This is a genomic window from Micromonospora sp. bgisy143, from assembly GCF_057708145.1.
Genome location: NZ_JBYIRN010000003.1, coordinates 230686 through 288356, shown reverse-complemented (window position 1 = coordinate 288356; position 57671 = coordinate 230686). Strand labels below are relative to the sequence as shown.

Genomic DNA, 57671 nt, shown 5'->3' with positions numbered 1-57671 from the left:
GCCCAGCCAGTTGGACGGCCACCCGGCCCACTCCCCCGGACGCCCCGGTGATCAGCACGCGCCGTCGGAGCGGCGACGGTCGCCCGCATGCAACGAGGAGCCGACAGCCGGCCCACGCCGATGACCCTGTCAACGACGACCGGCGACAGACGCCGGCCTCTGGTCAGGCGGCGGCGCGCCGGGCCGGGGTGTCCGGTGCGTCCGCGAGGCCCGCGTAGCGACCCCGGTGGTAGAGCAACGGGGAGCCGACGTCGGCGTGCCGGAGCAGCTCCGGCTCGGCCAGCACGACCGCGTGATCGCCGACGACCACCCGGTCGACGACGCGACACACCAGCCAGGCCAGGGTTCCGTCGAGGATCGGCAGCTTGTTCGGACCGGGCCGCCAGCGGGTCGGAGCGGCGAAGCGGTCGATGCCGCTCGTGGCGAACGTCTGGGCCAACTCGTGCTGGCCGTGCGCGAGCAGGTGCACGGCCACGTGCCGGGCCCGCGCCAGCGTCGGCCACGTGGACGAGCCGAGGTTCAGGCAGAACGAGACGATCGGCGGCGCCAGGGACACCGACGTGAACGATGTCGCGGTGAAGCCCACCGGCGGCGCACCGGCGGCGGTGACCACCGTGACGGTGCTGGCCTGGTGGCGCAGCAACCTGCGCAGCGCGTCGACGTCGGCGTCGGTCGTGTCGTCGGTGGACGGGGGCATGGCGTTCCTCCGAAGGGTGCGGGGCGCGAAGCGCTGGGAGCGGGTGGCGGGGTCGGCCGTCAGCCGCTCGTACGGAATGCGAGGTGCCGGACGCGAGCCGGCGGGCAGAGTTCGCCTGCTCAGGCCGGAAGGGCGGGCCCGTGACAGAGCTGCGCGGCGACCCGCATCAGGTCGACGACCCGGCGGGAGGTGAACAGCCGGACAAGCAGCATGGACCGATTTTCCTACCAACCAAGTAGGTTTTCAAGCCCCTGGAGCCGGGCAGCAGCGCGTGGGACGCGTCGAGCCTGCGGCGGCCAAGAGACACGCGTCGATCGATGACGCCGGGTGGCGGACTCGAGCCGAGCGGGTCCCAACGCCTGAAACCCTACTTGACACATAGGAATTGTTGGTTAGCGTCGTATCCGTGACCAGCCAACACACCCTGCTTCGGGGCACCGCCATCGCGGTGTCGCGGGGATGCTGCCGTGGCTGGACCGCCGCCTGCGGCTGCTGCCGCTGAGCCCGCGATCCTCTCCGTCTCCACTCGCGCCGCCGACTCGACGATGACCGGCAGCCGATTCCTCGTACCCATCGATGGTTGCCCGCCGCCCGACGCCCACGCGTACCCGGGCTGGCGCGCAGCTGTCTTCGTCGACCCAGGAGGACAGCCATGACCGTCATCGCCGAACCCGTGACCCCGATCGACGCGACCATGTTTCGTGCTCTTCTGCGCCGGCACGCCGCCGCGGTCGCGGTGGTCACCGCCGCGGGCGAGCCACCGGTCGGGTTCACGGTCACCTCGCTCACGTCGGTGTCGCTACGGCCGTCGTTGGTGTCGTTCTGCCTGGCCCGATCGTCGTCGAGTTGGCCGACGGTCGCCGACGCGGAGCACGTCGCGGTGCACCTGCTCGGTGCGGGCCAGGAGGACGTCGCGCGGACCTTCGCGACGAGCGGCATCGACCGGTTCGCCGCACATCCGGCGTGGCGGTACGGGCCGCACCGGGTGCCGCTGCTGGACGAACCGGTCGCGTGGCTCCTGTGTCGCGTGACCCAACGGGTGCCCGCGGGCGACCACACCATCGTCATCGCCGAGCCGCTGGTCGCCAGTCACCGCGACGGCGCGCCACTGCTCTATCACATGGGGCGCTACGCCGCCCTGCAACCAGCGACGAAGGAGTTCTGACGTGACCTCACCATCCCTCCTGGACCGCCGGGCGTTCCTGTCCGCGACCCTCGGCGCGGTCACCCTGGGCCTGACCGCCTGCGCCGGTGACGACACACCCGTCGCGGCACTGGGCGCGGGCGCTCCGCTGCCGCAGGCCGTGCCGAAGGGCACCAAGCTCGTCGTCGGGGACAAGGAGCACCAGAAGGCGATCGAGTTCTCCGGCGAGGCGGAGAAGTTCAGCTTCGAGGTGGAGTGGGCGAACATCAGCGGCGGCCCGCAGACTCTGGAGGCGTTCCGCGCAAAGGCGCTGGACATCGGCTCGGTGGCGGACATTCCGCCGATCCACTCGCACTGGACGGGTATCCCCACGAAGATCGTGGCCTCGAAGTTCCGCCAGGACCCGCTGAACCACGCCATCTACCGGCTCGGCATCGCACCGGGCGTCGGGGTCGCCGCCCTCGCCGACCTTCGTGGGAAGAAGATCGCGTACAGCCCGGGCCAGGCGCAGGGAGCGCTGGTCCTGCGGGTACTGCAGAAGGCCGGCCTGACCAAGAGGGACGTCAAGCTGGTCGAGCTGCCGAGCACGGGCGATGTCTACAACACCGCGCTCGCCAGCCGCCAGGTCGAGGTCGCGCCGATCGGCGGCGTGCAGATCAAACGGTACGAGACCAAGTACACCCGGGACGGCGGCACGACGATCGCGCACGGCCTGCGCGACGACCCCGGTCACCTGTACGCGCCCGTCACCGTGCTCGGTGATCCGGCGAAGGCCGCGGCGATCCGCGAGTACGTACAGGCGTGGGCGCGGGCCTGGCGGTGGCGCGAGGCCAATCCGGAGGAGTGGATCGAGCGGTACTACGTCAAGGACCAGGGGCTGACCGCCGACGACGGCAGATGGTTGGTCGCGAACAGCGGCGTGGCCGACATCCCGGCGAGCTGGACCGAGGCCATCGCCCGGCACCAGGAGACCATCGACCTGCTGGCGAAGGAGACCGGCAACAAGCCCCTGAAGGCGGAGGACCTCTACGACCGACGGTACGAGTCGGTAGGCGCGCAGGCACTGGCTGCCGGAGGTGCCCAGTGACCGCCTCGACCCTGGCCCGACCCCGGCCCGACGCCGCCGCTCCCGCCGGCCGGCCGCGACGCCGGCTCACGCCGCGCCGCCCCATCCCCTTCGGGGCGGCGATCGGCCCGACCCTGCTGCTGGCGGTGTGGGCAGCCGGCTCGGCAGCCGGCTGGATCGACCCCCGCACCCTGTCAGCGCCCTGGACCGTGGTGACCACGGCGGGTGACCTCATCGCCGACGGCCGGTTGCAGGACAACCTGGTCGTCTCGGCGCAACGGGCGGGCCTGGGCCTGGCCATCGGCACGGCCGTCGGCACCGTGCTGGCCGTGCTCGCCGGTCTGAGCCGGTGGGGCGAGGCCATCCTCGACGGCCCGATCCAGATCAAGCGGGCCATCCCCGCCCTCGCACTGATTCCGCTGCTGGTCCTCTGGTTCGGCATCGGCGAGCAGATGAAGGTCATCACCATCACGCTTGGCGTGTTCGTGCCCGTCTACATCCATACGCACAACGGGCTGCGCACCATCGACAGCCGGTACGTCGAACTGGGCGAATCGCTTCGGCTGCGGCGTACCGCCTTCATCCGCCGGATCGTGCTGCCCGGCGCGCTGCCCGGCTTCCTGCTCGGCATGCGGTTCGCGGTCGTCGGGGCGTGGCTGTCCCTGGTGGTGGTCGAGCAGATCAACTCCACCAGCGGCATCGGCTACATGATGGAGCTGGCCCGCCAGTACGGCCAGACCGACGTGATCATCGTCGGCCTCGTGCTGTACGGAGTGCTCGGGCTGCTCTCCGACGGCGCCGTCCGGCTCGCGCAGAGGAAGGCGCTGTCGTGGCGACGCACGCTGGCGAACTGACCGCGTCCCGGGCCGTACGCGTGCACGGCCTGGCGCGAGGATTCGGGGACCGGGTGATCCTCGACGGATTCGACCTGGAGATCGCCACCGGCGAGTTCGTCGCGCTGCTGGGGCGCAGCGGCTCGGGCAAGAGCACCCTGCTGCGGGCGCTCGCCGGCCTGGACGGCGACGCCACGGGGTCGGGCCTGGTCGCCGTACCGGAGAACTCCTCGGTCGTCTTCCAGGATGCCCGGCTGCTGCCGTGGCAGCGCGTGCTGGAGAACGTCGTCCTCGGCCTGCGCGGGTCGGACGCCACCGAACGTGGCCGTGCCGCGCTCGCCGAGGTCGGCCTCGCCGGCAGGGAACGGGCCTGGCCCAGCGAGCTGTCCGGCGGCGAGCAGCAACGCGTGGCGCTGGCCCGGGCGCTGGTGTCCGAACCGGACCTGCTGCTCGCCGACGAGCCCTTCGGCGCGCTGGACGCGCTGACCCGACTGCGCATGCACGCCCTGCTGCGCGTACTGCACGCCCGGCACCGACCCACGGTGCTGCTCGTCACCCACGACGTCGACGAGGCCATCACGCTGGCCGACCGCGTACTGCTGCTGGACAGCGGGCGGATCGCCGTCGACCTCGCCATCGACCTGCCCGCCCCACGGTCGTACCGACAGCCGCAGTTCCTCGCGTACCGCGAAACCCTGCTGCGGGCGCTCGGCGTCGACCCGACAGAAGGATGACCATGCTGCATCTCAACGCGTTTCTCATGGGCGTCGGCCACCACGAGGCCGCCTGGCGGCTGCCCGACAGCGACCCGTTCGCACAGACCGACGTCGCACACTTCACGCGGCTGGCCCGCATCGCCGAACGCGGCAAGCTCGACTCGCTCTTCCTCGCCGACAGCCCGGTGCTGTGGAACAGCATCGGTCGACGTCCGGGCGGCACGCTGGAACCGACCGTGCTGCTCACCGCCCTGGCCGGAGCGACGCGCCACATCGGGCTCATCGCCACCGCGTCGACGACGTACAACGAGCCGTTCAACCTCGCCCGCCGCTTCGCGTCGCTGGACCACATCAGCGGCGGACGGGCCGGCTGGAACATCGTCACCACCGCCGGCGAGAAGGCCGCCCGGAACTTCAACCTGGACGACCTGCCGGCGCACCGCGACCGGTACGAGCGGGCGGCCGAGTTCATCGAGGTGTCCCAGAAACTCTGGGACAGCTGGGACGACGCCGCGCCGCTCGGCGACAAGGACGCCGGACGGTGGGGCGACGACGAGCTGCTGTACGCGCCGGAACACTCCGGGCGGTACTTCAAGGTGGCCGGACCGCTCAACGTCCCCCGCTCGCCCCAGGGCTACCCGCTGCTGGTGCAGGCCGGATCGTCCGAGGACGGCAAGGGCCTGGCCGCCCGCTACGCCGAGGCCGTCTTCACCGCTCAGCAGACGCTGGAGGAGGCGCAGGCGTTCTACCGCGACCTCAAGCAGCGTGCCGCGCGGGTCGGCCGCGACCCGGACACCATCAAGATCCTGCCGGGCATCGTGCCGGCGATCGGGTCCACCGAGGCCGAGGCCCGCGCGCTGGAGGAGGAGTTGGACCGGTTGATCAAACCGGAGTACGCCCGGCAGCAGCTCGCCACGACATTGCGGGTCGCCCCGGAGGACCTCGATCTGGACCGGGAACTGCCCGCCGACCTGCCGAGCGAGGACGAGATCGAGGGCGCGAAGAGCCGTTACACGCTGATCGTCACCCTGGCTCGGCGCGAACGCCTGACCGTCCGCCAACTCATCGGCAGGCTCGGCGGTGGGCGCGGGCACCGCACCTTCGCCGGCACACCGGAGCAGGTCGCCGACGCCATCGAGGAGTGGTACCGCAGCGGCGCGGCCGACGGCTTCAACATCATGCCTCCCGTACTGCCGTCCGGGTTGGAGACATTCGTCGACCACGTCGTGCCGATCCTGCAACGCCGCAACCTGTTCCGCACCGAGTACACCGGGACCACCCTGCGCGAGCACTACGGGCTGCCCCGACCGACCAACCAGTTCACGCGGCAGCTCGCCACCGCGTCCCGCTGACCCACCGCGAAGGAGAAGTCATGGTCGACCAGCGACCCTTCGGACGCACCGGCGTCCGCATCAGCTCACTGACACTGGGCGCGATGAACTTCGGACAACGGGGCAACCCGGACCACGAGGACGGCATCCGCATCATCCACCGGGCCCTCGACGAGGGCATCAACGCCATCGACACCGCGGACGTCTACTCCCACGGCGAGTCGGAGGAGATCGTCGGAAAGGCCCTCGCGGGCGGGCGGCGCGACGACGTCTTCCTGGCCACCAAGTTCCACGGCCAGGTCGGCGACAACCCGCAGCATCGCGGCAACTCGCGCCGCTGGATCGTCCGGTCGGTCGAGAACAGCCTGCGCCGGCTGGGCACCGACTGGATCGACCTCTACCAGGCACACCGGCCGGAGCCGGACACCGACTTCGACGAGACCCTGGGCGCGCTCACCGACCTGGTACGCCAGGGCAAGATCCGCTACATCGGCACGTCCACGTTCGAGCCGTCCGCGATCGTGGAAGGGCAGTGGATCGCCGAGCGGCGCGGCAGGGAGCGGGTGGTCAGCGAGCAGCCGCCGTACTCGATTCTGGCCCGCGGCATCGAGCGCGAGGTGCTACCGGTGGCCCAGCGGTACGGCCTGGCAATCATCCCGTGGAGCCCGCTGGCCGGCGGGTGGTTGTCCGGCCGTTACCACTCCGGCCTGAAAGCGCCGATCTCCGGACGCGCCGAGAGGCTTCCGGCCCGCTTCGACCCGACCCTGCCCGCCAACGCCGCCAAGCTGACCGCCGTCGACGAACTGGCCACGCTCGCCGACGAGGCTGGGCTCTCCCTCATTCACCTCGCGATCGCCTTCGTCCTGGAACACCCGGCGGTCACGTCGGCGATCATCGGACCGCGCACCCTGGCGCACCTGGAGTCGCAGATCGGCGCCACCAAGGTGACGCTGTCCCAGGACGTGCTGGACCGCATCGACGCCATCGTCCCACCCGGCACCACGCTCAACCCCGCCGACGCCGGCTACCAGCCACCGTCGCTGACCGATCCGGCCAGCCGCCGACGCGGCGGTACGGCGTCACGCGCCGCCGGACCGGCCCGATGAGCAGCCTTCTCCTTTCGCTCTACCCATACGATCCGAGGAGCCACCGCATCATGACCCTGTCGAGCCGCCGCGGCTGGCGCCGCGGCGTGGCGATGATCGCCGCCGCCGTCCTGGTCGGCGGTCTGCCCGCCGCGCCGGCCGCCGCTGGCACCACGACGACCGACACCGCTCTCCAGTGGTACGACGCCACCGCTGCCGCCGTCGCGACCAGCACGCTGCCGCAGGTCACCAACAGCCGCGCGTGGGCGATCAGCTGGCTCGCCGCCGCCCGCGCCACCGGCACCGCGCCCACCGGAAACCCCCGCCACTACCGGGACGCCGCGCTCGCGTCCGCCGTCCACACCGCGCTGAGCACCCTGCTACCCGACGGTGCCGCCGCGCTCGACACGGCGCTGCGGACCACACTGGGCCGGATCCCGGACGGGCGGGCCAAGGACCGGGGCGTGGCCACCGGCCGCGCCGAGGCACGCAAGCTGCTCGCCCAGCGGACGGGCGACGGGCTCGACCCCACCTCCGTCAACCCGGCGTATCCGAACCCCGGACCGGGTCCGGGTAGCTGGCAACCCACCCCACCGAGCTTCTCCCCCGCGCAGCAGGCCGGAACCCGCTTCGCCCGACCGTTCCTGCTCGACCGCACGGACCGGTACCGGCCCGGCCCGCCGCCCGCCCTGGACTCGGAGCGCTACCGGGCGGACCTCGCCGAGGTCCGGGCGTACGGGGCGGTGGACAGCGCCGTCCGCACACCGCAGCAGACCGACACGGCGACCTTCTGGCTCGGCTCCTCACTGACCCTCTACACCGGGATCCTGCGCGCCGCGCTCGCGCAGTCCACCGGGCCGGTCGCCGGGCGGGCGAGCCTCGTGGCCATCTTCCACGTCGCGCTCGTCGACACCCAGATCGCGACCTCCGACGCCAAGTACGCCTACCTCCGCTGGCGACCGGTCACCGCCATCCGGGCCGACGCAGCAGGCGATCCGGCCTGGACGCCGCTGCACACCACGCCGGCCCATCCGGACTACCCGAGCGGGCACAACACCTACTCCGGCGCCGCCGAGCAGGTGCTCACCGCCCTGGTCGGGTCGCAGGCCCGGGAGCCGTACACCATCACCAGCCCGAGCCAGCCCGGCGCCACCCGGACCTACCCCGACTGGCGGGGACCGACCAGGGAGAACGTCGACGCCCGGGTGTGGTCGGGCATCCACACCCGTACCGCGGACGAGGTCGGCGTCCGGCTCGGCCGCGACGTGGCCGCGCACACGCTGCGCAACGCACCGCGGCTGTTCCGCTGATCAAACCCATCGGGGCGGGGCGGCCCTCGCCGCTCCGCCCCCGAAGCGGGGAGACCCACTGATGACCCTCGAATTCCTCTGGTACATCCCGAACCAGGTCCAGCCCGGCCACCGCGGCGACGACGTGACCGACAACCACAACAGCCTGGAGACCCTCACCGACCACGCCCGGGCTCTCGAGGAGCACGGGTGGGGTGGCGCGCTCATCGGGACCGGCTGGGGCCGGCCCGACACCTTCACCGTGGCCACCGCGCTCGCCGCCCGGACGACCACGTTCCAGCCGCTGATCGCGATCCGACCCGGCTACTGGCGGCCCGCCAACTTCGCCTCCGCCGCCGCGACCCTCGACCACCTCAGCGGGGGCCGGACGCTGATCAACATCGTCTCGGGCAGGGACGACCTGGCCGCGTACGGAGACAGCGAGAGCGATCCGGCCCACCGCTACGCCCGTACCAAGGAATTCCTCCAGATCGTCCGCAAGCTGTGGACCGAGGAGAGCGTCACCTACCAGGGCGAGCACTTCGCCGTCACCGGCGCTGCCCTGGCGCTCCGACCGGTCGTTAGCGGCGAACGCCGACACCCCCGGCTCTACTTCGGGGGCGCCTCCCCCGCCGCCGAAGAGGTGGCCGCCACCGAGGCCGACGTCCAACTCTTCTGGGGCGAGCCCCTCGACGGCGTGGCCGAGCGGATCGAGCGACTCAAGCAGCTCAGCGAGAAGCTGGGACGCCAGCACGCCCCGCTGGAATTCGGGCTGCGGGTCACCACACTGGTGCGCGACACCACCGAACAGGCCTGGGCCGATGCCGAAGCCAAAGTCGCCGACATGGCCAAGGGCCAAGGCGCCCCGCGCAACCGGAACTGGCAGAGCGCCGTCGGTCAGCGCCGACTGCTCGACCTCGCCGCACGCGGAGAGGTCCTCGACGACAACCTCTACACCACCCCCGGCAGGTTCGGTGGCGGCGGAGCGGGCACCACCTGGCTGGTCGGTTCGGCCGAGGACGTGGCGAACTCGCTGCGCAGATACCAGCGGCTGGGCATCACCCACTTCGTGCTCTCCGACACGCCCTACCGTCGCGAAATCACTCGCCAGGGCACTCAACTGCTGCCACTGCTGCGCAGCTGAGGCCGCGGAACGGGGACCATCCGAGGACCGCGAGGGCGTGGTCGCAGCCGGGCGATGTGGTGCCTCGAACGGCGTCGCCCCGGGGGCCGGCCGGATGATGGTGCTGGGGCCGACGTGATCAGCACAGCGACTTACGCACATCGCCCCGGCAATGGACGCGAATCGCCCTCGCGTTGCTCTGAACGCGACTACGGTCGGAGCAGTGGTCGACGTCCCCAGAGTGGTGGATGCACTCAGGGCGGACCCAACCCTGTCCGGGTTGCGCCGCTCCCTCGATGCGTACTACGGCCATCCGGTCCGCGAGGCGGCGATGGACGCGTTCTACGCGCCCCTGGTCCGCCCAGGGGACCTGGTCTTCGACGTCGGCGCGCACGTCGGCGACCGGCTCGGCAGCTTCCGGCGGCTGGGCGCCCGCGTGGTGGCCGTCGAGCCGCAACCACTCTGCACCCGGGCTCTGCGCGCCCTCTACGCGGACGACGACCGGGTGACCGTGGTGGAGGCGGCGTGCGGGGCGCGTGTCGGACCGGTGCGGCTGCACGTCAACTCGGCGAACCCGACGATCTCCACGGCGTCGGCGGATTTCCTTCAGGCCGCCGAGGGGGCCGGCGGCTGGCAGAACGAGAGCTGGGACGTCGAGATCGAGGTGGCCGGAACCACCCTCGACGCCCTGGTCGCGTCGTACGGCGTGCCCGGCTTCGTGAAGATCGACGTGGAGGGATTCGAGGACGCCGTGCTGGCCGGGTTGAGCCACCCCCTACCGGCGCTGTCCTTCGAGTTCACCACCATCGAACGGGACCTGGCCGCGCGCTGCCTGGACCGGCTCACCCGCCTGGGTTTCACCAGGTTCACCGTGGCACTCGGCGACGAGATGGCGTTCGCACTCGACGGCTGGCGTTCGGCGGACGAGGTGGCGGCGTACCTGCGGGCGCTGCCCCACGAGGCCAACTCGGGCGACGTCTACGCCCGCGCCCGGCCCGCCTGACCCTGCCGGCAGGTGGTCTGACCTGGATCGAGGCGGCGGTGGCCTCAGACCGACGCAACCAGCACCGCACGCCGGACAACGTTCGAGATCGTCCGGGACCGTGCGGAGTCGTGCGGGACAGCTCTCGACGGCTCCGGCAGCCGCAAAACTGTTTCCCAGTCGCGGCGACGGGCTGAGCCCGGCCGCCGCAGGTGCGCGACGAAGGGGAGCAGTGATGCGCAGAAGGCTCGCGACAATGGTGATGGCCGGACTTCTCGCGGTGGGCGGTGCCACCTTCGCGGCAGCGCCGCCGGCGATGGCGGACGAACCGACGTTCTGTGGAAACTGGCTGTCCAATCCCAACCTGGCCAGCAACATCAGCGCCGTCTCGGGCACCCAGTACACCATCCCGGGCGCGGGCGGTGCGTACATCCGCGTGAACCAGGGCCAGTACTCCGGACGATGGTTCGCCTGGGCGAAGGTCTACAACCCCGAGTTCAGCGGCCTGGTGGCACTGATCTGGAGGTACACCCCGAACAACAGCCTCTACCAGTGTGGGCGGCGCGACGGCAGCACCGGCTGGTCCCCGGACTACACCGCTGGAGTTCGGGACACCGAGACCTCGATCGTGCAGGCCAAGTACAGCCGCAACCCGGGCGGCGGCCCGGTCTACTACGGCGGCGCGTCCACCTGGAAGTAGTGGTTGGTGGCCTGCCCCGTCCCGCACGAGGCAGGCCACCCCGATCCGAGGGAGCGACGATGTCGTGGCGGAGACGCATTGTGGCGCTGGCCCTGCCGGCCATCCTGCTGGTGGGCTGTTCCGCGCCCGAGGCGGAGGTGCCATCCGTGCCGCTGATATCCCAAGAGCCTGGCGCGGCGGTGGATCTGAGCCTGCCGTTCGACAGGTACGAGCTCTCACCAGAGGGTGCCGTCCAGGTGTCGCGCGCGCTCTACCAACTGATCGAGAGGTGCATGGCGGGGTTCGGCCTGCGCCTGAACGTGCCCCAGGCGACGCCGCTGAAATATCCGGTGCACGCGACGCAGCTCTACTGGCAGGGGGTGTACGACGTACGCGAGTACGGCTACGTAGGCCCACCAGGTTTCGCCGACGACATGTCCGCCGCCGCCCGACGGGGTAGGAGGCACCTGCTGATTCCCGCCGAGCAGACCGCGGTCTACTTCGGCCAGACCGCCTCGCACGGTGCGATGACCGTCCCCGCCGGAGGCTGCGACGGTGCCGCCGAGCGTGAGATCAACGGCACCGAGGAGCCACCCGTCCTCGCCACGGTCGATCCCACCGTGGAACCACACCTCGCCTTCGAATGGTTTGAGAGCCGGGCCGCGGACCGAGCCATGGCCGACGCGCGCTACCGGTCGGTGCTGCGGGCGTGGAGCGAGTGCATGGCCCGGAACGGCCACCACTACCGCGATCCGGACGCCGCAGCAGCCGACCCACGGTGGAACGCCCGCGGTGCGCAGCCGAGCACGCCGCCGTCCAGCGAAGAGGTCGCCGTCGCGGTCACCGACCGCGCCTGTCGCACCGAGACCAACCTGACCGGCGTCCTCAGGTATCTCATCGCCGAGTTCGAGAACGAGATCGTCGCGGAGCACCGATCCGACGTCGAAACGGCGTCCGCACTCCTGCGCACGCGAGCAGGCAACGCGGCGCGGGTGTTGGACACGTCGCCGATCAGCTGATTCGAGTTGTGCTGCGCGATTCTCGTTCCCGGTACAGATCCGAACAGCTTCGTACACGTTGATGTCTTGATCGAATTCAGTACCGATGATTGGCTCGCCGCATGTCGTGGGGGCCTGGCAACAACTGGTTATCCAACCGCGAACACCGAGCAGCTATGCGAAGGGGATCGACCATGACGCGCACTTTGTGGCAACGGGGGGTCGTGGTGGCGGGGGCTGGCGTGCTGGGGGCCGCAGCCTCGCTGACCGCCGTCCTGCCCGCCCAGGCGGCCTGCAGTTGGACCATCTCGACGCCGGTCAAGAGCTCCGGAAGTGCTGTCACCACGGGCACCACGTCCGGATGCGGCAGTTCCTCCGGCTGGGAGACGCAGCTCTACGTCTGGAACGGCGTGAGCTGGCGGTTGCTCAACTACTCCAGCTTCAGTGGCAACAGGAGCCGCTCCACGAGTCACCCATGCTCGGGTACGGCCAGCCACACGTTCAAGGGTGCGATCTACAACGCGGCCACCGGGACGTCCAAGACGTCGACGACCACGTTGGCCTGCGGCGTCTGACCTCGGCGACGACACAGACCGAGGGCCTTCTGGGCCAGCCGCCCAACGAGTTAAACGCGATCGGAGGTTGAATCGAGCCAGTTACACTCCTCACCGTGCCAGATCGAGCACCGGTACCCCGCACGGCGGCCACCGCAGAGGAATATGTGGCAGCGCTCCGCCAGCTGAAAGCCTGGTCGGGGCGCTCCTTCCGGGATCTGACCCGGCTGGCTCGGCAGAAAGGGCGGATCCTGCCCGCGAGCACCCTGGCTTCGGCGCTCGCTCGACCGACACTGCCGTCCCTGGACATCGTGGTCGCCATCACGGAGGCGTGTGATCTGCCGCCGGACGAGGTGGCCGAATGGGTACGCCGGCGTCGTCAGCTGGCTCAGTCGGAGGTCGAGGGGGAAACCGCCGGCGGTGCCACCCCCGGCAGGACGGACCTGGTCACGCCGTATCTGCTGCCGAGTGGGCCGACCTCGTTCGTGGGGCGAAAGGCGGAACTGACCCGGGCCGGGCACATTCTGCGGGCCGACGGGCAGAGCGGGCGTACGGTAGTGATCACCGGCCCGGCCGGGGTGGGAAAGACGACCCTCGCGGTCCGGCTGGCGCAACTGGCCGTTGAGCATTTCCCGGACGGACAACTGTTCGCCGATCTGCGTGGCCCGCACCCCCAGTCGGGCGTCTCCTGGCACGTTCTCGGTGTCTTCCTTCGCGCCCTCGGCGTCAGCAGCCACTCCGTGCCCGCCGCGCTCGAAGAGCGCATCAACCTCTACCGCAGCCTGCTCGCGCAGCGAAGCGTGCTCGTCGTTCTCGACAACGCCGCCGCGGGCCGGGATGTCCAGGCTCTCATCGCCTCGGGGCCGAAGACCGCCACCATCGTCACCAGCCGGAGCGTCCTTCCCGGGCTGGACGGCTTTCGGGTGCCGCTGAGACTGCTCAGCGAGCCGGAAGCGCTGGAGATGGTCAAACGCATGATCGGTGAGGATCGGGTCGCCCGGGATCAATCCTCCGCGTTCCAGATCGTGAACCGCTGCGAACGGCTTCCGCTGGCCGTGTGGATTGCCGGGGCCCGCTTGGCCGCTCGCCCGGACATGCCGTTGGGCGCTCTGGCCAGAGCCCTCGCGGACGAGCATCGAAAGCTTGACGAGCTGACGGTGGGCGACGTGGCGGTACGCGCCAGCATCGAGCTGACGTACGCGGCGCTGTCCAGGAGCCAGCAGGAGGCGCTGTCCTATCTGGCGCAGCTCGACACGGTGGACGTCGCCCCGTGGGCACTCGCGGCGCTGATGGACACCTCGCCGGCCGACGCGACGAAGCTCCTCGACGACCTGGCGGAGTTGCATCTGCTGTTCGTGCGCTACACCGACAACGCCGCACCGCGCTACCGGATGCACGACCTGGTCGCCTCGTTCGCACGGGACAAGGCGGCGCAGATCCTCACGCCGGTGCAGACGGAGCGGGCCAGACTGCGGATGCTCGGCGGGGCGTTGGGCCTGGCGAGCGCCGCCGGCATCCGGATCAACACGGACTTCGACGAGGTGCCGTTCACGGCCCCGCCCTGGTCGTTCAGCGACCAGACACGTGACGCGGTGCTGGACGACCCGCTCGCCTGGTTCCGGGACGAGTACGGCTTCCTCAAGACGCTCGCCGAAGACATGCTGCCGTCCGTGCCGCTGCCCGCGGCTGGTCTGATCGTGGCTCTCGCGCCATTCATGCAGCTGTCGGGCTACTTCGACGACTGGCTGCACCTGCACAGCCGCGCGACGGGATCGGTGGCTGACGGCCCGGTCGGGGCCAGCCTGCGGCGCAACCTGGGTGAGCTGTCGACGATCGTGGACGACTACCCGGCAGCGGAGCGCCATTACCGCGCGGCGATCGACATGCTTGATCCCTCCGACAAGGCACGCATCGCCAGCACCTCGGCCGGGTTGGCCTACCTCTACCGCCTGCAGAGCAGGTATGCCGAGGCGGAGGAACATTTCGTCAGGGCCATCCACCTCGCGGAGGCGGCCGGCAACGACAACTGCCTGATCTACGCGACGACCGGCCTCGGTGTCACGCTGATGGAGCAGGGACGCCGCGACGAAGCGGTGACGGTGTTCGACGAGAGCCTGCGGCGCAGCGTGGCCATCGGCTACCTGCCGGGGCAGGCGCAGGCGTGGCGCTGCCTCGGGCAGGTCAGCAGGCTGCGCGGCGACTACCCCGCCGCCGAACGGCACTACCGCACCGCCGAGCGGATCAGCTTGTCGCTGGGCGACCAGTTGAGCGCGACGCACGCCCGCTGCTGGCTCGGTGACGTCCTCGTCAAACAGGGCAAGGAGGTCGAGGGCCGACGCGTGCTGGCCGAATGCCTCTGGGTCTACCGTGCCGCGGCGAACCGCTGGGGCGAGGCGGCCGCGTTGCACTGCCTGGCCGAAGCCCAGTTGTCTGCCGGACGACCGGACCTCGCCCGACGCCGTGCCGAGGCGGCGGTGGCCATCTGGACCGACGTCCATTCGCCTTACTGGCTCGCCACGGCCAAGGCCACGCTCAGCAGGGCGCGGACTTCCTGACCAGCCCGACCTGGTGGGACGGTCGAGATGGCGACGCCGTGAACCGCCCCCGGGCGGGCTCGGGCTTGGGCGGATGCCTCCGCGACCCGTGCGGCAGCGGGCTCACCGCCCCGCTCGGGTGCGCACCGCCTTGACGGCCAGCACCAGCGTCGCCAGGATCGGCGCGTAGACCAGCAGGGCCGTCGCCAAGCCCCACCACAGACGCGCGCTGCCCACCCCGGCGGCGAACCCGTCGGCCGCCCACCCGCCGACGTAACGGAGCAGCGGCAGGTAGAACAGCACGAAGTAGCCGGCGGCGAGCAGGCACCCGGCGAGCCAGAGCCAGCGGAACCAGGTGCCCACCCGCACGTCGTGCGGGTCGGCCCGGTCCAGCTCGGCGCGGTGCCGCTCGTCGAGCCGGCCGAAGGCCCGCCGCAGCAGCAGGGACTTGACCCGCCACAGGTCACGGCAGCCGATCGCGGTGACCAGGACGGCGTACAGGTCGGTGCGCAGGAAGATCATGCACTGCCAGAGCGTGCTGGCCACCAGGACGAAGACCAGCGCCGGGAGTGGGCGTACCGGCCCGAGGACGAGTTGCCCGGCCAGCAGCGCCGCGAGCAGCACCATGTCGACGGCCAGCCCGGCGAGCTGTGGGCCGTAGCGTTGACGGCGCGGCACGCTCCACAGTTGCGACAGGTCGGTCTCGAAGACCAGGAAGAACAGCCGTCGGTCGATGCCGAAGCGGGTCCGCAGGTCCAGTGCGCGCGCGGCCAGCCAGTGCCACGCCTCGTGCACGGCCACCAGGGCGTACGTGACCGGCAGCATGATCAGCAGGCTGGTGCCGACGTCACCGGTCAGCAGGAGATCGGTCGGTCGGGGCCAGAGGTCCGGGCGTACCAGGAGGCACGCCACCACCCCGATCGCGGCGGCGGCGTAGACCACCCAGGCCGCCCGGGAGAACAGCGGCCGGACCAGTGCCGCCGGGGGGCCGGCGGTCCAGGAGCGTTGCTGCACGGCGGCCGTCGGCACCGGCGTGGGCGCCTCGTCGGTGTCCACGAACCCCAGCTCGGTCAGGACGGCGACGAAGTCGTCCAGGTCCACCGGTTCGCCCGCGAACGCCTCGCCCCGCTCGGCGGCCTCGGCGAGCGGGGCGCCGTCCAACAGAGCCCGGATGACGACGCCACCCACTGCGGGCATCGCGACGTAGGTGCCCCGTTCCGGGTCGCCGACGAGGACGTCCGTGCCCTCCTCGACGAGCGTCAGCGGGCGCAGCCGTACCGTGCTCGTCGCGTCGGTCATGACGCGGTGGCGGCGGTGCGGGCGCCGGCCACCGCGCACATGGCGCAGTCCGGGTCGCGTGGCCACGGCTCGCGATTCGGCCGGCAGCCCGCGGAGAGGTCCACCAACACCTCGGCGCCCGCCGCGTACGGCGGTTCGTAGCCGGTCAGGTAGCGCAGCGCCTCGAACGCCACGAGGGACCCGACCAGCGCGGCCGACGGCCCGTTGGCCCGGTTGACGCGGGAGATGCGGGCGCTGAGCCGCTGCGCGGTCATGGCGGCCGGCTCCAGCACCGACGCCTCGATGCCCTGGCCGTCGCCGTAGGCGCGGACCCGGCATTCGTAGCAGGCACTGCGGCCCGGGTCGACGGAGAAGTAGATGAGCTGGGAGCCGACCATGCCGCCCCGGATCCAGGGCACCCCGGCGCGCAGGCACGCCTCGTTGACCCAGTTGTCGATCCGTTCGCCCTGGTCGACGCCGGACACCACCAGGTCGACGCCGGGCAGCAGGTCCGCGATGTCGTCGGGGCCGCCGATCCAGCGGCGTACCGCCTCGACGGTGATGCCCGAGTGGAAGGCGCGCACCCAGTCGGCGGCGCGGTCGACCTTGGTGACACCGAGGTCGGCCTCCCGGTACAGGAACTGCCGGGCGAGGTTGCGCGGCTCCACCTCGTCGGCGTCCACCAGGGTGAGCCTGCCGACGCCGAGGCCGGCCAGGTTCTGCAGGACGTTGGAGCCGAGCCCGCCCGTGCCCAGTTGCAGGACATGGGCGTCGCGTACCCGCCGTTGCAGGTCGGCCTCGCTGGCGTCCAGGGTCGCGTGCAGCTCGAAGAAGGCGAGGTTGCTGAAATCCCGTCCGGCCCCGGCTCGGTCGACGTGCCGGTCGAGATCCCGCAGCAACCGGAGGCCGTCGAGCGCGTCCAGCGCGCCGCTGAGGTCGTCGGTGCTGACCTCGACACCGTCGGCGGCCAGGGCGGCACGTAGCTCGGCGACCGTTCCCGGCTGGTCGGACAGCACGGAGAGCAGGCGTTCCACCTGGCCGTCCGGGTCGTCGAGCTGCACCGAGCGACTCGGGTCGCAGACGACGACGAGACCGTCGCCGACGCGCTCCCACTGGCAGGGTTTGAGGCCGACGCGCATGACAAACCTCCGGGTCCGAGGGGGGTTTCACCGGGGTGGGCGGCCGCCGGGGAACGACGGCCGCCCGCCAGGCTCGATCAGGAATCGGGGTACTGCGTGGTCTTCACCGACTCCACGGTGCGAACGACGATCTTCATGGCTGCCTCCTTCCCTCTCGGCTCGACCGAATACCTCCGGACCCCCGTGTGCCGTTTCGGTCGGGCACGAAGAGAATGGCAACCGACGATGGACCGTTCCGTTGTGGAATCGTTGCGACGCCGAAGGTGGCTGATGCTGTGCGGGTCTCGTGGTGAACGGACGGGCCGAACCGGTCGGATACCGACTGCTCGGCCCGGTGCAGGTTCTCGCCGGCGCACGACCGGTCGACCCGGGGCCGCCGCGACAGCGGGCGGTGTTGGCGGCGTTGCTGGTCGACGCGGGCCGGGTCGTCGAACAGGCCGCGCTGGTCGACCGGGTGTGGGGCGAGCAGGCCCCTGCCGACGCACGGGGCAGCCTGCGGGCGCACGTCACCCGGATCCGGCAGGTGTTGCGCGAGGCGGCCGGTGACGCCAACCCGCCGCCGCTGGTGCACCGCTCCGGCGGGTACGTGCTGGAGATCGACGAGGAACTGGTCGACCTGCACCGGTTCCGTCGATTGCTGCTGCGCGCCGGGGACACCGGTGACGACCGGGAACGGCTGGCCACCCTGCGCGCGGCGATCGGGCTCCGGCAGGGCGTACCGCTGGCCGGCATCGCCGGGGACTGGGCCGCCCGGATGCGGGAGAGCTGGATCCGCGAGCACCTGGACGCCGTGGTGGCGTGGGCGGATGCCGAGCTGGGTGCGCACAACCCGGCCGTCACCATCGGGCTGCTGGCCGAACTGGCGGCGGAACACCCGCTCGTGGAGTCGCTCACCGCCGCGCTGATGCGGGCCCAGCATGCGCTCGGGCGCACCGCCGACGCGTTGCGGGAGTACGCGGCACTGCGGACGCGGTTGGCCGAAGCGCTCGGCGTCGACCCGGAACCGAACCTCCAGACGCTCCACCAGGCGCTGTTGCAGGGTTCCTCCCCGCTCCCCCGGGCCGCGCCGGCCGCCGGTACGCCGGCGCCGGTGCCGGCGGAGCTGCCCACGGACGTCCGCGGCTTCGTGGGGCGTACCGACGCCCTGACCGGCCTCGACAAGCTGCTGGCCGAGCCCACCGGGGTGGCGACGGGCGGCGTGCTCGCGGTGATCTCCGGCACCGCCGGGGTCGGCAAGACCACCCTGGCCGTGCACTGGGCGCACCAGGTGGCCCACCGGTTCCCTGACGGCCAGCTCTACGCCGACCTGCGCGGCTTCGACCCCGGCGGGGTGCCGGTCCGGCCGGCCGCCGCGCTGCGCGGCCTGCTCGAATCCCTCGGCCTACCGCCCGAGCGGATCCCCGCCGACCCGGAGGCGCAGGCGGCGCGCTACCGCAGCCTGCTGGCCGGCAAGCGGATCCTCGTCGTGCTCGACAATGCCCGCGACGCCGACCAGGTCCGGCTCCTGCTGCCCGGCACGTCCACGTCGGCCGCCGTGGTCACCAGCCGCGACCGGCTCGCTCCGCTGGTGACCGTGCACGGCGCCCACGCGCTCGCCGTCGACGTCCTCGACCTCGACGAGGCCCGGCTCCTGCTGGCCCGCCGCCTGGGTGTCGACCGGGTGACCGCCGACCCGGCCGCCGTGCAGCAGATCATCGCCGCCTGCGCGCGGCTGCCGCTCGCCCTCGCCATCGTCTGCGCCCGCGCGCAGCAGACCGCGTTCCCGCTGACCGCGATCGCCGCCGAACTCGACGACGTGCACGGCCGCCTCGACGCTCTCGACGCCGGCGATCCGACCACCCGGGTACGCGCCGTCTTCTCCTGGTCCGAGGCCGCGCTGAGCGCCGGCGCGCGGCGGCTGTTCCACCTGGTGAGCCTGCACCCGGGCCCGGACGTCGGCGTGCACGCCGTGGCGAGCCTCGCCGGGCAACCGCTGGCCCCCACCCGCCGCCTGCTGGCCGAACTGGTCCGCGCCAACCTGGTCGCCGAGCCGGCACCCGGCCGGTACGCCCTGCACGACCTCCTGCGCGCGTACGCCGCCGAGGAGGTTGCCCCCGACGACGGGCGGGCCGCGCGGTCGCGCCTGGTCGGCCACTACACGCACGCCGCACACGCCGCGAACCGGCTCGTGCACGCCCAGCGGGATCCCATTCCGCTGGCGCTCGACCCACCGCCAGCCACCGACACTGCGGAGCACCTGGCGGACCCGCGCCAGGCGACGGCCTGGTTCCACGCCGAGCGGGCCGCCCTGCTCGCCACGCTGCGCCTCGTCGCCGCGTCCGGCCTCGACCGGGCGGCCTGGCAGCTCGCCTGGGCCCTCGACACGTACCTCGAACGACGCGGGTACTGGTACGACCGCGCCGTCGCCTGGCGGATTGCGCTGGAGTGCGCGGACCGGCTCGGCATTCCGGCCGCGCGTGCCGGCGCCCACCTCAGCCTCGCCCACACCGACCTGCGGTTGCAGCGGCTCGACGACGCGCAGGAGCACCTGCACCGAGCCCTCGACCTCTATGTGGGCAGCGACGACACGGCCGGGCAGGCGTTCATCCACCGCCTCTTCGCCTACCTGCACGAGCACCGGAAGGACTTGCCCAGCGCCCTGGAGCACGCCCGCCGGGCCGTCCTGCTCTACCGCGCGGCCGGACACGAACGCGGCGAGGCGTTCGCCCTCAACGCCGTCGGCTGGTGCCACACGCTGCTCGGCGACCACGCCACCGCCGTCGAATACTGCGAGCACGCGCTCAGCCTCCTGCGCCGGGTGGGCGACCGCGGCGGTACGGCCGCCACCTGGGACAGCCTCGGCCACGCCCGACACCACCTCGGCCAGTACGATCGGGCCGTCGACTGCTACCGGCAGGCCCTCGGACTGTTCCGAGAACTCGGCTACCGCGCCCATGAGGCGGACACCCTCTCTCACCTCGGCGACACCCACCTCAGAGCGGGGGACGCGGGCGCCGCGCGGATCGTGTGGCAGCAGGCCCTGAGCGTTCTCACCGACCTCGACCATCCAATGGGCGAATCGGTCCGCGCCCGCCTCGACGCCCTGCCGTCCTCGGCGTGATCCGCGCTTTGGCGGGCTGGCACCCTGCCCTGGTGGGGTTAGGGCCGGTGGGTGGTCCCGGCTCGCCACTCAGTACGGTGACCACCAGCACGCCGATCGTCGTGCCGGTGACACCGAAGGTGGTCCAGCCCGGGGAGTCGGGCGCGACCACCGTCACGACACCGATCCCCGCACCCACCAGCAGCGCCGCCCCGACCAGGTAGTACGCCAGGCGGCGGGCGTCGAAGGAGCGGGGGAAGCTGATCAGGACCCGCATCCGGGACCATCGCCGGCGAGAACACCCTCTTCTACGTCCTCGGCGGGGCCGTCCTCGCGGACCTCGCCCTCGGCGAACACCTGACCACGACGGACCGGCAGCGGGTCAGCAGCGTCGCCGGTCACCCGCCGACGGACGCCCTCCTGCATCCGGCGTGGGACTACCTCGCCGAGAAACCGCGCGGGGTGCAGACGGCGCTGGCCGCGATCGGTCCCGCCCTGCGAGAGCCGGTTCTGGAACGGCTCATCGCGCGGGGCGACATCGACCAGGAGCCCCGTAAGGTGCTCGGCCTGTTCCGGACGACGGCGCTGCGCGACGGCCGGACCGAACGCCGGTCCCGCCTGCTCGCCGACGTGCGGCGGGTCCTCGTGGACGGCGCCGAGCCGCAGGCCAGGGTCGTCGCGCTCGCGGCGTTACTCTCGGCGAGCGGGACCCTCCCGCAGTTCCACCGCGAGATCCCGTGGACGTCACCGGTGATCAGCCGAGCCAAGGAGTTTGAGCAGGGCGGTTGGGGCGCCGACGCCGCAGGGGCAGCCGTGACCCGGACCGCGACGGCCACTGTCGTCAACAGCGTCATCATGGCCATCTCGGTGTCTCCGCGAAGCTGACCCGTCAGTGAGCCCCGCGCCTCGTACCGGCTCCCTTCTCGGGCGACAACATGAGCTCGGTCAACCCACGCGCCTGAACACCTGTCGCTCTCCGGTCCCGCTCATCGGCGCTCCGACGGACCGTGTAGACCCGCGCCGCTCAGCGCGTCGACCACATCGGCGACCGCCGGATGGTCAGGGACGAGTGTCTCCAGCGCGGAGGCGAGCGAACCTCCGGGCGCCAGGTGCCGGTAGTGCTCGAAACTCCGCACCAGAGCGAACAGTTCCACCCGGGCCGCGGTGTCGCGCCGCAACTGGTGCACGATCACCGGCGGTAGGAGTTCGTAGACCTGTTCGCGGAATGCGGGCTCGGTCATCCGTGGGACGGCAAGCAACAGATCCACCAGCGCGCGATACTCGGCGGCCGTCACACGGGCCGGCTGCGTCGTCGGGGTGAGTCCCTCGCTGGACGGTCGCGGCGCCGGAACGTCGGTCATCGGAAGGGCTTCCTTCAGGTGGCGTTTCAGGGCCACGTAGGTCCGGTGCTCGTGCGAGTCCGGCTTGATGATCGAAAAGTGGTCGCCGGGCAGCACACCCACTTCGGGGAAGACGCTCCTCGCCGAGACGGGCGTCACGACTCCGTCGCGGTCGCCGGCGTACGCGACGACCGAGATCGGACAGGTGGCGGGCGTGACCGTGGTGGCGTGGATGATCTGGTTGACGACGATCCGGTGCGCGTCGGAGATGGCCTGGTCGAGTGGCCGCAGTTCGCGTTCCTGGGGGTGTCGCCACAGGCCACCCCGGCGGAGCAGCAGAGCCAGGTCGGACCCGGAGTTGGGACAGGCGAACAGCACTATTCTGCGGATCCGGGCCAGTTCGGGCCCGCATCCGACGGCGAGGGTCCGGGCCAGCATCCGCTGCACCACGAGACCGCCTTGGCTGTGCGTCACCAGAACAATTCCGGAGTGACCGCTGCCGATTTGCGCCAGGTAGGTGCGAAGACTGTCGGCGATGTCATTGATGTCCGGAATACGGCGCAAGGGGTTCAGCGAGATGGGCGGGCTCGGGTACTCGAAGGGGTGGAGGTCGAGGAATCCGAGGTCGGCATCGGTCTCGATCAGCCGCAGCAACGGCGACCAGGTGGCCGCGGACGACAGAAATCCATGTACGAAAATGACTCCGAGGCGCTCGGGCATAGCGACAAGCTACCGTGAGTGGGCAAATTCTGGCGGCGTCCGGAGTGGACGCACGGGGTCACCTGCCGCTTCCGGAATCGTCTCCACGTGCGACATGATGACTGCAGGAACCGCACGACGTGAGGAGAAGCCGGTAGTGAGCCGATCGATCGACGACATCGAGTCGGATCTGATAGACCTCACGGAGGTGACACTTGCCGATTTGCCGAGGTACGACGAGCGGATCCTCGCTCCGACCATACGGCGACTACTGCGTCGCATTGACGATCCCGAAAGCATCACCAGTGGCTACAATCCGCAACGCGTCGACTGACGGGTGTCGCCTGGGGTTCCTGGATGGGCGGTGACGCCACCGTGAACAGGCCACCCCGCCAACACCGACTCGACGAGCAGCACGTCAGCGCACTCTGCTCCGGCGGCGGTGATGTGGACACGATCGCCCAGCTTCTCGCCGTCGAGCGGAGCTGGCGTCTCCTGCAGTTGCGGGCCCTGCTCGACATCGTCGGCCCCGACCACGACACCGGTCCACTCCCGCCGGTCGGGGACGCCTGGGATCTCCTCATCGAGGCCGAACGACACAACCCCGCCAAGGTCGACGACCTGCTCCTGCATCCCCAGGTGGGAGTATGGGCGGGTTACACGTTGCGGCTTCTGCGCGGCACCGCTCCCTCCACGGCGCCGCTCTGGGTGGACCTCGGCTATCTGCACTCTCTCGCCGCCGCGGCAGCCCTCTGCGCCGGTATCGACTTCCGCATGATCGTGCCGGTCCGCGACGGCTTCGCGGTGCTGCCGACCCTCGGTGCCGTCGCGGTGCCGGAAGCAGAGCGGTGGGACAGCACCGAGGTGCACGGATCCGCCGGCCACGGTGCCGTCGGCACGCCGGCAGGCGAGGTGCGAGTCGGTGGTGACGGCTGGCAGACCATGCCCAGTGTGCGTGTCCAGGCTGACGGGCACACTCTCGCGGTGCGGCTGGACTGCCTCGACCCCTACCGGAATCTGCGGGCTCCGACGCCGCCCCGGGCGCTGAGCGAACCGGAGCTGGGGCATTGGCACGGTCTGCTCACGCAGGCGTGGGAGTTGCTCGTCAAGACCAGCCCGGCCCTGGCACTGCCCATGGCCCGGGGCCTCTTCTCGGTGGTGCCACAGCCGCCGACGGAACGGTTCCGCACGATGAGCGCCTCGGCCGGCGACGCCTTCGGTTGCATGATGATGTCGGAGCCGCGGGACGCCACCGAGCTGGCGGTGACGATGGTGCACGAGTTTCAGCACATCAAGTTGGGCGCTCTCCTGCACCTGGCTCCGCTGCACACCGGCGAGCCCGCCCGGCGGCTGTACGCGCCGTGGCGAGACGATCCCCGGCCACTGGGTGGCCTGCTGCAGGGGGTGTACGCGTTCGCGGGCATCACCGAGTTCTGGCGGTCGGTGAGCCGATGGGCGACGGACGGCGCCGGCACACTGGCGCACTTCGAGTTCGCCCGGTGGCGGCGGCAGGTGCGTACCGTACTCGCGTTGTTGGCGCAGATGCCGCAGCTCACCGAGGTCGGTCGCCGACTCGTGGCCGGCCTCACCGCGACCGCGGACCGATGGCAGACCGACAGCGTCCCCGATCAACCACTCGCCGCCGCCCACGACGCCGTCGCCGACCATCGGGCCCGGTGGCGGCTTCACCATCTGCGGCCGCCCGCAGAGGTGGTTACCGCGTTCACGAAGTGCTGGAATGCCGGCGCCGAACGGCCGGATCTGGCCGCCGTCGCACCTGCGTTGGAAGCCGACCCGAACGCCCAGGGGCTCGACGCGCGAGCCGTCCTGGAGCTCTGGCGCCTGACCGACAGCGCCGGATTCGAGCGCCTTCGGGCGGACCCGGCACCGATCGGCACGCGGGTGACGGGTGCGGCTCCCGCCGATCTGGCCCTCGTGGCCGGTGATCGGGAGAACGCTCGGCGCGGATATCTACAGGAGCTGTCCACCGATTCGGACCGGCCAGGCGCCTGGGCCGGGCTCGGGCTGATCCTGGCCGATACCCTGCCGGGCCCCGCCGCCGATGCGCTGCGCGACCACCCTGAACTGGTACGTGCCGTGCACCGGGCGGTACGGATGTGCGGCGGTGCGGCCGATCCGGTGCAGCTCGCCGCCTGGATCGGGTCGCGATGACCGGCTGTCCCCCTACAGCGGTTGCGGGTCCATGTCGCAGTTGGCCCGCCGGTCCAGGTCCATCGCCGCAGCCGTGGCCGGGTGATCGTCGCCGAGAACTCGCCGGAACTGTGCCACCGTTGCCGCGTGCAGCTCTGCGGCTTCCTGCTCGCGACCCAGTTTGAACAGGTCCATCGCCAGATTGCCATAGCCCGCGAGAGTGGTCGGATGCTCCGCGCCCAAGACTCGCCGCAGCCGTTCGGTCGCGTCCACATCCCGCTCGTACGCCTGCGCGTAGTGACCCTCGGCGTAGAGGTCGCTCGCGAGGTTGAGCGCCGCGGCCAGGGTGAGCGGATGGTCGTCACCGAGTTGCTCCCGCAGCTGGGCAAAACCCTCCTCGTCCATCTGCCGCGCCTGCGCCACCCGGCCGCGCAGCCGCTCGGTGACCGCCCAGTTGAGCCGGGCGGCGATGGTGTGCGGGTGGCGCTCGTTCCCCAGCAGCCGCTGGTAGCTGGCGTACACCTGCTCGCCCAGCACGGCGGCGCCGTCGAGGTCGCCGGTCTCCCGCAGGTCGATCGACAGGTTCAGGGAGGAGGCGATGGTGTCCGGGTGGTCCTGCCCGTAGCGGGTGAGGAAGCGGTCGCGGACCTCGGTGGAGACCAGGCGGGCCGCCCGGTGGTCACCGGCCTTGCGGAGCGTCAGCGCCAGCGTCCGCATCGCCCGCAGGGTCTGCGGATGACCTGGGCCGAGCTGGTGGCGCAGCTGGTCGGTGACCGCCTGCGCCTCGGTGCGGGCGCCCAGGTAGTCGCCGAGCTCCCGCCGGTCGGTGATGAGGTTGCGGGTGCTCTCCAGCGTGATCGGGTGGTCCGAGCCGAAGAGCTGAATGCGCAGCCGCTGATTCTCCTGGTCGATCTCGTAGGCCCGCTTGAGGTCACCGGCCAGCCGCAGGCTCACCGCGAGGTTGTGGTTCGCGTTGATGGTCTGCACGTCGTCCCGGCCCAGGGCCCGCACGTGCCGCTGGTAGATCTCCTCGGTGAGCTCCAGGGCACCCTGGAAGTCCCCGGCCACCCGCCGGTCGGCGGCGACGGCGCTGAGGGCACGCAGGAAATCCTCGTTGTCCTCCTCCAGGGTGGCCTGGTAGGTGGCGAGCACCTCCTGGTTGAGCCGGGCCGCCTCCTCGAATCGGCCGAGGACGAACAGCAGCCAGCCCATCCACAGACCCATCCGCAGCGTGGACGGATCGGCGACGCCCAACTGGTCGCGCCGGGACTGGTAGGCCCGCTCGGCCAGCTCGAACGCCGCCAGATGGTCACCCCACCAGTAGAGATAGCGGGACAGGTTGTCGATCAGCTGCCGCACCGAAGGGTCGGTGGACCGGAACGCCTGCGCGGTCATGGCGTGCGGGTACAGGTCGGCGTAGGTACGCCAGCTGTCCGGTGAGTTCGGGTCGTTCGGGTCGCCGTCGGCGAGCATGAGGTGCGCGCTGTGCCGCATCGCCGTCTGCTCGGCGTCGTCGAGCCGGTCGATCAGCACCGCCTGGACCAGCCGGTGCATCTGGATCGAGTTGGTCCGATGGTCGATCTTGGCAAGGGCGTACCGGTTGATCTCGCGGATGGCCCTGCTGAGCCGCATCGGGTCGCGCCGCGCCTCGTCGAGTTCCGGGTGGACGCTGCCGGCTCGTCCACGGCTGAGCAGGTTGCGGGGAATGGGCTCGGGGGCGAGGAACGAACACACCTGCAGGAGTTGCAGCGCCCCGGGACTGGAACCGGCCAACCGGTCGAGGGACACGTTCCACGCGGCGGCGACCGGCAACTGGTAGTCCAGCGGCACCGACACCTCGAGCAGTTCGACGCGCTTTTCCTCGAACAGGCGCAGGTACTCGTCGGTGGGCATGCCGGTCTCGGCGAGCCAGGCCGCCGCCTGATCCAGGGCCAGCGGAAGATCGCCGAGCGCCTCGGCCAGCCGATCGGTGTCCTCTTCGCTGAGGTCCGGGCTGCGGCGACGGAGCAGATCGCCGCTCTCCTGTCGGGGGAACACGTCCACCGCGAGCTGGCGGCCGACGTTCGACCACTGCGGGTTGCGGGAGGTGACCATGATGCGGCCGGACCCACCGTTGGGGAAGTAGCGCCGCACCGCCTCCGGGCTCTCCGCATTGTCGAAGATCAAAAGCCAGTTCGCGTACGGCTGCCCCAGCCGCAGCGCCTCCCGCACGGCCGGCACCGCGGCGTTGGCTTCGAGCCCCACCGGCAGATGCAGGCGCTGGGCCAGCTCGGCCAGCGCATTGGCGATCTGAGCCGGCCGTTCCGACGGGATCCACCAGATCACGTCGTACTCGTCCAGGTGGCGGTAGACGTACTCGATCGCCAGCTGCGACTTGCCGACGCCGCCCATACCGTGCAGCGCGTGCGGCAGCACGGCCGTCACACCCTGCAGCATCTGCTCGTGCAGGTGCACCAGCAGCGACTCACGACCGGTGAAGTTCGGGTTGCGAGGTGGGACGTTGCCCCAGATGGCGGGCGCGCCGGCTGGGGTTCTCTGCGGTGCGACCACATCCGCCACGCTGCTCGACACGACTGATGCTCCTTCTGACGTCCGATCATCGGTGCCCACTGCCGCCGTCATTGTCACAGGGAGTGTGCTCGGCGCAGCAGTGCTCGACCGTGTTTCCGGGTCCGCACCGAGCGCCTCGTGCAGATGGCGCGCGCGGGCGAGATAACGGCCGGACAGGGCGTGGAGAACGGCCTGTTCGACCCGTACGAACGGGGCGGTCTCCGGCGTCACCGGGGGCACCGGCGTAGCGTCGGGGTCGTCCAGCATCCGGCTGAGCCCACGGACCGCCGGAACGGTGGGCCCCAGCTGCTCACCGACCACCCGCAACACCCGGACCGCGTCCGCACGGCGCCCGGCCGCGAGCAGCTCCTCGCGGACGCCCCGGTGGAACTCATAGGTGACCCCGGCGCTGTCGGCAGTCGACGCCGCGACGGCCACCGGATGCAGCAACTCGCTGTTGAGGATCTCGGACAGGTGTGACGTCTGCGAATCCGGGATCAGGGCCTGCTGAACCCATCTCATCACCGCCAGGTTGAGCGGGGCGGCGGCGAGCTGCGTGGCGAGCGTGACCGCGGTCGGCGTCGCCCAGGCGGCGAACTCGCGTACCCGCGTCCGCGCGGACGGTGCCCCCTCCGGCGCGGACGGAGCGGTGGTCTCCGGGAGCCCGACGGCGGCCAGCACCGCGGGTAGGTGTGCCTCGCCGCCGGTGACCAGCCGGACCCAGGCGGCGAGCCAGCGGGGGTCGAGTTCGAGCACGGGCACCGGGACGGGATCGGTGGCTTCGTGCCCGGGATCGTCGAGGACGTCCGGGACCGGACTGTGCACCTCCCACCTGAGGTCGGCATTGGCGGCACCGCCGCGCGCGGTCCACCACATCCGGAGGCGACGAGGCCGGATACCGGTCCGGTACCACTGCAGTTGCGGCAGCAGGTGCAGGACGGCGACCCGCGCGCGGAGACCCCAGAGCCGAAGCAGGGCCGGCATCGTCCCGGCGTGCCAGGCCGGGCCGGCCCCGTCGGACAGCACCAGCACGATCCGTCCGTCGACCGCCACCTGCCGGGCCAGAACGGCCTGCCCCGTCTCGGCGGAGTCGAACCCGACCACCTCGACGCCGGCGAACCCCTCGTGATCGCGCAACACCGCCACCAGGCGGTCGACAGTGTCACGCCACACCGCCATCGAGGGGACGACATCCACCAGCACCGTCACACCCGCCCCGGCCGCCGGGGCGGGCGAGGAACCGGACAGCGGGCGCAGCGCCTGAGAGATCGCCTCCCAGGTGGCTTGCGCGTCGCCTCCGGTCACCAACTGTCCCCTGTTCCTCGACCAACGGGAGCGCCCAGCGCGTCGGGCCTGCGCTCCGGATCGTCCCAGAGGATCGTCAGGTGGTGGCCGATGTGACCGTCCCGCAACGCGGGCTCGAGCTGTAGCGCCTGATGCCGCAATTCTTTAGCACGCATCGGCAGCTGTCCCAGGCCTCCATCATTTACCAGACTGGAGACGACCTCCCGGAACTCGGCGCTGGTACAGTCACCCCGATGCCAGATGATCACCGGCAGCCCGGCCCGCAGGGCCGCTTCGATCTCTTGCTGACCGGTCTCGCCGTGCTGCGTCGGTGGTTCGCTGAGGACGAGTGAGACCACCCGGTCGTCGGCCTTGAGCTCCGTCTCGAGCCGGGTGAAGTAGTCGTTGCCGCTGGGTTGGCTCCAGAAGACGACGCTGTGGGCGGGAGCCGCGAGCAGCTGCCTCCAGCGCTGGTGCCAGGCACGGTGCCAGCGCCGGGTGCGTAGCCGTTCCAGACTACGAACCACCACGGGATAGTCCATGGCCAGGGCGATCGGTCGCGAGCTGTCGATCTCCTTACGCCAGCGGTCGACCCCGACGTTGAGCAACTCCCACGGCAGGACGAACTCGACCACGACCGTGCCGGTCCGGTCCGACCATTCGATCTCCATCTGCTCGATCACCCGCTCCACCTCACGTTCCAGGTCGTGGAGACGGACCAGGCGGGGCTCACCCTGCCGGGAATGCCAGGAGTCTGCGCCGTACCACTGGCGGAAGTGCGACAACGCGTAGGTGTCGTCGCTGCCGTCGGGGTCCACGTGCGGCTCGACCTGGACGACCAGGTACGCGGTGGTGCCCATCGGCTGTTCACCGCCGCGGTGCAGGTACGCCCGCCGGTCCTCCAGCTGTGCCGTCAGTTCCTGTCCGGTGGCCACCCGACTGTTCCGCTGTCGGATCCACCGGGCGTCCTGCGCGTCGACCTGGTCTTCGAGCAACGCCAGGAAGGCCATGCTCGGCGGCAGGCCGTCGGGGCCGGCGTTCTGCCCGGCCAGGTGGACGAACGCCTGCCAGGCGTCGACGCACCACGACGGCGGCCCGGGCGACCGGTGCTCGGTGGCGCGCTGATACAACACGGTCAGGTTGACGGGGACGAGGTTGCTCAGCAGCGGACGCAGCCGGCTCCAGTCCTCCTCGGTCAGGACATCGACCGCCTCCCACTCGTCCCGGAGACGCTGCAACCGGACGACCTCCTCCGTGCCCGGTTCCAGGTGCTCGACCGTCTCCACCAGGATCTGCAGCCCGTCGGCGCGCCTGCTGCAGGCACGCACCAGCTCGACCATCTGCAGCCGCAACTCAGGGTGCTCACGCAGCGGGAAGGGGCCGAGCCGGTCCTGAAGTTGTTCGACGAGGAGTTGGCGGCTGGCCTGACCCCGCATCAGCCGGGTGCGTTCGAGCACACCGACGAGCACCGTCTGAATCCGGTGCCGTACCTGTTCACCGCTGGTCTGCGCAGTTTTCATGTACTCACAGGTTCAAGGGCATGGCGGTTCGGGTCCCGGCGGGCCCGGTCGTCACAGGCTACCGTCTGACCATCCCCAACGGGACCTATGAGAACGATCAGAAACGACCTGCGACAGCGACTATTCGGCTGTTCCCTTGCGATTGATCCGCTACCCCTCAAGTCCGGAAGGAGGCCGGGTTCCGGAAAGCTTCTACGGCGTGCGGGGAAGCCGGACCGACCGCAATTGGGGCTGGGGACGAGGTCGATGGTCCCCGTTCCGGCCGGCGGTGATCCATCCGGGGCTGAGCACCAGCGTTTCGATCATGCAAGCAGCAGTGCCGCAGCCCAGGTGAGCGTGGTGGCCGCCGGAGGTGTACCGCGGAGCACGAGCGCGACGCCGGCCGCACCATCGAGCACGCCGGCCCCGTGCGCAGGGAGGTTTGCCGGCCGGCCAGAGGGCTACGCACGCCGGGCATGAGATGCCAACCGGGTCAGCCGGAGCCTCCCGAGAATCTCGCTCACCCCACTGCTGGGCGGCAGCACGCCGGGCGTAGACGTCGTTTCCGCCTACGCCCGGGAGCCTGTAGCCCTTAAGCCTGCTCGATGTCCGAGAACAGCCCCTTGAACGGGACCTGCGTCCCCACGAGGGCGCCGAAGACATCAGCGGCAACGGTTGTCGCGACCGCTGCGGAGGCGTCTTCGTAGCTGTCGAAGTAGAGGTCGAGCGTCCGGTACGCGGGGGTAGCGGTGCCATCCTCCTTCGGCCACACCTTGGCGGACTCGAGTCGCCGCAGTTTCGGGAACTTCGCTGCGGCAGCCGTCACGTCCGCGTAGACCCGCTCGAAGTCGTCAGGGCTCGCAGGGTTGTCGATGATGATCGTGATCTTGGTAGGCAAGGGATTCTCCTCGAAGTGGACCGAATGTTTGTTCAGCGGCCGTAGGTCTCGAGCAACCGCAGCCACACCTCACTGACGGTCGGGTAGGCCGGAACCGCGTGCCACAGCCGGTCCAACGGGACCTCGCCGACGATGGCGATGGTCGCGGCGTGGATCAGTTCCGCGACGTCCGGGCCGGCGAGGGTCAAGCCGACGATCACCTTGCGGTCCTCGTCGACGACCATGCGGGCGTGCCCTCGGTAGCCATCGGCGTGCAGGGACGCTCCGGCGACAGCCCCGAGGTCGTAGTCCACCACCCGGATCCGTAGCCCGGCCGCCTCGGCCGCAGCCGCGGTCAGGCCCACCGACGCGATCTCCGGGTCGGTAAAGACCACCTGCGGCACCGCACGCTCGTCGGCCGTCGCCACGTGCCGGCCCCACCGGCCGTCCTCGACCTGCTGGCCCGTTGCCCGGGCCACGATCACGTCGCCCACCGCCCGCGCCTGGTACTTGCCCTGATGGGTCAGCAGCACCCGCCGGTTCACATCGCCCGCCGCATAGAGCCACTCGCCGCCGCCGACGACGCGCAGGGTGTCGTCGACCGTCAGCCAGGCACCCGGCGCCAGCCCGACCCGGTCGAGGCCGATGTCCTGGGTGTTCGGTGTGCGACCGACCGCCACCAGTACCTCGTCAGCTTCGACCCGCTCGCCGGAGGCCGTCCTGATGTGGACGGCTCCGTTGTCGTCGCGGTTGACGGCGACGGCCTCCGCGCCGAGACGTACGGACACACCGGCCTCGCGCAACGACTCGGTGACCAGTTCACCGGCGAACGGCTCCGCCGACGGCAACAGGCCGTCGCGGGCCAGCACCGTCACCGCAGACCCCAGGGCGGCGAACGCGGTCGCCATCTCGGCTGCCACGACGCCACCACCGATGATGGCGAGCCGACCGGGAACCGAACTGGCCGATGCGGCCTCGCGGCTGGACCACGGCGCCGATTCGCGCAGCCCCGGGATGTCCGGCAACAGGGCGCTGCTGCCGGTCGCGACGACCACGGCGTGCCGCGCGGTCAGCGTCGTCGTGACGCCGTCGACGCCGGTCACCTCGACAACGCGGGCGGAACTGATCCGCCCCTGACCGCGGTGCAGCGCGATGCCGGCCGACGCCAGCCACGAAACCTGACCGTCGTCCTGCCAGTGCGACGCGAAGGAGTCCCGCCGGCCCAGCACCGCAGCCGCGTCCAGGTCTCCCGTCACCGCCTCCCGCGCACCGGGCAGCTGGCGGGCCGCACGCAACGCGGACGCGCTGCGCAGCAACGCCTTGGTCGGCATGCAGGCCCAGTAGGAGCATTCACCGCCGACCAACTCCCGCTCGACGATGGCGGCGGTCAGCCCGCCCCGCACGACCCGATCGGCCACGTTCTCCCCGACCGGACCGGCACCGATCACAACGACGTCGTACTCGATGGTGGTCATGTCACTCGCCCTTCGCGGTACGGCCGAGGCGGATGGCGGCGATGAGGAAGAAGATGGCGCCGGGAATGGCGTAGCCGGCAGCGTTGGTCAGCGACGGGTTGTCCGCGGAAGCAGCGGCGATGAAGGACCCGCCAGCCGGAACCGAGATGCCGCCACTGATGATCATCGGCCACTGGCCGCCCATCTTGCGACGGGTGACCCCCACGATCAACTGGACCAGACCGGCGACGATCGCCCACGCGCCCCACACCCGCAGGACAGCGGGAACACCGGAGGCGCCGGCGACACCCACGCCGACAGCCGTGACCAGGCTTACCGCGATGTTGACGTACAGCAGGGTCGGCGAGCCGGTGGCCCGCGACGAACGGAGGTCGTAGATGGCGGCGCCCACGTCGAACAGCGGGTAGAGCACGAACAGCGCCACCGCGAGAGGACCGATGTCCTTGGCGGTGGTGATCGCCACGCCGGCCCAGACGATGGCGAAGGCGAAGCGGACGAAGTACAGCCGCCGCAGCGCGGAGGCCGTCCGGGAGATGCCGGGCGAAGTAGCAATGGTGGTCACGGGTGACCCTTTCAGCGGAGGGGCTAGGTAGACCGATCGTTCTGTCTTGTCCAGCATGACAGGCCCGACCCGCACCGTCAAGACCGAACGTTCTATCCACTCCGACGCGCCTGAGGCCGCTCATACCCCGCAGACCGAACGTTCTATCCGCTAGGATGACGACATGGCGACCACAGCACCCGGCGCCCGGCCCTCCGAGGCGCGCCAACGGCTCCTGGCCACGGCCATGAAGATCTTCTACTCGGAGGGCATCCATTCCGTGGGCGTGGACCGGATCATCGCCGAGGCGAAGGTGACCCGGGCCACCTTCTACCGACACTTCCCCAGCAAGGACGATCTCATCCTCGCCTACCTGCGCGAGATCCATGAGATGGATCGCGGCGCGGTCGACGCGGTCGTCACCACCGATGCACGGCCGGTCGCCCCACTGCTGGCCATTGCCAACTCCATTGCCGAGCGCGTCCAGTCCCCGGGGTTCCGTGGCTGCGCGTTTCTGAACGCCGCGGCGGAGTATCCGGACACGGAACATCCCGTACGTCAGGAGATCATCGCCCACCGGCAGTGGTTCCTGGACACGCTCACCACGCTGATGGCACAGGTCCAGGAGGAGACGGCAGAGTCCGCCGCGCGCCATTTCGTCATGCTCCGCGACGGCGCCATGGCCGCCGGATGCCTCTTCGACCCCGCGTTGGTGTCCGAGACCTTCCTCCACGGCGTCGAGGGACTTCTCCGGATCACGGCTGAGCGCCAGTCGACCGAATCCGCAGGCTAGTCCGCCGTGGCCGCGCTCGGTCACGCCTCAGAGTCGCGATCATGCCGCCCGCCCGCCGCTCGCCCGGAGCGCAGGCGACCGAGCGGAACGTTGCCCTCGGCGCCACCGCACGGTCGCGCATGATCGACTCGACGTCGCCGATCCGGGGGCATCGACCGGTCCCGGATACCCCGAGTTCGGCGACCTCGTGTGGATCACCGCGTCTGAACCGAGCGGGGGACGCCGGGGCAGAAGCTCACCGTCAGACAGCCGCAGGTACGTCGGCGTAGCATCCCCGAGCGTGGCGGCAACGAACACAAGGGAGGCTCAAGCTCCGCATCCAACGGGCCACGCCGGCCGCTACCGCCACACCCCCACCGTCTCGACATGACAGCACCGCACCCCCAACCCCACACCCCTTGTGCCCGGAGGATCGCAGACCATGGACCACGCATCCCAGCTCATCCAGGAGCGGAGTGCCCCGCCGGCCACGCTGGTGATCTTCGGTGCCTCCGGTGACCTGACCCGGCGCAAGCTGCTGCCCGCGGTGGAGAGCCTGGCTCGGCACGAGCGGCTCCCGGATCAGTTCGCCCTCGTCGGTGTCGCGCGTACGTCGATGACCGACGAGCAGTTCGCCGAGAGCGCCCTCGGCGAACACACCCTGGCCAGCAAGCGCCAACTTCAGGGCGGCGTGCGGTACGTGACCGGCGGCTACGACGACCCGGAAACCTACAAGCGGCTCGTGGAGACCCTCGACGATCTCGACGCACTGCGGGGCACATCCGGCAACCGGATCTTCTACCTGTCCACCCCGGCCGGGGCCTTCGAGCCGGTGATCAACGGACTCGCCCGTGTCGGGCTCAACCAGCCCCGCGAAGGCTCATTCTCCCGCCTGGTCATCGAGAAGCCGTACGGGCGCGACCTGGTCACGGCCCGCGAACTCGACGGCGTCGTGCACAGTGCCTTCGACGAGCACCAGGTCTTTCGGATCGATCACTACCTGGGCAAGGACACCGTCCAGAACGTGCTGGCGCTGCGCTTCGCGAACTCGATCTTCCAGCCCATCTGGGACCGCTCCTGGGTCGACCACGTGCAGATCACCGTCGCCGAGACCCTCGGCGTCGGCAGCCGGGGCGGCTTCTACGAGGACGCCGGCGCGATGCGGGACATCGTGCAGAACCACGTGCTCCAGGTCCTCGCGCTGGCCCTGATGGAACCACCGGCCTCGTTCGAGGCCGAGGGCCTGCGCAACGAGAAGGTGAAGCTGCTGCAGGCGATCCGCCTCCCCACCGACCGGGACATCGCCGATGCCGCGGTCCGGGGTCAGTACACCCGGGGCGGCACCCGCGAGGAGCTGATGGCCGGCTACCGCGAGGAGCCCGGCGTCGATCCCCTGTCGCGGACCGAGACCTACGCCGCCATGCGGCTCAACGTGGACAACTGGCGTTGGGCCGGGGTGCCGTTCTACGTACGCACCGGCAAGCGCCTGCCGGCCCGGCTCACCGAGGTGGCACTGCAGTTCCAGCGACCGCCGCACCTGCCGATCCCGACCGATCAGCTCACCGGCCTCGATGCTGACGCGCTGATCCTGCGGATCCAGCCGAACGAGGGGATCTCGCTGCGCTTCGGCGCCAAGGTGCCGGGCCACTCCTTCCGGGTCCGCACCGCCACGATGGAGTTCTCCTACGACCAGACGTTCGTCGAGGAGTCGCCGGAGGCGTACGAGCGTCTGCTCCTGGACGCGCTGATCGGTGACGCGTCGCTGTTCATCCGCAGCGACGAGGTGCAGCAGTGCTGGCGGATCGTCGACCCCATCATCGACCACTGGGAGAAGGACAACTCGCCGATCCCCACGTACGAGGCCGCCTCCTGGGGCCCGACCGACGCCGACCGGCTCATCGGCCGGCATGGCCGCACGTGGCGCAACTCCGCGTGACCTGCCATCACGAGGACGATCGGCCGCGCTGAGCGGCGTTGTCGCCGCCTGGACCCAGCGCCAGGCGGTGGCGACGCCGTTCTCGGAGCCGGCCGCGAGTCGGGTGGTAGGTGTCGCCCGTGCGTACCTGGGCCAGAGCCAGCAGCGCCGGCCGGCCGGGTTCGCGGCGACGTGTCCGATCGAGGTCAGGTCGATGCTTTTGGCCGCTCTCCTGGTTGCGCTGGCTCGGCCGGGCGACGACGCTGGCCGATGGAGGTTTCGCCGAGATCGCGCCGGTTGGAGCCAATATGAGAAAGATGCAAATCTGCCTGGTGCTCGGCCTGACCGCGGCGATGTCGGTGGGCGTGAGCGCCGTGCCGGCCGCCGCCGACGGCGAAACCACAACCCTGGTCAGCGCCTCCACCGGCGGCGCCCAGACCAACACCTTCAGCGGAGACTCGGCGGTCAGCGCCGACGGGCGCTACGTCGTCTTCTGGTCGGAGGCTTCCAATCTGGTGCCCGGGGACACCAATGGCGTCGGGGACGTCTTCGTGCGCGAGCGGGTCACCGGCCTCATCACCAGGGTCAGCGTCTCCACCGGTGGCACCCAGGGCAACCGGATCAGCAACGAACCGGCGATCAGCGCCGACGGTCGCTACGTCGCTTTCTCATCGGCGGCGTCGAACCTGGTGACGGGCGACCTGAACGGGATGGTCGACATCTTCCTTCGCGACCGCGTCGCCGGCACCACGAGCCTGGTCAGCGTGTCCAGCACCGGTTCCGCTGCTCTCAGTCCCAGCAACGGCCCGGCGATCAGCGCCGACGGGCGCTACGTCGCCTTCATATCGTCCGCGTACCTGGTGCCCGGTGACACCAACGGCTTCTCCGACGTGTTCGTTCGTGATCGGGTCACCGGCCTGACCAGCCGGGTCAGTGTGTCCAGCACCGGCGCCGGGGCCAACGAAGGCAGCTTCAGCGCGTCGATCAGCGCTGACGGACGTCACGTCGTTTTCGCGTCGGGCGCGTCCAATCTCGTAGCCGACGACACCAACGGCACCCCCGACGTCTTCCTCCACGACCGTGCCACCGGCCTGACCAGCCGGGTCAGTGTGTCCAGCACCGGCGCCGAAGCCAACGACGGAAGCGGTAGCCTGGCGATCAGCGGCGACGGACGTTACATCGCCTTCACGTCGGGGGCGTCGAACCTCGTACCCGGGGACACCAATCAGGTCACCGACGTCTTCCTGCGCGACCGGCTCATCGCCACCACCACCCGCGTGAGCGTCAGCACCAGCGGCGGCCAGGCCGAGAGTCACAGCCCCAGCCTCAAAGCGGCGATCAGCGCCGACGGACGCTTCATCGCCTTCATGTCATACGCGTCGAACCTGGTTCCCCCCGACGTCAACCGCGAGTACGACGTCTTCCTCCGCGACCGGGTCGCCGGTACCACCAGACGCGTCAGCCTGGCCACCAACGGCACCGAGCCCAACGGCCGCAGCTATACGGGCAAGGGGATCAGCGCTGACGGCCGCTACGTCACCTTCGACTCGATCGCGTCCAACCTCGCACCCGGAGACACCGACGGTGCTTACGACGTCTTCCTGCGGGACCTGGGCGCACCGACCACACCGGTCGACCCACCGCAGCCACCCGTCATCCCCACCCTTCCAGCGCCTCCACAGCCGGCTCCGGCATCGGCACCGCCACCCACATAGGTGCCTCGCTCGCAAAGGGGGACCGCCGCGGGTGGTGGAGGGCCCGGTCAGGGCAATGCGACGGTCACGCCCTGAACGTGCGGCGGTAGGTGTCCGGCGGTACGCCGACCGAGCGTTGGAAATGGCGCCGCAGCGTCGTCGCGGTGCCCATGCCGGCGGCCGCCGCGATCGCGTCCACGCCGTCGTCGGTGGTCTCGAGCATCTCCTGGGCGCGCCGGATCCGCTGGATCAGCAGCCACTGCAGCGGGGTGGTGCCGGTGACCGCGTGGAACTGCCGGGTCAGGTGGCGGGCGCTCAGATTCGCCTGCCGCGCCAGGTCCTCCACGGTGAGCGGCTGGTCCAGCCGTGACATCGCCCACGGGATCAGATCGGCCAACGGATGGTCGTCCCGGACCGGCACCGGCGTGGTGACGAACTGGGCCTGGCCACCCGCCCGGTGCGGCGGCACCACCAGACGACGGGCGACGATGTTGGCGACCGCCGAGCCATGGTCTCGCCGGACCAGGTGCAGGCAGAGGTCCATCGCTGCGGCCTTGCCCGCCGAGGTCAGCACCTCGCCGTTGTCGACGTAGAGCACGTCCGGGTCCACCGTCACCCGGGGATGGCGAGCGGCCAGTTGCCCGGTGTGCGCCCAGTGCGTGGTCGCCCGCAGGCCGTCCAGCAGCCCGGCGGCGGCGAGCACGAACACCCCGGTGCACAGGGAGACGACCCGGGCGCCCGCCCGGTGGGCCACGCGTACCGCCGCGACGAGGTCGGCCGGCGGGTCGGCGTCGACGTCCGCGAGCGCGGGGACGATCACCGTGCCCGCGCGGGCCAGGTCGTTCAGGTCGCCGTCCGGCTCCAGCCGGAACCGGCCGACCCGTACCGGACTCGTGCCGCAGACGCTCACGTCGTACCAGGGGCCCGAGACGGCGTCGGGCGGTGCGCCGAAGACCTCGTAGGCCAGGGCCAGTTCGAAGTGGAGCATCCCGTCGGTGGCGGCGATGGCGACGGAGCGCGGGACGACAGCCATGTCGGGAATTGTATGGGTCGCGTCCTTCCGGACACTGGTGGCGATCATCCGACCGGACCAGGATCTCTGGCAGTGGATCACTTCGAGGCACGGGGAGCTGGACATGGCGACGGTCGGGAACATCGCGGTCTACGGCGCGTACGGGCACACCGGACGGTTCGTGGTGGCCGAGCTGCGCAGGCGCGGGCTGGTCCCGCTGCTGCTCGGCCGGGACCGGGACCGGCTGCTGGCGCTGACCCAGGACCATCCGCATGCCGAGGTACGACCGGCGTCGGTCGACGATCCGGCCTCGCTCGACCGGGCCCTCGACGGCGCGGACGCCGTGATCAACGCCGCCGGACCGTTCGCCTCGACCGCCGGCCCGGTGATCGAGGCAGCCCTGCGGGCCGGCATCCCCTACGTCGACGTGGCGGCGGAGATCGAGGCGAACCTCGACACCTTCGCGCACCACGCCGAGCGCGCCCGCGCCGCAGGCACTCTGGTGGTGCCCGCGATGGCCTTCTTCGGCGGCCTCGGCGACCTGCTGGCCACTGCCGCCATGGGCGACTGGACGGCCGCGGACGAGGTGCATGTCGCGTACGGCCTGACAAGCTGGCACCCCACCGGCGGCACGCTGGCCTCGGGTACGGTCTCGACCCAGCGCCGCGGTGGCCGCCGCCTCCGGTTCACCGGCGGACGGTTGCATCACCACGACGACGCGCTGCCCACCCTGGAGTGGCCCTTCCCCGCCCCGCTCGGCCCACGGCCCGTCCTCGGCGAGTTCACCATGGCCGACGTCGTCACCATCCCCAGCCACCTGGCCGTGCCCGAGGTCCGCACCTACATGACCACCCAGGCGGCCGCGGACCTGGGATCTCCCGACGCCAGCGCGCCGACCGCCGTCGACGAGCGGGGCCGCTCCGCGCAGACGTTCGTCGTCGACGTCCTCGTCCGGTCCGGTGACACGGAACGCCGACTTGCCGCCAGCGGCCAGGACATCTACGCCGTCAGCGCGCCGCTCGCGGTGGAGGCCGTCGACCGCATCCGCACCGGGCGTACCCGAATGACAGGTGTCGTCTCCGCGGGCGCGGCCTTCGACGCCGTGGACTTCCTCCACGCCCTCTCCGCGCACCTCACGGTGCACCGTCCGGCGGACATCCGTGGCCGGTCGCCCCTCTCAGCCGGAAACGCAGACGGTACGCGCTGAAGCTGATGTCAGCGCGCACCGTGGATCGGGTACGCGACCAACCAGGGCCTTGCCTCCCCGGACGTCCCCGGTGAACCTTAATCCACGGGCGAGCGGCGAGCCGGTCGTCCGGAAGCGCGCGGCACGGCCGGAGGGAGCGCGGTGCATCCGTTGCGGGCAGGTCACCAGCGGGGAGTCTGCTGCGTGGTGGCCGCCGCCGGCTACGGCAAGACCACCGCGTTACGCCGCTGGTTTCCTCGATCTGGCGCCCGCTGGTGCCGAGGGGACGACGCACCCGTATGCCAGCTCGTCGCCGACGCCGTCGCGGCCGGCGACCGGCTGGTCGTGGTCGACGACCTGCCGCCGACCTCGGCGGAGCAGCTACACCAGCTGCTCGAGGAGATCGCGCGGTGGGCCGATGACGTCACCGTCGTCCTTGCCTCGCGGTGGCCGCTGTCCGCACCGTCCACACGCCTGCTCGGCAGCGGGCTCTGGACCGAGCTGGGCCCGGCCGACCTGGTGCTCTCCCCGCAACGGATCGCCGACCTGATCGCCGAGGAGTACGGCCTCTCCACGCCGGACCTCGGCGACCGGCTGTACGCGGCGACCGGCGGCTGGCCGGCGCTCGTCCATCTGTCCGCCGAGACTCTGCGGCTGGGTGGTGTGCCGGCCGGACCGCTCGCGCCGATCCTCAGCGAACCCGGTGGGCCGCTCGCGCGGTACGTCGCCGACGAGGTGCTGTCCGCGCTGCCTGCGGACGCGAACCGGCTGCTGCGTCAGGTCGGTGCGCTGGCGCCGGTGAGTGTGGGGCTGTGCCGTGCGCTCGGCCACCGCGGTGCCCCGGGTGTCATCGACCGGCTACGCCGTACCGGCCTGCTGACCCGGACGAACTGGGCCGCGGCCGGGCCGGGAGCACCGGCACCCGAAGAACTCTTCGTGCCGATCGTCGTCGAGACCGCCCGGCACGGGCACCGCGCACCGACCGCCGGTCAGCTCCGCGACACGGCCGCCACCGCAGCGGCCTGGTACGACGAGCACGGGCCGCCGGTCGCCGCGGCCCGGGAGTACCTGCGGGCCGGGGACCACGCGGCGGCCGCGCGGGTGCTCGACGCGTACGGCGACCGGATGATCGCCGCAGGTCGGTCCGGCGCGGTGGTCGAGCTGGTGCGCGTGCTGCCGGAACGGCATCGGAGCCGCCGGCTGCGCCTGCTTCTCGGCGACGCGTTGCGCACCCTCGGCGACCTCGGTACGGCCACCCGCGAGTACGACGCCGTCGCCGAGCAGGCCTGGGACGCGGGCCTCGCGTGGCGGCTGGGCCGAATCCATTACCAGCGGGGGGACGCCCGGGCGGCCCTGGCGATCCTCGAACGGCCGCTCGCCGAATCCGACCAGCTCCCCGATCGGGCGCTGCTGCTCGCCTGGACAGCGCACGCGCACCTGCTGGCCGGTGACACCGACGCCGCCACCGCATGCGCACGGCAGGCGCTCGCCGCCGCGACCAGCGCCGGTCAGGACGATGTACTGGCCGCCACCCACCTCAGCGTCGCGCTGTGCCTCAGTGTGGCCGGTGACATCGCGGGCAGCGAGGAGCACTTCGCCCTGGCACTGCCGATCGCGGAACGCATCGGCGACGTCCTGCTGCTCACCCGCATTTACACCAACCGCACCCACCAGTATCTGCGTACCGGCCGGTTCGCCGAGGCGCTGACGATGGCCGAACGGTCGGCCCGGTACGCCGCGCTGGCCGGCGCGCCCAGCCTGCGCGCCATCGCGACCAGCAACGAGGCGGAAGCGCTGGCGATGCTCGGCCGGTACGACGAGGCGGTGCAGCGGTACGAGACGGCGCTGGGGTTCTACCAGCAGAAGGGCTCCCGACGGTTCATCCACGCGCTGCTCGGACTGGGTGAGCTGTACCGCCGGCGAGGCTGGCGCGAGCAGGCGCGCGCCGCGTACGAGGAGACGATCCGGGTCACCGAGGAGACCGGGAACGCGCACGTCCTGGTGCCCGCGCTCGCGGGGCTGGCGCTGGTACGACTGGACGACGACGTGCCGGCGGCGGCGCGCTACGCCGACCGGGCCGGTCGGGACGTCGGGGACGAGATCGTGGCACCGGCGCTGCTGGCCCAGGGCTGGGTCGCGCTCCGGATGGCCGCGCCCGATCGGGCCGCCACGCTCGCCGACGAGGCGGCCCGCATCGCACGAGGTCAGGGGGACCTGGCGGGGCTGGCCGACGCGCTCGAACTGCGGGCCGCGGCGGAGCAGGACCTCGGGCGGGCCCGCGAGGCGCTGCGTGAGGCGTACGCGATCTGGACCCGAGCCGGCGCGGCGGTCGAGGCGGCCCGGCTGCTGGTCGTACTCGGGCGGTTGCCCGGGGCCGACATCGACGACCGGCTGGCCGGCCTGCTCGCGGGCGAGCAGGTCGTTCTCGCCGGCGCCCTGGTGGATCGGACCGCGAGCGGCTCCGGCGCGGGGGCGCCCGGTGCCGGGCCGGTCTACCAGCGGGTGGTGATCCGGGCCCTCGGCCGGTTCGAGGTGCATCTCGACGGCCAGCCGGTGCCAGCCTCGCAGTGGCAGTCCCGCAAGGCGCGTGATCTGGTCCGTATCCTCGTCGCGCGGCGCGGCCGGCCGGTGCCGCGGGGCGAGCTGTGCGAGCTGCTCTGGCCGGACGACGACCCGGATCGCACCGGGCACCGCCTGTCGGTCCTGCTCTCGATCGTCCGGGGGGTGTTCGACCCGACGAAGACGTTCGCTCCAGATCACTTCCTCATCGCCGATCAGGCGTGCATCGCGCTCGACGTCGGTCGGTTGCGGGTGGACGTCGAGGAGTTCCTCGCGCACGTCGCGCACGCGCGCCGCCTGGTGGAGCGGGGAGCGCTGGACCAGGCGCGGACGGTGCTGCTGTCCGCCGACCGGCAGTACCGCGCCGACGCGTTCGAGGACGAGCCGTACGCCGACTGGTCCGGTCCGCTGCGCGAGGAGGCGCGGGCGGCGTACCTCGGCATGCTGCGCCTGTTGGCCCAGGTCAGCCGGGCCACGGCGGGCCCGGCTGCGGCGGTGCCGTACCTGCTGCGACTCCTGGAACGGGATCCGTACGACCAGCCGGCACACCGGGCGTTGGTGCGCGCGCTGGTCGCCGGCGGCCAGCACGGCGAGGCCCGCCGGGCTCTCGCCCGGTACCGCGAGGCGATGCGGGTCATCGGGGTGCACCCGCCGGACGAGCTCATCCTTGCCCCGGCTCGGCAGCCACCGGCCGCCGTTCGCCAGCGGTCGCCGGCCGCCGCCAACGGCCGGCGGGGTCCGGTACCCGATCGCGGGTGTTGACCGGCCGGGGCGCTGCTGGCGGCGGGACAGCGGCGCCCCGAGCGAGGTGGTCGGTCGGCGGGACGGCTACCGGTCAGTGGAAGGCGGCCATCTCCGCGGCGGACACGGCGAGCGAGCCCGCACCGTCCCCCGCGGCGTCGGCCCGGGCGGCGGCCGGCCCCGGCAACTGGCTCGCCCGGACGGCCTCGGCGCCCGCCTGGCGGAGGTTCGCGCTGGGAACGAGCGCGTTGAGGAAGAACGGTCCCGCGCCCGTCACGCTGGCGCCGACGCCGTACACGTGGGCGTCCGGACCGGCAGGCGCGGTGCCGACCGTCTTCGGCCAGGCGCCGTCGTACCCGGTGGCGGCCTCGACGCGGACGCCGGGCGGTCCGGTCGGTTGCGTGGGCTCCTTGCAGACCCCGACGGCGGTGAGGGCAGCCGGCTCGGCGGTGCCGCCCGTGTGCACCCGCACCGTCCGCAGCCCGGGACCGAACGCGACCTCGTCAACGTACGTCTGGTCCACCGCCCCTTCGACACGGAAGCCGGTGCCGACCAGCCGCGTGTCGCCGGGGCAGCTCACCTCCACCGTCGACGCCGATCCGACGGTGGCCGTCGTCCGCACCGGTGGGCTCATCGACCAGTCGCACGTGGCATAGGCCACCACCGACCACGCGCTCGCGTGCCCCGTCCGGGCTGTCGCGGTGACGGTCACCGAGGTCAGTTCCGCGTCGGGTTCCATCGCGGTCAGCACGACACCGCCGTTCCCGTCCACGATCCGAGCGCCCGCCGCGAAGACGGATAGCCTCCCCGGGCAACTCGCGGTGACGACCTTCGTCACGCTCGCGTCGTTCTCGCTGACCTCCTCGACGCGTACCGGTGCGAGCCCGCCCGCGTGGGCGGGCCGGTCCGGTGCGGCCGCCCCGGCCGCCGTACCCAGCACGACGGCGACCGCGCCCGCCCCCGTCCGTCGTGCGATGTCCATCGTGCGCATGTCGCTACCTCGCTCCCGTCGACCCGGTCGGGCCGTTCATCGCCCATGCTCCGGTCGGACCTCAGGGTGGCGTCATGGTGCGCCGGCTCCGAGCCGCCACCCGGAGCGGATCGTGACGTGACCCTGACGCCCCTGCCGAGACTCGATGTCAACGCCGCAGAGGCCGCGGCGCGACCAAGGAGGAAGACATGCGTTTCAGCAGGACGGCGACCCGGCTCCTGGTACTGCCCGTGGTGTGCGCACTCGGGCTGATCGCCGCGAGCCCGGCGCAGGCCGCGGTACAGCGGACCGACCGGTTCTCCATCACCGAACGGCACTTCGACTTCGGCGACGAAGATCTGGGCAACATCTCCGGAGATCCCAAGGCCGACGGCCGGCTGGAGTGGGATCTGGTCAACGGCGCCTGGGCGCCTCGGCTGCTCGGACGCATCTTCATCAACAACGCGTCCGGCGAGTGTGTCCGGGTCCAGATGGTCGTCACCTACCAGAACGGTGTGGTGGTGCCCTACACCGACAACGTGTCGGACTTCTGCGCCCCGAACGGGAGAACCTGGTACAACGACGTCGACTTCACCCCGGTCAGCTCGGCGTACATCGCGAACGTCGTCGTCAAGCTGCAGAGCGCGCCGGCGGGCGGATGGGCCTTCTCGACCGAGGGAGCGTCGGTGCCGTACCCCGCACCGTGGTTGCTGCCATAGGCGTACCCGGTCGCCGGGCTGACACGGCGGTCGGCGACCACGGCGGGCGGGCGAGATCAACGGATCTCGCCCGCCTGCCGCTGTGGCCCGTGCCCGCACGTCCCGGGGCGCCGGTTCCGGTTAGCGCACCCGCAACTTCTGGTAGTCGGCGGCGTGCGGCCGGTAGGTCGGGTTACCGGAGTAGGCGACGTGGACCTGGTAGGTCCCGGGACGCAGGTCGGCGGTCCGCAGTTCGACGACCGCCGCACCATCCACCAGCGGTACGACCTGCTTGGTACCGCCGAAGGTGACGGTGACCTCGCCGGTCGGGGTCGGAGCGTGGTGCTTCGGTCCGCCCGCCGGCTCGACGGTCACGGCCAACCTGAACGTCTCCCCGCGAACAACCGACGCCGGCGTGGCTTTCGCCTTGACCTTGACGGCGGCCGGTCCGGAGGGCACCTCGAACGACGCCGTACCCTCCGACGCCTTCAGGTAGCCGAAGCCGAGGTACTCGGCCTTGAGCGCCCGGGTGCCCGCCGGCAGACCTGCCGGAAGCGTGACGGTGGCCGCGCCGTCCTCGAGGTGGGCGAGCGTCGACCACGAGCCGATGCTGAACCGCACCTGACCGCCGGTCTCGAACCCGTCGGCCGCCGTGACCGTCGCGGTGGCCTCGGTCGTCTGGGCCTTACTCGCGTACGGCGTGACAGCCACCTCGGTGGTGGTCGTGACGTCGTTGTTCGGGATCCCGCGGATGGCGTTCCACTCGCGGACGGTCAGTGGGATGACGGTTCCGTGCCGCGGACGGACGACACCCGCGTTGGTCATCGTGATCGCCTTGGCGTTCCACGTCGGGGCCTCGATGTTCTCGTGGCACGCGGCCTGGTATCCGCCGCCGTTCGTGTACCGGTCGCCCCAGAGGTAGAACTGGCCGGGGCAGGAGGTGTCCCCGGGGTTCGCCTTGAAGATGACCGGTCCCTCGTACCCCTGGTTGGCGACCCACGTCGTGCGCCCCAGCGCCGGCGCGACCATCGTCCAGTTGTCGAGGTTGCTGTCCAGGAAGTCGGTGTGCTTCTCGGAGAAGATGTCCGAGCCCTGGTTGCCGGCCTCGTTCTTGGTCACCCGGTAGTAGTGGTCGCCGACCCGGATCGCGGTGGTGTCGATCCGCGACAGCGGCGCGGGGTCCTGCCAGACCTGGGGTGCGGAGAACGTCGTGAAGTCCCGCGTCGTGGCGTACCACATCTGCGCGTTGCCCTGGCCGGTGCGGTTCACCGGGTCGTTCCAGAGTGACTGGGCCCAGAACACGACGTAGGCGCCGATCTCCTCGACCCACAGCGACTCCGGGGCGAAGGCGTTGCCCGCGTTGTCGGGCGCGACCTTCACGTGCCGCTGCGGGGTCCAGTTCACCAGGTCGTGCGACTCGAACACCTCGATGTACTGGGTGTCGTTGATGGCGTATCCACCCTGGTCGTACCAGTTGAGGTCGGTGGCGATCATGTAGAACGTGTCGCCGTCGGGGGAACGGACGATGTGCGGGTCACGAAGGCCCTGGTCGCCCAGCTGCGAGATGAGTGACGGCCGGCCGCCGGTCAACCCGGTCCAGTCCAGAGCGGTGTTTCCGTTGGACGTGGCGAACATGATCTGCTCACCGTCGGCGATTCCCTCGCCCTTGAAGTACCCCATGAAGTACCGCTCGTACTCCTCGGAACGGGGCATGGCGGTGATGGTCACCGGGAACGACCTGGTCCGCGAGGCCGTACCCTTGGTGATGGTCGCTGTCAGGGTGCCGGTGACGTCCTCGTGGCCGAATGACGGGCGGGTCACCTCACCCGTCGGCGTGACGAGTCTGGTGGTCGACCTCCAGGTGATCGTCGAGCCGAACTCCCCCTTGGCGGCGAGGTTCAGGTTCCCGCGTACGTCGTCGGTGCCCGGCAGGGTCAGGTCGACGGTGTCGCGGTCGACCGCCTGCGCGTCGTCGAACTCGGCTTTGACCACGACGGGGATCTCCCGCGTGGTGACCTCCTGGGCACCCTTGCGGACGGTCGCCGTGAGCGTGGCTGTCGCGTCGGGTTGCCCCTGCGCGGGCCGCTTGATCGTGCCGGTCACCGCGACCTTGCGGGCGCTGGCGACAGCCGGCGGGGTGTGGACCTCGACGACCGAGGGGTCCGAACTCGTCCAGGTGATGGCCGAACCCGCCACGGAGCCCACCTTGGGCAGCACGATGTCGTGTACGACCGCGCTGGTCAGGCCGAGGTCGATGGCGGCGGCGTCGGCGCGGACGCCCTCGGAGACGGTCCTCTCCGCCCGGGTGAGCGTCTCGTCGGGACTCAGTGCCCGGTCGTAGACCCGGAAGTCCCGGATCGTCCCGCGGAACGAGTAGTGACTCGACGTCTGGGAGCGACCGAGGAAGTTGCAGTTGGTTCCGGCGGAGCTCACCGACGGTGGCGTGGTCAGGTTCGTCGACGTCGCGTGCGGTACTCCGTCGAGGTAGAGCCGGCCGGTCCAGCTCGTTCCGTCCGGGTTCAGCGACTGGGTGTACGTGACATGCGTCCACGCCCCTTCCCGCATGCGGACCCGGTTCTGTTGCAGGTTCGCCGGACCCACCGCGACGCGGAACCGTTGGGTGTTCGACGCGAAGATCGAGCCCTCGGCACCGGTGTCGGCGTCGCACGAGCCGGACTTGCGGCCGAAGCTCCACATCTGGTGCTCGCCGACGTTCGCCGGGTCGATCCACACGTCGTAGTCGACGGTGAGGTTGGACATGCCGGCGGTGATGTCGCTCGGCAGCGCCACGTACGCGCCGTCGAGGGCGCCCTGGTAGGAGTCGGGGTTGAACCTGACCCCGTCCCCGGTCAGGCTCGCCTTCCCGGGATTCACCAGGGTGGCGTTCGCCGCCGAGCCCGCGCTACCCGAGTTGACCAATGTCGTACCACTGGTCTCGTCGAGCGCGAAGTGGTGCACCAGCCCCTCATCGAGCCGCTGCTCGGCAGCGTACGAGGGTGTCGCACCGATCGGAACCGACATGAGTGCCCCCAGGGTCAGGGCCACGGCCCCTCTACTCTTCCGACTCGGTCCGGGACGTGACCTTGGCTGTCGCAGTCGCAATTGGTCCTCCTTGGCGGCGTGGTGGTGGCGCGCTCCGAAGTGGACGAAGGGTGTAAACCCTAACTACGGCCCGTGGTCGAGTCAACGCGATCCGTCCCAGACGAAACGACGGTACGGGCCGCCTCTGAGGCGGCCCGCACCGTCGTCGAGCGTCGGACGAAATGCTGGTAAGTGAGAGTTCCCGGTCTACAGGTCGGCCTTCGACACGCGGGAGGATTCGTACGTCGTGGAGGCCCCCGGGAGGCCCGGCACCGTGGAGACGTCCTTGACCAGCATGCCGGTCGTGGCGTCGATGGTCAGCACCTCGCTGCCCTCGCCGCCGAACACCTCGGGACCGGCGGTGATCGTCAGCGTGGCCCTGCCGTGCGTGGTCGAGTTCTTGACGTCGACCGCGGAGATGGTGGACAGCAGACGCAGCACGCCGGCCCGGACCTGTGTGTTCCCGTCGCCGGCGGACAGCGCTTCGGTGCTGAACGTCCACAGGGCGTTGTCGAAGTGCCGCTCGACGGCCTCGGGGCTGTACGGCTTCGGCTTGGCGTTGCCGCCCTTCTGCTTGATGATCACCTGGACGTCCGCCTGCTGCTTGTCCCACACCGCCTTCTGTGCTGCGGGGTCGAGGCCCACCAGCGGATCCTCGGCTGCCTTGAGCATCTGGGTACGGCCGTCGGCCGGGCTGCTGTCCGCCGCGGCGACGGCCGCCTTGAGGAGCGGAGCGTAGCCGCCGTCCTTCATCTGGTCCTGGTGACGGGCGATCGCACGCTTGATGTCCTTGACGCTGTTGCCCGTGTAGATTGCGTGCCCGTCGGTGTACAACGTGTAGACGACCTGCATGGTCCTGGTGCCGTGCACCTGCGTCGCCTTCACCAGCCACGCGTCGCCCTCCGTTGGGGTGACCGTCTTGATGGACCCGGCCAGGGTCATCAGCGGCGCGCGCTCGGCCGACTCGTCGACAGTGGTCGGGCCCGAGGTGGTGGCGGCCGACGAGTCCTTGCTGGCCTCGATGCCCCCGGTCGCCGACGAGTTGAGCACGACAGCGACGACCGCCGCCGCGGCGACAACCCCCACCCCGGCGCCGATGCCCCAGCGGCCCGCGATGCCGATCCGGCGGCGGCGCTGAAGGGCCGGGCTGGACTCGTGGTCCCGCGTGCTTGTCGTCGTTTCCATGGTTGACGTCGCCTCCATAGTCGTGTCCCCCGCCGATATCGCGCCCACCATCCGCACGGTCCCGGAATCGGCCATAGCCGCCCGCAGCACCGCCCGCGCCCGCTGATACGCCTCGGGGCTCAGTGGTTCCGCGTTGCCCAACGCACCGACCAGATCCAGCTCGTCGGTCATCGGTGTCTCTCCTTCGCGCTGTTGCGGTCCTTCAGAAGCGCGGACACCCCCGGGGCGTCTCGCAGTGCCGTCCTGGCCTGGCTCAGGAGCCGTCGCGCGGTGCCGGCCGGTATGCCGAGTGCCCGCGCGGCGTCGGCTGCGGTCAGGTCCTCCCAGGCGACGAGCCTGAGCACCTCCCGCTCTTCGGGCTTGAGCCGCGTCAGGGCCGACCGGAGCACCGCCCGCGCGTCCACGCCGAGGTCCACCGCCGACCACGGATCCCATCCGTCAGTCACGTCCGGCACGTCCGCGACCAGGTCCTCGGCCGGCCGGGACCGCCAGTAGCGCCGCAGGCGGTTCAATGCCACCCCGTACAGCCACGGCCGCGCGTCGTTGTACGACCGGTCGTACGATCGCCGCGACTCGAACGCCGCAACCCACACCTCGCCCAGGAGGTCTTCGGCCGCGTCCCGCCCCACCCGGCGGACGAGGTACGAACCGACGGCGGCCTCATGACGCTCGACCACCTCTACGAAGGCGTCGACATCGCCACCCAGCGACCGGCCTATCAAATCCGCATCCGAAGCCATGGCCCTCCTCGGCAAAGTCCGCGCTCCACCCTGACATTGCCGATCCGGCGGGAAAGTGTTCAGGCAGCGGATCTCGGCCGCCCGGCCGGCAGGTGCGTGACGCGGCCCGAGGGTCGCAGAGCGTTACGGCCCCGGTATGGATCGGAAACAGTGCCGGGCAAGCATCGGACGGGTGAGCGCATCGTCTGCGATCGATACGCACTGCCCCTACTGCGCCATGCAGTGCGGGGTATCCCTGACGATCAGCGACGGGCCGCCTCTGCTGGCGCCCACCGACTTCCCGGTCAACAAGGGCGGTCTGTGCGCCAAGGGATGGACGGCTGCCGACCTTCTCGGCCACGGTGACCGGCTGCTGAGCCCTCTCGTTCGCAAGGATCCCGGCGATCGCACCAGCCCGTTGCGACCGGCAGACTGGGACGAGGCCCTCGACCGTGTCGTCGACGCCATCCGTACCGGCCAACACCGGTACGGCCCCGACAGCGTCGGGGCCTTCGGGGGCGGCGGGCTGACCAACGAGAAGGCGTACGCGCTGGGCAAGTTCGTCCGGGTGGCGCTGGGGTCGGCGTCGATCGACTACAACGGCCGGTTCTGCATGTCGTCCGCGGCGACCGCTGCGAACCGCTCCCTCGGGATCGACCGTGGCCTGCCGTTCCCCCTGGCCGACATCGCGCAGGCGCAGGCCGTGCTGCTGGTCGGCGCCAATCCGGCCGACGCGCTGCCGCCGTCCATGCAGTACATCGACGCCGGACGGGCCGCCGGCGCACGGCACATCGTCGTCGACCCCCGTCGTACGACCACCGTGGCGGGAGCCCACCTTCACCTGCAGCCACTGCCGGGCACCGACCTCGCACTGGCGAACGGGCTGCTGCACATCGCGATTCGCGAGGGCCTGGTCGACGAGACGTACGTGCGCGACCGCACGAGCGGCTTCGACGCGGTCCGGGCCACCGTGGCGGCGTACTGGCCGGACCGGGTGGAGCGGATGACCGGCGTACCGGAACGGGACCTGCGGGAGACGGTACGGCTGCTGGCGGCCGCCACGTCGGCGATGGTACTCACCGCCCGCGGCGCCGAGCAGCACAGCAACGGCACCGACACGGCGCAGGCGTACCTCAATCTCGCCCTCGCCCTGGGACTGCCCGGACGGCCCTTCTCCGGCTACGGCACGATCACCGGGCAGGGCAACGGGCAGGGTGGGCGCGAGCACGGGCAGAAGGCCGACCAACTGCCCGGCTACCGGCGCCTGGACGACCCCGCGGCGCGCGCCCACGTCGCGGCCGTCTGGGGTGTCGACCCGGACGAGCTGCCCCGGCCGGGCCGGTCGGCCTGGGAGATGCTTGACCGGCTCGGGACCGACGACGGGGTACGCGTGCTGCTCGTGCTCGCCAGCAACATCGCCGTGTCGGCGCCGCACGTCAACCGGGTGCTGGACCGGTTGCGGGCGCTGGACCTGCTCGTCGTCTCCGACATCTTCCTCTCCGAGACCGCCGCCATGGCCGACGTGGTGCTGCCCACGACGCAGTGGGCGGAGGAGGACGGCACGATGACGAATCTGGAGGGGCGCGTCATCCGCCGTAAGCGGGTCATGGCACCGCCGCCGCAGGTCCGCACCGACCTGCGGATGCTCGCCGACCTCGCCGACCGGCTCGGCCGCGGCCGCTACTTCGACGACGATCCGCGCCGCGTCTTCGACGAGTTGCGCCGCGCCAGCGCCGGCGGGACAGCCGACTACGCCGGAATCACCTACGAACGCATCGACGCAGAGCAGGGGGTCTTCTGGCCGTGCCCGAGCGAGGACCATCCCGGTACGCCGCGGCTGTTCACCGACCGGTTCCCGACCGCCGACGGGCGGGCGAGGTTCTTCCGGGTGGAGCACCGCGATCCGGCGGAACTGCCCGACGCCGACTACCCGTATGTGTTGACCACCGGCCGCAACATGCAGCAGTACCAGAGCGGCAACCAGACCCGCCGGGTCGGCGCCCTGACGATGGCGCTGCCCGACGCCCGGGCGGAGCTGCACCCGGACCTCGCCCGCCGGCACGGCATCGCCGACAACGACGTGGTGGAACTGCGCAGCCGACGCGGGCGGGCCTTCTTCCGGGCGCGCCTCACCAACGGCATCCGCCGCGACACCATCTTCGCCCCGTTCCACTGGGGCGGCAGCTCCGCCGTGAACGCGCTGACCGACCCGGCGCTGGACCGCCATTCGCGGATGCCGGCCTTCAAGGCCTGCGCGGTGTCGATCGCGCGCGCAGGCGGCCCGGACGACACCGACCTGCTGACCACCCGACCGCCCAACCCGGCGTCTCAATGATCAAAGGGGGCACTGCTGTGCACACCACTCCCCGTTTCCTGCAAGGCGTCTACAGCTTCGAGGGCAAGGGTCTCGACCGGCCCGCCCTCGTCGACGGCACGCTCAGCTACGTGGTGCCGGGCGGCGTCGTGGCCCAGCCGGTCTACTTCCGCGGCGGCAACTCCAGCGCTGAGCTGATCTGTGTCCTGCTCATGCGCGACGGCCAGCCGATGCGGTACTTCCCGATCGGCGCCAGGTCCGACGTCCACGTGCCACTGCGGGTGGTCGAGGACCTCGACTCCGGCACCGGTATCGAGGTGCACGTGGCGGCGCCCGCCGGGGTGTCCGGCACCGTGATCGTCGACCTGGGTCTGGTCGAGGTCTGATGGACGCCGTCGACCAGCGCCGACGCCTCGTCGTGGTGGGCAACGGGATGGCCGGCGCCCGCACGGTCGAGGAGATCCTCGAACGCGGCGGGCGCGACCAGTTCGCCATCACGATGTTCGGCGAGGAGCCGTACGGCAACTACAACCGCATCCTGCTCTCCAACGTGCTCGCCGGGGCCGACGACGAGGCGGGCATCTTCCTCAACGACATGTCCTGGTACGCCGAGAACGGCATCACCCTGCACGCCGGCACCCGGGTCACCCGCATCGACCGCTTCGCCCGACGGATCTACGCGGACGACGGCACCGAGACGCCGTACGACAAGCTGATCATCGCCACCGGCAGTCGGGCGTTCGTTCCGCCGATCCCCGGCATCCACCGCCCCGGACGTGGCTACCACCAGGGCGTGTTCGCGTTCCGCACCATCGACGACACCCGCAACATGGTCCGGTACGCCCGCGAGCACGAGCGCGCGGTGGTGATCGGCGGCGGCCTGCTCGGTCTGGAGGCCGCGCGTGGCCTGCAGAATCACCTGCCCCACGTGACCCTGGTGCACGCCGCCGGCCATCTGATGAACGCCCAGTTGGACGCCCAGGCGGGCGCCATCCTGCGGCGCAGCATCGAGCGACTCGGCATCGAGGTCGTCCTCGGCGCGCACACCACCGAGGTGCTCGGCAAGCGCGCCGTGACCGGGGTCAAACTCAAGGACGGCCGGACCATCGCCTGTGACGTCGTCGTCGTGGCCGCCGGCATCCGGGCGAACGCCGAGTTGGCCGCGACCAGCGGGCTGCCGGTGGAGCGGGGCATCGTCGTGGACGACCAGATGCGCGTGCAGGACGAGGTCGACATCTACTCGGTCGGCGAGTGCGCCCAGCACCGCGGCGAGACGTACGGCCTGGTGGCTCCGCTGTGGGAGCAGGCCCGGGTGCTCGCCGACCACATCACCGGAACGAACCCGGACGCGGCGTACCACGGCTCTCGACTGGCCACGAAGCTCAAGGTGGCGGGCGTGGACGTCGCGTCGATGGGCCTGAAGGAGGCGGAACGCGACGACGACGAGACGGTGATCTTCGCCGAGCCGGGCAAGGGCGTCTACAAGAGCATCATCATCCGCGACGACCGGCTCGTCGGCGCGACTCTCCTCGGCGACGTGCGGAAGGTCGCGTTCCTCATGCAGGCCTTCGACCGTGGGCTCGCCCTGCCGAAGGAGCGGGTCGAGATGTTGTTCGACCTCGGCGCACCGTCGGCCGAGGTGAGTGCCGCGGAACTCGGCGACGACGTGCAGGTGTGCAACTGCAACGGCGTCACCAAGCGGGCGCTGGTCGGCACCGTGCAGGGCGGCGTGAAGACGCTCAGCGGTGTCATGGACGCCACCCGTGCCGGCAAGGGCTGCGGGTCGTGCAAGGGCCTGGTCGCCCAGATCGTCGAGTGGGCCGCTGACGGCAAGGTCGAGGACGACCCGGCCGCGAGCTGGTACGTCCCCGGTGTGCCGATGCCCAAGGCGGAGCTGATGGCGGTGATCCGCGAACGCGGCCTGAAATCCGTCTCCGCGGTGTTCGCCACCCTCGTGCCCGGCGGCGCGGAGGACGCGAAGAGCAAGATGGGCTTGGCCTCGCTGTTGAAGATGATGTGGGGCGACGAGTACGTCGACGAACGCGACGCCCGCTTCATCAACGACCGGGTGCACGCCAACATCCAGCGGGACGGCACCTTCTCGGTCGTCCCCCAGATCAAGGGCGGCGTGACCACGCCGGCGCAGCTCAGGCGGATCGCCGAGGTGGCCGAGAAGTACTCCGTACCGCTGGTCAAGATCACCGGTGGCCAGCGCCTCGACCTGCTCGGCATCCGCAAGGAGGACCTGCCCGGGGTGTGGGCGGACCTCGACATGCCGTCCGGGTACGCCTACGGCAAGAGCTTCCGGACGGTGAAGACCTGCGTCGGCTCCGACTTCTGCCGCTTCGGGGTCGGCGACTCCACCGCTCTCGGCATCGCGATCGAGGACCGGTTCAAGGGCATCGAAGGCCCCGGCAAGATGAAGCTCGCCGTCACCGGCTGCCCCCGTAACTGCGCCGAGGCGTACGTCAAGGACCTTGGTGTTGTCGCCATCGACGGCGGAAAGTGGGAGATCTACGTCGGCGGGGCCGCCGGCGCCCACGTACGCAAGGGGGACCTGCTCGCCGTCGTCGACTCGCCCGACGAGGTCATCACGCTGACCGGCCGGTTCCTCCAGTACTACCGGGAGAGCGCGAACTGGCTGGAGCGCACGTACGCGTGGGTGCCCCGGCTCGGCATCGACCACATCCGAGCCGTGGTCGTCGACGACAGCGACGGCATCGCGGCGCGGCTCGACGCGACCATGGACGCCTCCGTCGCCGCCTACCGCGACCCGTGGCTGGAACGGCGCGAACCGGTCACCCCAGGGCAGTTCCGTACCTCCCTGCCGTTGACGGTCCTGCCCCGGGTGCCGGTCAACGGCGCCGATCCGGCAGCCGCGAGGCGGGCGTGATGGCCAGGCTCGTCGCCGTGGAACACCGGCTCGGGCCGGTCGACGAGATCCCCCACGGAGAGGGACGTGCCTACGCCGTGGGGACCGACATGATCGCCGTCTTCCGGCTGCGTGACGGCAGCCTGCGCGCCGTGTCCGCGGTCTGCCCGCACGCCGGCGGGCCGCTCGCGGACGGCCTGGTGGATACGGAGGTCGTCGTCTGCCCTCTGCACCAGAACACCTTCGAGCTGGCGACCGGCTGTTCGACCAGCGGACAGTCCCCACTCACGGTGTACCCGGTCCGTGTCGACGCCGACGGACGACTGGTGGTGGGCCTGCCGCCCGCCTGAGGAGCGAATCGATCAAGGTGTCGAGCCGACCGACGACTCTCACTGGGAGGAACCATGACCACGGCCGTGCCCGGCAGCATCGAGCAGGAGCGGCGCAGCCTGACCCTTCGCGGACACTGGATCGACGACTGGCGGCCAGAGGACCCGATCTTCTGGGAACGCCGGGGATCTCGCATCGCCCGACGCAACCTGATCTTCTCCATCTACTCCGAACACATCGGCTTCTCCATCTGGACGATGTGGTCGGTACTGGTGCTGTTCCTCGGGCCGCAGTACGGCATCGACCCGGCCGGGAAATTCCTGCTCACCGCCGTGCCCGCACTGGTCGGGTCGGTACTGCGCATCCCGTACACCCTCGCCGTGGCCCGGTTCGGCGGCCGCAACTGGACGATCATCAGCGCGTCGCTGCTGCTGATCCCGAGCCTGCTCGGCGCTCTCCTGATCCAGCCCGGCGTCTCGTACTCGACGCTGATGCTCATCGCCGCGCTGGCCGGCGTCGGCGGCGGGAACTTCGCCTCCTCGATGGCGAACATCAACGCCTACTACCCGGACCGGCTCAAGGGCTGGGCGCTCGGCATCAACGCCGGCGGCGGCAACCTCGGCGTCGCCGCGGTCCAGCTCGTCGGCCTGTTCGTGCTGGCGGTCCTGGGAGCGGACAGTCCCGGCGTCGTCGCGGGCATCTACCTCCCGGCGATCGTGCTGGCCGCACTCGGGTCCGCGCTGTTCATGGACAACCTCAGCCACGCCCGCAACGAGAAACGGGCCATGCGCGACGTCGCCCGCGAACCGCACACCTGGATCATGTCGCTGCTCTACATCGGCACGTTCGGGTCGTTCATCGGCTTCGGGTTCGCCTTCGGCCAGGTGCTTCAGGTGCAGTTCGCCGACACCTTCGACACCCCGGTGAAGGCCGCATACCTGACGTTCCTCGGACCGCTGCTCGGCTCGCTCATCCGTCCCGTGGGCGGTGTCCTGGCCGACCGGCTCGGCGGGGCCCGGGTCACCTTCGTGAACTTCGTGGCGATGGCGGTCGGCGCGTCGATCGTCCTGCTCGCCTCCCAGCGACACTCGCTGCCGTTGTACCTGGTCGGCTTCATCGCGCTCTTCGTGTTCAGCGGCGTCGGCAACGGCTCGACGTACAAGATGATCCCGGCGATCTTCCGGGCCAGGTGCGGTGTGCGGTCGACCACCCTCGGCGCGGCCGAGCCACACGACCGGACGGCGGAGCACGAGGCACGGCGCCTCTCCGGCGCGCTCATCGGCGTCGCCGGTGCCATCGGCGCGTTCGGCGGAGTCCTCGTCAATCTGGCCTTCCGGCAGTCGTTCCTCGCTTACAAGACCGCGGATGCGGCCTACATCGCCTTCATCGCCTTCTACGCGATCTGCTTCGTCATCACCTGGTTCGTGTATCTACGCCCGTCGTCCGCTCGACTCGAGGGCGTCTGACAGCCGGCTGCGCGGTAACCCCGATTCGCACGTCCGCGGTCCGCGGCACCCGCTGTGCCCGGCGGCCTCGAGACTAGCGGGGCGTGCCCACCTGCGAGCGTCACGCTCGTCGGGTCCCCGGACTATCCAGTCGATCGACCGGGTGCCAGTGGCTCCCAGCGGCAGGCCGACAAGCGCGCCCTGGCAGCCCCGGGCGGGAACAGCTACGTGACGCGGTAGGCGGTGTAGCGCACCCGGTCGGCCTCGCGGATCGCCGACGCCACGAAGACGGACTGCTCCAGGACCGCCAGCGCGGGCACCGACGTCTCCAGTCGTACGCCCAGCCGGAAGTAGTACTCGGACGGGTCGACCGCGTCGCCGCGCAGCAACGCCGCGAGAATCTCCGGGCGGCCGCTGCGGACGCCGAACGTACGCAGGTAGACGTGACCGCCGTCGGCCGTACGCGCCGAGTAGCGCGTGTCGATCTCGATCGCGCCGTCGGGGCGGACCACCTGCCAGTCGGCGCCGCCGGGCACGATGTCCGCCTCGAAGAGACCGGTGACCCGGCCGCCGAGAACAGGCACCACGCGACGGTGACCGGCGCGGGTCATCCCGTGATCCTCCAGCGCGCCGAGGCGCACCTGCACCTCGAACGCGGCCTCCAGCCCGGGAACCGGCGGGGCGGTCACGGCGTCCCGACCGGCGGCTCGGCGCGTACTCATGGAGTGTCCTCAGCGTGCGCGAGGGCGTCGCGGAGGCGTTCCAGCGCGGGCACCGCGGCGGCGAGGGCCGCGCGGTCCGCCGCCGGCAGGGTCGCCGCGGCGCGGGCGACCAGGTCACCGCTCGCGAGGTCGAAGCGGTCGAACAGGTCGAGGGCCTTCGCTGTGGCGAGGACGTCGACGTGGCGGTGGTTGCCGGGACGGGGGCGACGCTCGACGAGGCCGTTGCCCTCCATCGCGGTGAGCAGGTTGCTGACCGTGGATCGGCTCAGGCGCAGCCGCTCGGCCAGCTCACCGGGGCCAGACACGGTGCCCCGGGGCAGGGCCCGCACGATCTCGATCTGCGCGTCCGGGATCTCCGGCAGGTGCTCGGCGGCCCGGGCGGCGGCGAGCAGCGTGCGGCGCAGCGGTGAGATCACCGAGGCCAGGCGTGCCGCGTCCAGTTCGGTCGTGTCCGGGCCGGTCACGGCAGGACACCGGAGAAGGCCGTCGGCGTCAGGGAGGCCCGTTCGTTGA

47 protein-coding genes (2 of these 47 only partly in view) are annotated in these 57671 nt (G+C 71.0%); 30 read left to right on the top strand and 17 right to left on the bottom strand.

Features of this window, described 5'->3' with window-relative positions; translation table 11 throughout:
* Positions 1–51: the 3' portion of an MFS transporter gene (locus AC3EN4_RS06895; RefSeq protein WP_435205078.1), read on the top strand. Its footprint begins 1218 nt before the window's first position; 51 of the gene's 1269 nt are visible here — the last part of the coding sequence; its start codon lies beyond the left edge, outside the window; its stop codon occupies positions 49–51.
* A 112-nt stretch (positions 52–163) separates the two neighbouring features.
* Here AC3EN4_RS06895 and AC3EN4_RS06890 read toward each other — a convergent pair whose 3' ends face one another.
* Positions 164–697 (bottom strand): flavin reductase family protein, encoded by a 534-nt coding sequence (locus tag AC3EN4_RS06890; RefSeq protein WP_435205077.1) that lies wholly within the window; start codon positions 695–697, stop codon positions 164–166.
* Positions 698–1349: 652 nt separating this feature from the next.
* On the opposite strand from AC3EN4_RS06890, the gene AC3EN4_RS06885 reads away from it, so the two are divergent.
* The 13 genes from AC3EN4_RS06885 to AC3EN4_RS06825 all read left to right on the top strand — a co-directional run bounded on the left by AC3EN4_RS06885 (position 1350) and on the right by AC3EN4_RS06825 (position 15052).
* The gene (locus AC3EN4_RS06885; protein WP_435205075.1) at positions 1350–1862 is read left to right on the top strand and encodes a flavin reductase family protein; all 513 of its coding nucleotides are present in this window, start codon (positions 1350–1352) and stop codon (positions 1860–1862) included.
* A gap of 1 nt (position 1863) precedes the next feature.
* Positions 1864–2928, top strand: a complete 1065-nt coding sequence (locus AC3EN4_RS06880) for an ABC transporter substrate-binding protein (RefSeq protein WP_435205074.1) — start codon at positions 1864–1866, stop codon at positions 2926–2928.
* On the top strand, positions 2925–3761 hold the full coding sequence (locus AC3EN4_RS06875) for an ABC transporter permease (RefSeq protein ID WP_435205073.1): 837 nt from the start codon (positions 2925–2927) through the stop codon (positions 3759–3761). The genes AC3EN4_RS06880 and AC3EN4_RS06875 overlap by 4 nt, the downstream gene beginning before the upstream one ends.
* Entirely contained in the window at positions 3737–4474 is a 738-nt protein-coding gene (locus tag AC3EN4_RS06870) for an ABC transporter ATP-binding protein (RefSeq protein WP_435205072.1), read from the top strand. The genes AC3EN4_RS06875 and AC3EN4_RS06870 overlap by 25 nt, the downstream gene beginning before the upstream one ends.
* A 2-nt stretch (positions 4475–4476) precedes the next feature.
* Positions 4477–5808 (top strand): LLM class flavin-dependent oxidoreductase, encoded by a 1332-nt coding sequence (locus AC3EN4_RS06865; protein WP_435205071.1) that lies wholly within the window; start codon positions 4477–4479, stop codon positions 5806–5808.
* A 20-nt stretch (positions 5809–5828) separates the two neighbouring features.
* Positions 5829–6893, top strand: a complete 1065-nt coding sequence (locus AC3EN4_RS06860) for an aldo/keto reductase (RefSeq protein WP_435205070.1) — start codon at positions 5829–5831, stop codon at positions 6891–6893.
* Between the two features lie 50 nt (positions 6894–6943).
* The gene (locus tag AC3EN4_RS06855; protein ID WP_435205068.1) at positions 6944–8182 is read left to right on the top strand and encodes a vanadium-dependent haloperoxidase; all 1239 of its coding nucleotides are present in this window, start codon (positions 6944–6946) and stop codon (positions 8180–8182) included.
* A 61-nt stretch (positions 8183–8243) separates the two neighbouring features.
* Positions 8244–9305 carry an LLM class flavin-dependent oxidoreductase gene (locus AC3EN4_RS06850; RefSeq protein ID WP_435205067.1) on the top strand — a complete coding sequence of 354 codons (1062 nt, stop codon included), beginning with the start codon at positions 8244–8246 and terminating at the stop codon, positions 9303–9305.
* Between the two features lie 202 nt (positions 9306–9507).
* Positions 9508–10287 (top strand): FkbM family methyltransferase, encoded by a 780-nt coding sequence (locus AC3EN4_RS06845; protein WP_435205066.1) that lies wholly within the window; start codon positions 9508–9510, stop codon positions 10285–10287.
* A 214-nt stretch (positions 10288–10501) separates the two neighbouring features.
* Positions 10502–10966: a hypothetical protein gene (locus AC3EN4_RS06840; RefSeq protein WP_435205065.1), complete on the top strand. Its 465-nt coding sequence runs from the start codon at positions 10502–10504 to the stop codon at positions 10964–10966.
* 59 nt (positions 10967–11025) lie between these two features.
* Positions 11026–11964: a hypothetical protein gene (locus AC3EN4_RS06835; RefSeq protein ID WP_435205064.1), complete on the top strand. Its 939-nt coding sequence runs from the start codon at positions 11026–11028 to the stop codon at positions 11962–11964.
* A 173-nt stretch (positions 11965–12137) separates the two neighbouring features.
* Positions 12138–12518: a hypothetical protein gene (locus AC3EN4_RS06830; protein ID WP_435205063.1), complete on the top strand. Its 381-nt coding sequence runs from the start codon at positions 12138–12140 to the stop codon at positions 12516–12518.
* Between the two features lie 536 nt (positions 12519–13054).
* Positions 13055–15052, top strand: coding sequence for a tetratricopeptide repeat protein (locus tag AC3EN4_RS06825; protein ID WP_488179811.1), 1998 nt, complete (start codon positions 13055–13057; stop codon positions 15050–15052).
* 102 nt (positions 15053–15154) lie between these two features.
* Here the strand turns inward: AC3EN4_RS06825 and AC3EN4_RS06820 are convergent, their stop codons facing one another.
* Together AC3EN4_RS06820 and AC3EN4_RS06815 are read right to left on the bottom strand one after the other, a co-directional pair.
* The gene (locus AC3EN4_RS06820) at positions 15155–16330 is read right to left on the bottom strand and encodes a hypothetical protein (protein ID WP_435205061.1); all 1176 of its coding nucleotides are present in this window, start codon (positions 16328–16330) and stop codon (positions 15155–15157) included.
* Positions 16327–17448, bottom strand: a complete 1122-nt coding sequence (locus AC3EN4_RS06815) for a HesA/MoeB/ThiF family protein (RefSeq protein WP_422735661.1) — start codon at positions 17446–17448, stop codon at positions 16327–16329. The genes AC3EN4_RS06820 and AC3EN4_RS06815 overlap by 4 nt, the downstream gene beginning before the upstream one ends.
* Before the next feature lie 289 nt (positions 17449–17737).
* Between AC3EN4_RS06815 and AC3EN4_RS06810 the strand changes: the two genes are divergently transcribed.
* The 3 genes from AC3EN4_RS06810 to AC3EN4_RS06800 all read left to right on the top strand — a co-directional run bounded on the left by AC3EN4_RS06810 (position 17738) and on the right by AC3EN4_RS06800 (position 21412).
* The gene (locus tag AC3EN4_RS06810; RefSeq protein ID WP_435205060.1) at positions 17738–20548 is read left to right on the top strand and encodes an AfsR/SARP family transcriptional regulator; all 2811 of its coding nucleotides are present in this window, start codon (positions 17738–17740) and stop codon (positions 20546–20548) included.
* A gap of 77 nt (positions 20549–20625) precedes the next feature.
* Positions 20626–20751 carry a hypothetical protein gene (locus AC3EN4_RS06805; protein ID WP_435205059.1) on the top strand — a complete coding sequence of 42 codons (126 nt, stop codon included), beginning with the start codon at positions 20626–20628 and terminating at the stop codon, positions 20749–20751.
* Positions 20752–20812: 61 nt separating this feature from the next.
* Positions 20813–21412, top strand: a complete 600-nt coding sequence (locus tag AC3EN4_RS06800; protein WP_435205274.1) for a GOLPH3/VPS74 family protein — start codon at positions 20813–20815, stop codon at positions 21410–21412.
* Positions 21413–21513: 101 nt separating this feature from the next.
* On the opposite strand, the gene AC3EN4_RS06795 is transcribed toward AC3EN4_RS06800, so the two are convergent.
* Positions 21514–22587 (bottom strand): effector-associated domain 2-containing protein, encoded by a 1074-nt coding sequence (locus AC3EN4_RS06795; RefSeq protein ID WP_435205058.1) that lies wholly within the window; start codon positions 22585–22587, stop codon positions 21514–21516.
* Positions 22588–22723: 136 nt separating this feature from the next.
* On the opposite strand from AC3EN4_RS06795, the gene AC3EN4_RS06790 reads away from it, so the two are divergent.
* Positions 22724–22900, top strand: coding sequence for a hypothetical protein (locus AC3EN4_RS06790; RefSeq protein WP_435205057.1), 177 nt, complete (start codon positions 22724–22726; stop codon positions 22898–22900).
* Between the two features lie 23 nt (positions 22901–22923).
* The gene (locus AC3EN4_RS06785) at positions 22924–24738 is read left to right on the top strand and encodes an HEXXH motif domain-containing protein (protein ID WP_435205056.1); all 1815 of its coding nucleotides are present in this window, start codon (positions 22924–22926) and stop codon (positions 24736–24738) included.
* A gap of 12 nt (positions 24739–24750) precedes the next feature.
* On the opposite strand, the gene fxsT is transcribed toward AC3EN4_RS06785, so the two are convergent.
* From fxsT to AC3EN4_RS06760, 5 genes are all read right to left on the bottom strand, one after another.
* The gene (gene fxsT, locus AC3EN4_RS06780) at positions 24751–28572 is read right to left on the bottom strand and encodes an FxSxx-COOH system tetratricopeptide repeat protein (RefSeq protein ID WP_435205055.1); all 3822 of its coding nucleotides are present in this window, start codon (positions 28570–28572) and stop codon (positions 24751–24753) included.
* Positions 28569–30071 carry a VMAP-C domain-containing protein gene (locus AC3EN4_RS06775; RefSeq protein WP_435205054.1) on the bottom strand — a complete coding sequence of 501 codons (1503 nt, stop codon included), beginning with the start codon at positions 30069–30071 and terminating at the stop codon, positions 28569–28571. Before AC3EN4_RS06775 ends, fxsT begins: the two co-directional genes overlap by 4 nt.
* A gap of 571 nt (positions 30072–30642) precedes the next feature.
* Positions 30643–30948, bottom strand: coding sequence for an EthD domain-containing protein (locus tag AC3EN4_RS06770; protein ID WP_435205053.1), 306 nt, complete (start codon positions 30946–30948; stop codon positions 30643–30645).
* 32 nt (positions 30949–30980) lie between these two features.
* Positions 30981–32402 (bottom strand): dihydrolipoyl dehydrogenase family protein, encoded by a 1422-nt coding sequence (locus tag AC3EN4_RS06765; protein WP_435205052.1) that lies wholly within the window; start codon positions 32400–32402, stop codon positions 30981–30983.
* A gap of 1 nt (position 32403) precedes the next feature.
* Entirely contained in the window at positions 32404–32964 is a 561-nt protein-coding gene (locus AC3EN4_RS06760; RefSeq protein WP_435205051.1) for a hypothetical protein, read from the bottom strand.
* 163 nt (positions 32965–33127) lie between these two features.
* Between AC3EN4_RS06760 and AC3EN4_RS06755 the strand changes: the two genes are divergently transcribed.
* The 3 genes from AC3EN4_RS06755 to AC3EN4_RS06745 all read left to right on the top strand — a co-directional run bounded on the left by AC3EN4_RS06755 (position 33128) and on the right by AC3EN4_RS06745 (position 37345).
* Positions 33128–33736, top strand: a complete 609-nt coding sequence (locus AC3EN4_RS06755) for a TetR/AcrR family transcriptional regulator (protein ID WP_435205050.1) — start codon at positions 33128–33130, stop codon at positions 33734–33736.
* Between the two features lie 421 nt (positions 33737–34157).
* On the top strand, positions 34158–35651 hold the full coding sequence (gene zwf / locus AC3EN4_RS06750) for a glucose-6-phosphate dehydrogenase (protein WP_435205049.1): 1494 nt from the start codon (positions 34158–34160) through the stop codon (positions 35649–35651).
* A 287-nt stretch (positions 35652–35938) separates the two neighbouring features.
* Positions 35939–37345 carry a TolB family protein gene (locus AC3EN4_RS06745; RefSeq protein WP_435205048.1) on the top strand — a complete coding sequence of 469 codons (1407 nt, stop codon included), beginning with the start codon at positions 35939–35941 and terminating at the stop codon, positions 37343–37345.
* Between the two features lie 64 nt (positions 37346–37409).
* On the opposite strand, the gene AC3EN4_RS06740 is transcribed toward AC3EN4_RS06745, so the two are convergent.
* Entirely contained in the window at positions 37410–38357 is a 948-nt protein-coding gene (locus tag AC3EN4_RS06740) for a helix-turn-helix domain-containing protein (RefSeq protein WP_435205047.1), read from the bottom strand.
* Positions 38358–38460: 103 nt separating this feature from the next.
* Between AC3EN4_RS06740 and AC3EN4_RS06735 the strand changes: the two genes are divergently transcribed.
* Together AC3EN4_RS06735 and AC3EN4_RS06730 are read left to right on the top strand one after the other, a co-directional pair.
* Complete coding sequence (locus tag AC3EN4_RS06735) at positions 38461–39543, top strand: saccharopine dehydrogenase family protein (RefSeq protein WP_435205046.1); 1083 nt, start codon at positions 38461–38463, stop codon at positions 39541–39543.
* Between the two features lie 141 nt (positions 39544–39684).
* On the top strand, positions 39685–42843 hold the full coding sequence (locus tag AC3EN4_RS06730) for an ATP-binding protein (RefSeq protein WP_435205045.1): 3159 nt from the start codon (positions 39685–39687) through the stop codon (positions 42841–42843).
* A gap of 73 nt (positions 42844–42916) precedes the next feature.
* Here the strand turns inward: AC3EN4_RS06730 and AC3EN4_RS06725 are convergent, their stop codons facing one another.
* On the bottom strand, positions 42917–43813 hold the full coding sequence (locus AC3EN4_RS06725) for a hypothetical protein (RefSeq protein WP_435205044.1): 897 nt from the start codon (positions 43811–43813) through the stop codon (positions 42917–42919).
* A 188-nt stretch (positions 43814–44001) separates the two neighbouring features.
* Here AC3EN4_RS06725 and AC3EN4_RS06720 point away from each other — a divergent pair, with 188 nt between their 5' ends.
* Positions 44002–44511: a hypothetical protein gene (locus AC3EN4_RS06720; RefSeq protein WP_435205043.1), complete on the top strand. Its 510-nt coding sequence runs from the start codon at positions 44002–44004 to the stop codon at positions 44509–44511.
* A 120-nt stretch (positions 44512–44631) separates the two neighbouring features.
* Here the strand turns inward: AC3EN4_RS06720 and AC3EN4_RS06715 are convergent, their stop codons facing one another.
* The 3 genes from AC3EN4_RS06715 to AC3EN4_RS06705 all read right to left on the bottom strand — a co-directional run bounded on the left by AC3EN4_RS06715 (position 44632) and on the right by AC3EN4_RS06705 (position 49511).
* Positions 44632–47511, bottom strand: a complete 2880-nt coding sequence (locus AC3EN4_RS06715) for an immunoglobulin-like domain-containing protein (RefSeq protein ID WP_435205042.1) — start codon at positions 47509–47511, stop codon at positions 44632–44634.
* Between the two features lie 267 nt (positions 47512–47778).
* Positions 47779–48927, bottom strand: a complete 1149-nt coding sequence (locus AC3EN4_RS06710) for a hypothetical protein (protein ID WP_435205041.1) — start codon at positions 48925–48927, stop codon at positions 47779–47781.
* The gene (locus AC3EN4_RS06705) at positions 48924–49511 is read right to left on the bottom strand and encodes an RNA polymerase sigma factor (protein ID WP_435205040.1); all 588 of its coding nucleotides are present in this window, start codon (positions 49509–49511) and stop codon (positions 48924–48926) included. Before AC3EN4_RS06705 ends, AC3EN4_RS06710 begins: the two co-directional genes overlap by 4 nt.
* A 157-nt stretch (positions 49512–49668) precedes the next feature.
* On the opposite strand from AC3EN4_RS06705, the gene AC3EN4_RS06700 reads away from it, so the two are divergent.
* The 5 genes from AC3EN4_RS06700 to AC3EN4_RS06680 are packed head-to-tail and all read left to right on the top strand — an operon-like array spanning position 49669 to position 56457.
* Positions 49669–51810, top strand: a complete 2142-nt coding sequence (locus AC3EN4_RS06700) for a molybdopterin oxidoreductase family protein (RefSeq protein ID WP_435205039.1) — start codon at positions 49669–49671, stop codon at positions 51808–51810.
* A 17-nt stretch (positions 51811–51827) separates the two neighbouring features.
* Positions 51828–52175: a molybdopterin oxidoreductase gene (locus AC3EN4_RS06695; protein WP_435205038.1), complete on the top strand. Its 348-nt coding sequence runs from the start codon at positions 51828–51830 to the stop codon at positions 52173–52175.
* Complete coding sequence (gene nirB / locus AC3EN4_RS06690; protein WP_435205037.1) at positions 52175–54682, top strand: nitrite reductase large subunit NirB; 2508 nt, start codon at positions 52175–52177, stop codon at positions 54680–54682. The genes AC3EN4_RS06695 and nirB overlap by 1 nt, the downstream gene beginning before the upstream one ends.
* Complete coding sequence (locus tag AC3EN4_RS06685) at positions 54682–55011, top strand: Rieske (2Fe-2S) protein (RefSeq protein ID WP_435205036.1); 330 nt, start codon at positions 54682–54684, stop codon at positions 55009–55011. Before nirB ends, AC3EN4_RS06685 begins: the two co-directional genes overlap by 1 nt.
* A 54-nt stretch (positions 55012–55065) precedes the next feature.
* Positions 55066–56457 carry a nitrate/nitrite transporter gene (locus AC3EN4_RS06680; RefSeq protein WP_435205035.1) on the top strand — a complete coding sequence of 464 codons (1392 nt, stop codon included), beginning with the start codon at positions 55066–55068 and terminating at the stop codon, positions 56455–56457.
* Between the two features lie 203 nt (positions 56458–56660).
* Here AC3EN4_RS06680 and AC3EN4_RS06675 read toward each other — a convergent pair whose 3' ends face one another.
* The 3 genes in view from AC3EN4_RS06675 to AC3EN4_RS06665 are tightly spaced (each overlapping or abutting the next) and all read right to left on the bottom strand, a layout consistent with a single transcriptional unit that may run on beyond the window.
* On the bottom strand, positions 56661–57158 hold the full coding sequence (locus AC3EN4_RS06675; protein WP_435205034.1) for a DUF3237 domain-containing protein: 498 nt from the start codon (positions 57156–57158) through the stop codon (positions 56661–56663).
* The gene (locus AC3EN4_RS06670; RefSeq protein ID WP_435205033.1) at positions 57155–57622 is read right to left on the bottom strand and encodes a MarR family winged helix-turn-helix transcriptional regulator; all 468 of its coding nucleotides are present in this window, start codon (positions 57620–57622) and stop codon (positions 57155–57157) included. Before AC3EN4_RS06670 ends, AC3EN4_RS06675 begins: the two co-directional genes overlap by 4 nt.
* Positions 57619–57671: the end of a flavin-dependent oxidoreductase gene (locus AC3EN4_RS06665; RefSeq protein ID WP_435205032.1), read on the bottom strand. The gene runs 1186 nt beyond the window's last position; only the last 53 of its 1239 coding nucleotides appear in the window; its start codon lies beyond the right edge, outside the window; it ends in the stop codon at positions 57619–57621. Before AC3EN4_RS06665 ends, AC3EN4_RS06670 begins: the two co-directional genes overlap by 4 nt.

What these genes read in the sequence shown, in the direction of transcription:
- AC3EN4_RS06890 (WP_435205077.1), bottom strand. Translation starts at nt 697, where the DNA reads ATGCCCCCGTCCACCGACGACACGACCGACGCCGACGTCGACGCGCTG.
- AC3EN4_RS06885 (WP_435205075.1), top strand. Translation starts at nt 1,350, where the DNA reads ATGACCGTCATCGCCGAACCCGTGACCCCGATCGACGCGACCATGTTT.
- AC3EN4_RS06865 (WP_435205071.1), top strand. Translation starts at nt 4,477, where the DNA reads ATGCTGCATCTCAACGCGTTTCTCATGGGCGTCGGCCACCACGAGGCC.
- AC3EN4_RS06860 (WP_435205070.1), top strand. Translation starts at nt 5,829, where the DNA reads ATGGTCGACCAGCGACCCTTCGGACGCACCGGCGTCCGCATCAGCTCA.
- AC3EN4_RS06855 (WP_435205068.1), top strand. Translation starts at nt 6,944, where the DNA reads ATGACCCTGTCGAGCCGCCGCGGCTGGCGCCGCGGCGTGGCGATGATC.
- AC3EN4_RS06850 (WP_435205067.1), top strand. Translation starts at nt 8,244, where the DNA reads ATGACCCTCGAATTCCTCTGGTACATCCCGAACCAGGTCCAGCCCGGC.
- AC3EN4_RS06840 (WP_435205065.1), top strand. Translation starts at nt 10,502, where the DNA reads ATGCGCAGAAGGCTCGCGACAATGGTGATGGCCGGACTTCTCGCGGTG.
- AC3EN4_RS06835 (WP_435205064.1), top strand. Translation starts at nt 11,026, where the DNA reads ATGTCGTGGCGGAGACGCATTGTGGCGCTGGCCCTGCCGGCCATCCTG.
- AC3EN4_RS06830 (WP_435205063.1), top strand. Translation starts at nt 12,138, where the DNA reads ATGACGCGCACTTTGTGGCAACGGGGGGTCGTGGTGGCGGGGGCTGGC.
- AC3EN4_RS06820 (WP_435205061.1), bottom strand. Translation starts at nt 16,330, where the DNA reads ATGACCGACGCGACGAGCACGGTACGGCTGCGCCCGCTGACGCTCGTC.
- AC3EN4_RS06815 (WP_422735661.1), bottom strand. Translation starts at nt 17,448, where the DNA reads ATGCGCGTCGGCCTCAAACCCTGCCAGTGGGAGCGCGTCGGCGACGGT.
- AC3EN4_RS06795 (WP_435205058.1), bottom strand. Translation starts at nt 22,587, where the DNA reads ATGCCCGAGCGCCTCGGAGTCATTTTCGTACATGGATTTCTGTCGTCC.
- AC3EN4_RS06785 (WP_435205056.1), top strand. Translation starts at nt 22,924, where the DNA reads ATGGGCGGTGACGCCACCGTGAACAGGCCACCCCGCCAACACCGACTC.
- AC3EN4_RS06775 (WP_435205054.1), bottom strand. Translation starts at nt 30,071, where the DNA reads ATGAAAACTGCGCAGACCAGCGGTGAACAGGTACGGCACCGGATTCAG.
- AC3EN4_RS06765 (WP_435205052.1), bottom strand. Translation starts at nt 32,402, where the DNA reads ATGACCACCATCGAGTACGACGTCGTTGTGATCGGTGCCGGTCCGGTC.
- AC3EN4_RS06755 (WP_435205050.1), top strand. Translation starts at nt 33,128, where the DNA reads ATGGCGACCACAGCACCCGGCGCCCGGCCCTCCGAGGCGCGCCAACGG.
- zwf (WP_435205049.1), top strand. Translation starts at nt 34,158, where the DNA reads ATGGACCACGCATCCCAGCTCATCCAGGAGCGGAGTGCCCCGCCGGCC.
- AC3EN4_RS06745 (WP_435205048.1), top strand. Translation starts at nt 35,939, where the DNA reads ATGAGAAAGATGCAAATCTGCCTGGTGCTCGGCCTGACCGCGGCGATG.
- AC3EN4_RS06740 (WP_435205047.1), bottom strand. Translation starts at nt 38,357, where the DNA reads ATGGCTGTCGTCCCGCGCTCCGTCGCCATCGCCGCCACCGACGGGATG.
- AC3EN4_RS06735 (WP_435205046.1), top strand. Translation starts at nt 38,461, where the DNA reads ATGGCGACGGTCGGGAACATCGCGGTCTACGGCGCGTACGGGCACACC.
- AC3EN4_RS06725 (WP_435205044.1), bottom strand. Translation starts at nt 43,813, where the DNA reads ATGCGCACGATGGACATCGCACGACGGACGGGGGCGGGCGCGGTCGCC.
- AC3EN4_RS06720 (WP_435205043.1), top strand. Translation starts at nt 44,002, where the DNA reads ATGCGTTTCAGCAGGACGGCGACCCGGCTCCTGGTACTGCCCGTGGTG.
- AC3EN4_RS06715 (WP_435205042.1), bottom strand. Translation starts at nt 47,511, where the DNA reads ATGTCGGTTCCGATCGGTGCGACACCCTCGTACGCTGCCGAGCAGCGG.
- AC3EN4_RS06710 (WP_435205041.1), bottom strand. Translation starts at nt 48,927, where the DNA reads ATGACCGACGAGCTGGATCTGGTCGGTGCGTTGGGCAACGCGGAACCA.
- nirB (WP_435205037.1), top strand. Translation starts at nt 52,175, where the DNA reads ATGGACGCCGTCGACCAGCGCCGACGCCTCGTCGTGGTGGGCAACGGG.
- AC3EN4_RS06685 (WP_435205036.1), top strand. Translation starts at nt 54,682, where the DNA reads ATGGCCAGGCTCGTCGCCGTGGAACACCGGCTCGGGCCGGTCGACGAG.
- AC3EN4_RS06680 (WP_435205035.1), top strand. Translation starts at nt 55,066, where the DNA reads ATGACCACGGCCGTGCCCGGCAGCATCGAGCAGGAGCGGCGCAGCCTG.
- AC3EN4_RS06675 (WP_435205034.1), bottom strand. Translation starts at nt 57,158, where the DNA reads ATGAGTACGCGCCGAGCCGCCGGTCGGGACGCCGTGACCGCCCCGCCG.